The sequence below is a fragment of the Streptomyces sp. 3-6 genome (assembly GCF_056323165.1).
On the sequence record NZ_JBWHZP010000002.1, the window covers coordinates 230,107 to 286,871 of the forward strand.

Genomic DNA, 56,765 nt, shown 5'->3' on the forward strand with positions numbered 1-56,765 from the left:
ACGCTGACCCTCCGGGCGGACGGCACGGCGGTGGCCGACGACCTCGGGGCGGAGGACCGGTGCAGTGGGTCCGGCACGTGGGAGCGCACGGAGCGGGGGTCCGAACCGGAGCTCCTGCTGCTGGGCGACGGCTGCCCGGAGGAGAGCTACGCGTTCAGCGGTACGGCCGAACACCCCAGCCTGTACCACCTGTTCGGCGACGTGGAGGCGCCCGGCCGGTACGTCCTGCGGCGCGACTGACCGGAGCACGGCACGGCGGTGCGGCGGTACGTCAGCCGCGGCCCACCGCCGCCGCCACGGCCGCGATGGCCTCCGGGCCCACCCGGCAGCACCCCCCGATCAGGCGGGCGCCGGACTCCCGCCAGCCGGCGACCCGGCTCGCGGTGAACGTCCGGCGGCCCGTCCAGGCGCGGGCGGCGGCGTCCCAGGTCTCACCGCTGTTGGGGTAGACGACGACGGGCTTGTCCGTGACGCGGGCGGCGAGGGCGACGGCGTGGTCGGCGTCCTCGGGGGTGCAGCAGTTGACGCCGACGGCGATCACCTCGTCGGCGTCCACGGCCAGCGCGAAGGCGTCCTCCAGCGGCTGGCCGGCCCGGGTGCGCCCGCCGGCGGCGGAGTAGGACAGCCAGGCCGGCACACCCAGACCGGACAGCACGGCCAGGAGGGCCGCCGCCTCGTCGACGTCGGGGACGGTCTCCAGCGCGAGGACATCGGGGCGGGCCGCCGCCAGGACCTCCATCCGGGGCCGGTGGAAGCGTTCCAGCTCCGCCACGCTCAGGCCGTAGCGGCCCCGGTACTCGGAGCCGTCGGCGAGCATCGCGCCGTAGGGGCCGACCGAGGCGGCGACGTACAGGGGGCGGGCGGTGACGGCGCGCTGGACGGCGTCGCGGGCCGCCTCCACGCTCACGGCGAGCAGTCCGGCGGCCCGGCGGCGGTCGATGCCCTGCCGGGCGAAACCCTCGAACGTGGCCTGGTAGCTGGCGGTGATCGCCACGTCGGCGCCCGCCCCGAAGTACGCGAGGTGGGCGTCGGCGACGGCCTCGGGGGCGTCGGCCAGCAGCCGGGCCGACCACAGCGCGTCACCCAGGTCGTGCCCGGCCGCCGCGAGCTGGTTGGACAGGCCGCCGTCCAGGACCAGCGTGCCACCCGCGAGGGCGTCGGCCAGGGTCGGTGCGGGCGAGGGCTGCATACGACCGACGGTAGCCGGACCGCCGCGACCCCGGCCACCGGCGACCGGACCGGACGGACGGGCGGGTCGGGTCGGGAGGGCCGTACGGATCGGGCGGACCGGGCGGGCCGAGCGGACCGTACGGATCGGGGGGGGCAGAGCGGGCGGGACGGGTCGCCCGCGCCCGGTATCTCCGACGGGATCGGAAGCCCCGGCCGATCTCCGACGGGACCGGAGATCCGGGTACCCGCGGGGGCGGCCGGGCCCGGGCCCACGGGTTCCGGGCGTCCCCACGGGTACTCGGGGCGTCGGTGGGACGCGGGACCCGAGGGCCGACAGGTGGGGGAACGGCTCCGTGTGGCCCTGGCCCGGACGACGTGATGCGAACGCGAAGCGACACGAGAGGAACCTGCGCGATGTGCCGATGGCTCGCCTATTCGGGGACCCCGATCCTGCTCGACAGCATCCTGTACCGGCCCGCCCACTCGCTGATCGACCAGAGCCTGCACGCCAAGATGGGGGTGGAGACCACCAACGGCGACGGCTTCGGCGTCGGCTGGTACGGGGAGGGCAACGGCACCCCGGCCGTGCTCCGGGAGATCGGTCCGGCCTGGAGCAACCGGAACCTGCGCGAGATCTCCGGCCACGTCCGCTCCCACCTGTTCTTCGCCCACATCCGGGCCTCGACCGGTTCCGCGGTGCAGCAGACCAACTGCCACCCGTTCCGCCACGGCCCCTGGATGTGGATGCACAACGGCGCGATCGAGGGGTTCGACCTGGTCCGGCGTGATTTGCTGATGGCCGTGGACCCCGGCCTCTTCCCGCACATCGAGGGCTCCACGGACTCCGAGACGATGTTCTACCTGGCGCTCACCCTGGGCCTGGAGGAGGACCCGCCGGCCGCCGTCGCCCGGATGGCCGGGCTCGTCGAGCGCACCGGCCGGGCGCACGGCATCGAGGACCCCCTGCAGATGACGGTCGCCGTGACCGACGGCGAGAGCCTGTGGGCGTTCCGCTACTCCAGCCGGCGGCAGTCCCGGTCCCTCTTCTACAGCACCCGCGTGGACACCCTGCGCTCGCTCCACCCGGACCAGGAGTTCCTGCGGGGCGTGGCCGAGGGCACCCGCCTGATCGTCTCCGAGCCCCTGGGCGACATGCCGGGGGCCTGGAACGCCGTCCCGGAGAGCACCTACGGGGTGGTGCGGCCGGGCGGCGACGAGATGCACTCGTTCACGCCCGCGTGACCTCGCCACCACGGTCCACCACCGGGTCCGGTACCTCCGCGTCGCACCCGAGCCGACGGCCCTGCGCCGCGCGCGAGCCCGGCGGCCCTGTGCTGCACCCGAGCCCACGACCATGCGTCGCCCCTCAGCCCACCCCGCCCTCGCCCATGCCCCCGAGCCGGGGCCTCGCACCGCACCCGACCCCCGGATCGAGCCCGACCCCGCCCCCGACCCCGCGCCTCACACCCCCAGCAGCGCGTCCGTGAAGGCGTTGCGGAAGACCCCCGCCCCGTCCAGGTCGGCGGCCAGGGCGCGGAAGTCCGGCAGCCGGGGGTAGCGGTCGGCCAGCTCCGCGCCCGGGACGGTGAACACCTTCCCCCAGTGCGGGCGGGGCGCGAAGGGCGCCAGGGCCTCCTCCACCCGCCGCACCACCGGCAGCACCGCCCCGGCGTCCGCGATCCAGGTGAAGTGGACGGCCACCGCATCCCGGCCGTGGGCGGGGCTGAGCCACTGCTCGTCCGCGGCGACGGTGCGGATCTCGCAGGTCTGCAGGACGGGGGCGACCGTCGCCCGGATCGCGTCGAGCGCGTGCAGCGCGTCGACGGCGTGGCCGCGCGCCATCAGGTACTCCGACTGGAGTTCCTCCCCGCTGCTCGGGGTGAACTCCGCCCGGAAGTGCGGCAGCCGCTCGTGCCACGGGCCGGCCGCACCGAACTGCTCGGTGCAGTTCACGGCGGGCATGCCCGGCACCGGGTGCATCTTCTCCGTCGCGGGATCCGCCCACGGGAACGGCCGCAGCGGCTGGTCGGTGCGGCGCTTGAGCCACACCTGGCGGAAGCCGGGAGCGCGCCAGTCGGTGAACAGGCTCACGCTGTACGCCGACGCCATCACCCGCTCGAACGTCCCCGGGTCGAGCACGTCGAGCGGCAGCTCGGTGAAGACGTGCTGCTCCACCTCGTAGGCCGCCTCCAGGTCCAGGGTGAGGGCGGTGACGACGCCCAGGGCGCCCAGCGAGGTGACCACGGCGCCGAACCGTGCGTCCTGCCGGCCGATCCGCAGCAGGTCACCGGCCGCGGTGACCAGCTCCACCTCCCGCACCGCCGAGGCGAGCGGGCCGTTCGTCACCCCGGAGCCGTGCGTGCCGGTCGCCACCGACCCGGCGACGGAGATGTGCGGCAGCGACGCCATGTTCGCCAGCGCCAGCCCGTGCGCGTGCACCTCGCGGGCCAGCTCGGCGTAGCGCACCCCGCCGCCGACCGCCACCGTGCGCGCCCCGGGGTCGACCTCGATCCGCCGGGGCATGGCGTCCAGGGACAGCAGCACCCCGCCCTCGCCCGGGTCGGCGATCCGGTTGAAGGAGTGCCCGCTGCCCAGCACCCGCACCCGGGAGGCGTCCCGCACCACCGCCCGCAGCTCCTCCGGTCCGCGCGGGCGCCGCAGCTCGGTGCCGGTGTAGGTGATGTTGCCCGCCCAGTTGGTGACGCTCCCGGTCATGCCCTGCCCTCCCTGACGTGGGGGGGGCGGGAAGTCCCCCGCCGGACGGTATCCCGGGGAGTGGGCCGCGCCACGTCGGGGGACCCGGCACCACGGTTCCCCGAGCGGGGGCATACCGTGAGGAGTCGTACGTCGAAGCCGGGAGGAGACACGGGATGGGCAGCCGGACCGCGCTGGTCGAGGATCTGATGGAGCGGTTCCCGCACGTGCCGCGGGAAGCCGTCTTCAAGGAGGACCTGCTGCGGGGCGGTGTGGCCTTCGACCCCTCCGCCCTCAGCGACAACGAGGACGGCGAGGTCAAGCCGAAGTCGTACTTCATCTTCTCCTTCGACCACGGAACCCTGCCGGAACTGGGCGAGGCCGCCCTCCGGCGCCCGCCGGAGGAGATCATCCTCACCGGCGGCCCCTACGACCTGCGCCGCACGGTGGTGTCGGTGCGGGTGAACCCGGCCTCCCCCTACCGGGTGGCCGCCGACGAGCACGGCGTGCTGGGCCTCTACCTCGACGGCAGGCGGATCTCCGACGTCGGGGTGCCGCCCATGCCCGAGTACTACCGGCACACCCTCTCCAACGGGAAGTCGGTCATGGAGGTCGCCCCGACCATCCAGTGGGGCTACCTGATCTACCTGACCGTCTTCCGGGTCTGCCAGTACTTCGGCGCCAAGGAGGAGTGCCAGTACTGCGACATCAACCACAACTGGCGCCAGCACAAGGCCGCCGGCCGGCCCTACACCGGTGTCAAGGACGTCGAGGAGGTCCTGGAGGCGCTGGAGATCATCGACCGGTACGACACGGCGAAGGCGTCCACCGCCTACACCCTCACCGGCGGCGCCATCACCAAGACCGTCGCCGGCCGTGACGAGGCCGACTTCTACGGCCACTACGCCAAGGCCATCGAGGAGCGTTTCCCCGGCCGCTGGATCGGCAAGGTCGTCGCCCAGGCGCTGCCCAAGGACGACGTGCAGCGCTTCAAGGACTACGGCGTGCAGATCTACCACCCCAACTACGAGGTGTGGGACGAGTACCTGTTCAAGATGTACTGCCCGGGCAAGGAGCGCTACGTCGGCCGCGACGAGTGGCACCGGCGCATCCTGGACTCCGCGGACGTCTTCGGGGCGCGCAACGTCATCCCCAACTTTGTGGCGGGCGTGGAGATGTCGCAGCCGTTCGGCTTCACCACCGTCGACGAGGCCATCGCGTCCACCACCGAGGGCCTGCGCTTCTTCATGTCGCACGGCATCACGCCCCGCTTCACCACCTGGTGCCCGGAGCCGACGACCCCGCTCGGCAAGGCCAACCCGCAGGGCGCGCCGCTGGAGTACCACATCCGGCTGTTGGAGGCCTACCGCGCCACCATGGACGACTTCGGCCTCGCCTCGCCCCCCGGCTACGGTCCGCCCGGCCCCGGCCGCGCGGTCTTCTCCGTGAGTTCCTTCATGGACAGCCTGCCCGCACAGGAGCCCGTCGAGGCCTGACAGCCAGGCGCGAGGGCCGACGGGCGACATCCCAGGGCCGACGGACGACATCCCAGGGCCGACGGGCGACATCCCGGCGGCCGACGGACGACACCCCGGGGCCGACGGACGCATTAGGGAAGGCCGGAACCGAGACGTTCCGGCCTTCCTTGCGTATGGTCCCGGCGAGGGGTGCGTTGGCCGGCGGAAGTGAAGACGGCGCTTGTCAGTTCCCGCGCGGACGTGAAAAGGTCGTCGTCTGCCGCGAGGCATCCCTCAACTCGTCCGCCCGTGGGGCGAGTTGACCTCGTTCGTGGATGCAGGAGACCCATGCCCGACGTGCCGAGCCCCCAGGACGTCAGTGAGACGGCCCTGTTCTCCGAGTGCTGGGACGCGGTGCTCTCCTACGCCGACCTGTGCACGGCCGGCACGGACGCGGGCGCGGAACTCGCCCGGGAGGCCTTCGCGGACGGCATACGCGACCTGCGCGCCGCCGAGGCGGCGACCGTCCACGGCGCCGGTCGCCGCGCGACCCGGCTGCCCCGGATCCCGCTACTGCTGACCGCCGTCCGCACCGCCGTGACCCGCTGGGAGGCCGACGGCCGCGGCCACAAGCTCGACCCGGACCTGCGGCTGTGGCTCCACTCCGAACGCGCCGCCCGCTACACCGGCCCCCCGCTGGAACGCCCCGTCGCCCTGCGCGGACTGCGCGACCTCCCGCCGGCCGACGCCGAACTGCTGTGGCTCGCCGAGGTGGAGTCCCTGCCGCTGCCGGTCGTGGCCCGCCGCCTCGGTCTCGACCCGGGCACCGCGCACGACGAACTCGACCAGGTGCGGCGGCAGTTCCGGGACCGGTGCCACCGCAACCACCTCGACTCCCCGATGGACGCCCGGTGCCGCAGTTACGCCCGGCTCCTCGACGCCGTCACCCGCTCGCCCGCCGCCGACACCCCCGACGACCTCTCCCGCCACCTCGCCACCTGCCTGCGGTGCGCCGAGGCGGCCGCCTGCCTGCGGCTGGAAGACGGCGGCCTGCCCGGCGCCCTGGCCGGCGGCGTGCTGGGCTGGGGCGGACCCGCCTACCTGGAACGGCGCCGCCGGGCCGCCGACGCTCGCCTCGGCACCGGGCACACCGGCCCGGCCGCCGCCCCGTCGGGCGACCCCGCCGAGGGCGGTCCGCGCGTCGCCCGCAACAGCCTGCTCGCCGCCGCCGTCCTGGTCTCCCTGCTGGCGCTCGCCGCCTCGCTGATGCCGTTCGGCGGCGGCGACGGCGGCGTGGCCCGCGCCGACGACGCCCGCCGCCCGGGCGCCGGCCCCGGGGTGTCCCTGCCGCCGGAGCCCGGCAGCCCGTCCGGCACCGCGCCGGCCGCCGGCACGGCGCCCGCCGCCTCCGCCCCGGGCCCGTCCGCGGACCGGACCACGGCGCCGGTGCCGGAGCGCGACGACCCCGACCCGGAGCCGCAGGGCACCTCCTCCGGCACCGCGGGCCCGCCGCCGCCCGCCGCGAGCAGCGACGGACCCGCCGCCTGCCGCGTGGCCTACGACCTGGTCAACCAGTGGCCCGACGGCTTCCAGGCCACCCTCACCGTCACCACCCGGCAGGCCCTGGACGCCTGGCGGGTCGCCTTCTCCTTCCGCGACGGTCAGCAGGTCCGCCAGATGTGGGACGCCACCCACGACCAGAAGGGCGCGCGGGTCACGGCCACCGCCGCCTCCTACAACGGGGACGTCCCCGCGAACGGCCGGATCGCCTTCGGCTTCATCGCCTCCTGGGACGGCACCAACACGCCGCCGTACGCCGTCACCCTCAACGGCCGCCCCTGCACGCCCGCCTGACCCGCCCGCGCGTCGGCCGCCGAGGGCACCGGGACGGGAGACGGCGGCCGGAAACGGCGGCGAGAGCGGCGACCGGGCGCGGTGACGGGACGGGGCGGAAAAGGAGTTGACGGTCCGGGAGGGCCGCCGACTACTCTGACCGGCAGATCCACGGTGGCCCCGCGCCGCCGTACCGGAGCGCCGCCCCGCGGCGCGGAACGAGCGAGGAGGTGTCGACCGATGGCTGCGATCGTCACGGACGTCGTCCGCACTCAGCACTCCGTCAAGTCCACCTCCGTGGCCGCCGGCTGACCCACGACCTTCCTTCCGCCCTGCCGGGTGTGCGCGAGCACGCCCGCCGGGCGCCGCCGGGGCCGCTCCTCGTGAAGGGCCATCCCCTTGAGCTCGCTCCCTCTTCCCTCCCGCTCCGCGCTGACTCCCTATGGCTGGGACGACGCCTGGGCCGGGACCTTCGCCCCGCACGCCACCGCGGGGCTGCTGCCCGGACGCGTGGTCCGGGTCGACCGCGGCCAGTGCGACGTGGTCACCGACGACGGCCCCGTGCGCGCCGACACCGCCTTCGTCACGCCCCACGACCCGTTGGAGGTCGTGTGCACGGGTGACTGGGTCGCCGTCGAGCCGGCGGGCAGCCCGCGCTACGTACGGGCCGTGCTGCCGCGCCGTACCGCCTTCGTGCGGTCGACCTCCTCCAAGCGGTCCGAGGGGCAGATCCTCGCCGCCAACGTCGACCACGCCGTGGTCGCCGTCTCGCTCGCGGCCGAGCTCGACCTCGCCCGCGTCGAACGGTTCCTCGCCCTCGCCTGGGAGTCCGGCGCGCGGCCCGTCGTCGTGCTGACCAAGGCCGACCTGGTCCCGGACGCGGTGACCCGCGCGCACCTGGTCCAGGACGTCGAGACCAGCGCGCCCGGCGTGCCGGTGATCACCGTCAGCGCCCACGACGGCGACGGCCTCGACGTCCTCACCGCCGTGGCCGCCGGGGGCACGTCCGTGCTGCTGGGCCAGTCCGGCGCGGGCAAGTCCACCCTCGCCAACGCGCTCCTGGGCGCCGACGTGATGGACGTGCGGACCGTCCGGGACGTCGACGGCAAGGGCCGGCACACCACGACCACCCGCAACCTGCTCGTCCTGCCCGGCGGCGGAGTCCTCATCGACACCCCCGGCCTGCGGGGCGTCGGCCTGTGGGACGCCACCGACGGCGTCGGCCAGGTGTTCTCCGAGATCCGGGAACTCGCCGAGGGGTGCCGGTTCCAGGACTGCTCCCACGAGCGGGAACCCGACTGCGCCGTCCTCGCCGCCATCGAGGACGGCACCCTCCCGCAACGCCGCCTGGACAGCTACCGCAAGCTGCAGCGGGAGAACCGGCGCATGGTCGCCCAGAAGGACGCACGGCTGCGCGCGGAGATCCGCAAGCAGTGGAAGCGCCAGGACGCCCGGGCCCGCGAGGCGATGGAGATCAAGCGGGGCCGCTGGGCGTAGTCCGAGGTCCGGGGAGCCGGTCGTGGACGCCGACGGCGCGCCCGCGACCCGCCCTCCGGGTGCTCCGTGCCGTTCGCACTTACGGACGGCCGGACGGCCGGACGGCCGGTGGGCCGGTGGCCCGGGCGGCGGCCGGGTGGGCGAGCCCGTTCGCCCGCCCGGCGCCGGTGCCGGGCCGTTCGCCCACCGGGGGCAGGGGTGTCCGGGCTGTCCGCCCACCCGGGGCCGGGTGTCCGGCTGCATGTCCGATTTCCGCCGGCCAGGACCGTCGCGCGGGCGCAGACTGGACGGTGTGATGGACGACGACAGCAGGTACCAGGCGGTGTGCGGCCGGGACGGACGGTTCGACGGCGTGTTCTTCTTCGCCGTCCGGACGACCGGGATCTACTGCCGTCCCAGCTGCCCCGCGGTGACGCCCAAACGGGCCAACGTGCGGTTCTACGCCACGGCCGCCGCCGCCCAGGGAGCCGGGTTCCGGGCCTGCCGGCGGTGCCGGCCGGACGCCGTGCCGGGCTCCGCCGAGTGGAACGTCCGGGCCGACGTGGTCGGCCGCGCCATGCGGCTGATCGCCGACGGCGTGGTCGACCGCGAAGGTGTCGCCGGGCTCGCGGCCCGGCTCGGCTACAGCGCCCGCCAGGTGCAGCGCCAGCTCACCGGCGAGGTCGGCGCCGGTCCGGTCGCCCTCGCCCGGGCCCAGCGCGCCCACACCGCCCGGGTCCTGCTGCAGACCACCGACCTGCCGGTGACCTCCGTGGCCTTCGCCTCCGGCTTCGCCAGCGTGCGGCAGTTCAACGACACCGTCCGCGCCGTCTACGCCGCCACCCCCAGCGCCCTGCGGGCCGCGGCCCCCGGCGGCGGCCGGACCCCCCGCCGCGCGGCCACGCCCACCGCGGGCATCCCCCTGCGGCTCGCCCACCGCGGCCCCTACCCCGCCGGGCCCGTCTTCGACCTGCTGGAACGCGAGGCCGTCCCCGGCGTCGAGGAGGTCCAGGGCCCGCCCGGAGCCCGCACCTACCGCCGCACCCTGCGCCTGCCGTACGGCACCGGCATCGCCGCGGTCCGGGAGCGGCCCGGCGCCGCCCCGGGAGGGCGGGGTGCCCGGCCGGGCGGCTGGCTGGACGCCCGCCTCCACCTCACCGACCCCCGGGACCTCACCACCGCCGTGCAGCGGCTGCGGCGCCTGTTCGACCTGGACGCCGACCCCTACGCCGTCGACGCCCGGCTCGGCACCGACCCCCGGCTCGCCCCGCTGATCGCCGCCCGCCCCGGGCTCCGCTCGCCGGGAGCCGCCGACCCGGAGGAGTGCGCGGTGCGCGCCCTGGTGGGGCGCGACCGGGCCGCCCTGCTGGTCCGGCGGTACGGCAAGGCCCTGGACGCGCCCTGCGGCACCCTCACCCACCTGTTCCCCGAGCCCGCCGTGCTCGCCGGGGCCGAACCGGACGGCGCCCTGGGCGCCCTCGCCGGGGCCCTCGCCGACGGCACCCTGCGGCTGGATCCCGGTGCCGACCGGGACGCCGCCGAGACGGCCCTGCGCGCCCTGCCCGGGCTGGACGACCGCACGGTCGCCGTGATCCGCACCCGGGCCCTCGGCGACCCCGACGTGGCACCGCTCGCCGCCGGCGCGCCCGACGGCTGGCGGCCCTGGCGGTCGTACGCCCTGCGCCACCTGGAGGCGGCGGGGGAGACGGCCCTCACCGGGGCGGCGTGACCCGGCCCCGCGCGGCCGGACCTCCACGCGGGGCGCGGGGACGGGGCCGGGCGTCCGGGCGGGGTGTGGCCGGGAGTCCGTGCGGGGACGCGGTCCGGCCCCCTGCGAGGACGCGGGCACGGCCTTCGTGTGAGAGGCCGACGGTTTCTGTGCCTGTGCGCCGCCCCGCCTTGCGTGGGGCGTGCCCGTCATCCGTGCGGTGGTCCCGCCCGTCATCCGTGCGGTGGTCCCGCCGGTCTCCGTGAGGGCGCGCCCGGCCGTCCGTACGGGGGCCGCGCCCGGTCCTCGTGCGGGGCCGTGGTCACGCATCAGCCCCAGAACACCGCGCCGATCCAGGCGGCCGTGATCAGCTGGCAGGTGAACAGTTCCGCGAGCAGGCTGGAGCCGCCCGAGCGCAGGGCCGTGCGCACCGCCGCCACCGCGTCGCCGTGCCGGCCCAGGAGCAGCCGTTCGTAGAGGTAGATGCCGCCGAGGAAGCCCGGGACCGCGCCGAGCACGGGCAGCAGCACGAAGCCGAGGAACGAGCCGGTGCCCGCGTACGCGATCATGCGGGCGTCGGTGCCGTGCGCCCGCAGCCGGCGCGGGGGGAGCGCCCAGCGCACCACCTGGGACAGGAACAGCAGGACGGTCGCGCCCACCAGCACCCACCACGCGACCGGCTGCGGGTCCTTCAGCGCCCACCAGGCGACCCCGGCCCACACGAGCCACGATCCGGGGACCCCGGGCACCAGCACTCCGCACAGGCCGAACAGGATCACCAGTCCGGCCAGCAGGAGGTCCCATGCTCCCATCCGTCCAGGGTGCAGGAGGGCGAGGGACGCCGCAGTCCGGCCGGACCGGCCGGGCGGCCCACCGCACCCTCCCCCTGTCGCACACGTGTCCCGCCCTTCACTCGACCCGGCTCCCGACGGGCACGGCGGGCGGGCATTTTCCGGATGCCCGGTTTCCATCCCGCCCGGGCGGTGGACAATCGGGAGCATGAGCCAGCAGGGGGGAAGGGCCAGCGGTCACGAGGACGACTGGTGGCGGCAGTTGTACGACGACTCCACCGGCGACACCGGGCCCGCGCCCGCCCGCGACTCGCTGGACGACCGCTTCGCCTCGGCGTCCGGCACGGTGCGGGACCGCGGACGGGACGGCGGGCGGGACGGCCCGGCGGCGGGGGACGCACCCCCCGCCGCCGTCCCGCCCCCACGCCCGGAGCCGGACCAGCCCCCCGGCCCGCCGGCCTCGGGCCCGACCACCCCCGGTTCGACGGCCTCCGGCCCCGCGGCCTCCGGCTCAGCGCCGGCCCACGGCTCCCCGCCCGCCGGGGGCGCCGTGCCGCCCCGCGCGCCCTGGGAACCGCCACCAGCGGTCCCGCCCGGCCGGGTCACCGGCCCGCCCCCGCTGGCCGCCGGTCCGCCCTGGACCCCACCCGCCCCGGCCGACGCCTCCCCGCCCGCCCCGCCCCCGGCCTCCTCCGCACCGACACCGCACGCCCCGCCACCCCCGGCCCCGCCCGCCGCGCCGCCCCCGGCACCCGCGAGCGCGCCCGGCGCCGCCCCGCTCCCGGACACCGCGCCCCCGGGCGCCCAGGACCCGCGGGCGTCCGCCCCGGCCGTCACCCCCGCTGCCGCGACCCCCGCCACCCCCGCGCCCTCGCCGGTGCGCGGCTACGTCGGCACCCGGCCGCCCACCTACGACGCCGAGCCCACCGCCCTGCCGCCGGCCGAGCCCGACGCCCTCGACGACCTGGTGCCCGACACCGTGCTGGACGGCGCGCGCTACGGCGCCTGCACCCTGCGGGCCGCCTCGGTGCGCGGCGACTCCGCCCGCTACCGGGGCGAACCCCGCCGGGACGCCCTGCTCACCGCCCGCTTCGGCAGCGGTGAGCAGGCCCTGCTGCTCGTCGCCGTCGCGACCGGCGCGCGGACCGCGCCCCGGGCGCACCGGGCCGCCGACGAGGTCTGCCGGTGGATCGGCCGGGCCGTCGGCCGCAGCCACGCCCGCCTCGTCGACGACATCCGGGCCGCCCGCCGCGGTGACCTCAAGTCCGGCCTGAACCGCCTGACCGACCGCAGCCTGGGCCGGCTCCGGGCCCACGCCGTCGAACAGGGCCTCGCACCGGACGCGTACGCGGCCAGCCTGCGCTGCCTGCTGCTCACCGGAGACCCCGAGTGCCGCACCCGCGTCTTCTTCGGCGTCGGCCCCGGCGGGCTGTTCCGGCTGCGGGACGGGGAATGGCAGGACATCGAACCCCGGGTGAGCGACGTCCGGGGCGAGCCCGTCGTCGGCTTCGGCTCGCCGCCCTCCGAGACCCCCGAGGGCGACCGGCTCACCCTGGACCTCGGCCTCCCGGCGCCCCCGAGCCCGTACGAGCCCGCGCCCACCCTCGTCGACCGCCCGGAGCCGCCCCGCGACCCCTTCCGTTTCCGCACCTCCGTAGCCCGGCCGGGTGACACGCTCCTGATGTGCAGCGCGGGCCTCGCCGATCCGATGCGCGGCGAGGAGGAACTGCGCGCCCACCTCGCGGGCCGGTGGTCACGCCCCGAGCCGCCGGGCCTGGCGGCGTTCCTCGCCGACACCCAGGTGCGGGTCAAGGGGTACGCCGACGACCGTACGGCGGCCGCCGTGTGGGAGGCGTGAGGGTGCCCGCTGTGCCTTGATGGAAACCGGAGGGTCCACCCGGACACGAAGGGGCACACGAGAGCCATGGCCAAACAGAACGTCGCGGAACAGTTCGTCGACATCCTGACCCGCGCGGGAGTCAAGCGCCTCTACGGCGTTGTCGGCGACAGCCTCAACCCCGTCGTGGACGCCGTGCGCCGCAGCCCCGCCATCGACTGGATCCACGTCCGGCACGAGGAGACCGCGGCCTTCGCCGCGGGTGCGGAGGCCCAGGTCTCCGGTCGGCTGGGCGCCTGCGCGGGCTCCTGTGGACCCGGCAACCTCCACCTCATCAACGGCCTGTACGACGCCCACCGGTCCATGGCGCCGGTGCTCGCCCTCGCCTCGCACATCCCGTCGAGCGAGATCGGCCTGAGCTTCTTCCAGGAGACCCACCCGGACCGGCTGTTCAGCGAGTGCAGCCACTACAGCGAGATGATCTCCAGCCCGCAGCAGATGCCCCGGCTGGTGCAGACCGCCATCCAGCACGCCATCGGACGCTCCGGCGTCAGCGTCGTCACCCTGCCGGGCGACATCGCCGACGAGCCCGCCCCCGAGCAGGCCGTCGAGACCGCGCTGGTCACCTCCCGGCCGACGGTCCGGCCCGGCGACGCGGAGATCGACTGCCTGGTCGACCTGATCGACGGCGCCGAGAAGATCACCCTGTTCTGCGGCGCCGGCACCAGGGGCGCGCACGCCGAGGTCATGGAGTTCGCCCAGAAGATCAAGTCGCCGGTCGGGCACGCGCTGCGCGGCAAGGAGTGGATCCAGTACGACAACCCCTTCGACGTGGGCATGAGCGGTCTGCTCGGCTACGGCGCCGCCTACGAGGCCACGCACGAGTGCGACCTGCTGATCCTGCTGGGCACCGACTTCCCGTACAACGCCTTCCTCCCCGACGACGTGCGGATCGTGCAGGTGGACGTGCGGCCCGAGGTGCTCGGCCGGCGCTCCAAGCTGGACCTCGCGGTGTGGGGCGACGTGCGGGAGACGCTGCGCTGCCTGACGCCGCGCGTACGGACCAAGGACAACCGGAAGTTCCTCGACCGGATGCTCAAGAAGCACGCCGACGCGCTCGAGGGCGTGGTGAAGGCGTACACGCGGAAGGTCGACAAGCACGTCCCGATCCACCCCGAGTACGTGGCCTCCGTCCTCGACGAGATCGCCGACGACGACGCCGTGTTCACCGTCGACACCGGCATGTGCAACGTCTGGGCCGCCCGTTACATCTCGCCCAACGCCCGCCGGCGGGTGATCGGTTCGTTCTCCCACGGCTCGATGGCGAACGCCCTGCCGATGGCGATCGGGGCGCAGTTCACCGACCGGGGACGGCAGGTCGTCTCGATGTCGGGCGACGGCGGTTTCAGCATGCTCATGGGCGACTTCCTCACCCTGGTGCAGTACGACCTGCCGGTGAAGGTCGTCCTGTTCAACAACTCCTCCCTGAGCATGGTCGAGTTGGAGATGATGGTCGCCGGACTGCCCTCGCACGGCACCGGCATGACCAACCCCGACTTCGCCGCCGTGGCCCGCGCCTGCGGTGCCCACGGGGTGCGCGTGGAGAAGCCCAAGGACCTCGCCGGGGCGCTCAGGTCGGCGTTCCGCCACAAGGGTCCGGCGCTCGTCGACGTCGTCACCGACCCCAACGCGCTCTCCATCCCGCCGAAGATCAGCAAGGAGATGGTGACCGGGTTCGCCCTGTCCGCCTCCAAGATGGTGCTGGACGGCGGCGTCGGCCGGATGGTGCAGATGGCCCGGTCCAACCTGCGCAACGTCCCCCGCCCCTGACAGAGCGTTCCGCCGGGGCCGGCCGTCACCCGGACCGCGGCACCCAGCGGCGCCCGGAGGTGTCGTACGTGTAGTGCGACAGCCCCTGGACGCCGCTGGTGCGGAACGGCCGGCCGTGGTCGTCCACCCTGACCGTGCCGCTGCGGCCCTGCGAGGACCAGTCCAGCTCCAGGTACCAGCGGCAGTCGCAGCCGCCGGTGCGGGCGGTGACCCGCAGCACCTCCGGGTCCCTCGCGGACACCCGGTAGGGCAGGCGCACCGCCGGGATCGGCGTACCCGCGTCGTTCCCGGCGACCGGGCGGGCCAGCGGGCGGTCCTTGTCCAGGTCGACCGCGAAGTACCGCGGGGTGAGCGCGCCACCGCACCCCTGGTCCACGGCATAGGCGTTGCCCTGCGCGGGGGCGCCGCGTCCGACCACGCGCACCCGCAGCGCGGTCAGGACGACGGCGGTGTCCGAGGTGCCCTGCACGGACAGTTCGACGATCGTCTCGCCCCCGTGCACCGCCCGCTGGGCCCTCGCCCAGGCCCCGGCGTCCTGCGGGGCCGGGGGCGGGGGCACCTGCTCCGGCGGGGCGTCGACGACGTAGGCGTGGCCGCAGCCGTGCGCCCACACCTGGTCGTCGACGGTCCAGGTCAGCGGCGGGCCGTCGGGGGCCGGGGCCCGCGCCGGACCGGTCGCGGCGGGCGAGGAGCCCCGGCGGGTCCCGGGGGAGGAGGACGCGCCGCCGCCTCCCGCACCGTCCGGAGCGGAGGGCGAGGGGGACGCGGACGGGGACGCCGACGGGGCGGCCCGCCGGTGGGGCGCGGTCGGCGCCGCGCTCGCCGTCGGGGTGACGGCGGTGCGCTCCCCGTCGGCGGTGGCCCGTCGCCCGTCCGGCAGCGCGGCCAGCGTCCCCACGACCGTCAGCACCGCGCAGGCCACCGCGCCGGCGACGACCGTCCTGCGGCGGCGCGACCACGGCCGTGACCGGGTGCGGGCGGCGGCGCCGTACGGCAGCGGACCGCTGACCAGCGCCCCCGCCTCGGCCGACGGGACGGGGGAGCCGGTCGGGACCGGGCCGTCCGGGCCGGGCACCGGTCCGGGTCCCGCTCCGGTGCCCGCCGGCCGACGCTCACCCCGGCCGGGCGCCTCCGGAGCGTCGGAAGCGGCGTCCGCGACGGCTTCGGGCACGGCGTCCGATTCGGCGTCCGCGACGGCCTCCGGCATGGCCCCGGGCACGGCGTCCCCGATGGGCTCGGGCACGGCACCGGCACCTGCGACGGCATCAACGCCGGCATCGGCGACGGCGTCGGGCGTCGTGTCGCCGGACGCCCCGTCAGCCGCCGCCGGGGCGGCTTCGGTGCCGCCGGTCGCGCCCGTGTCCCCGGCGGCGTCCACCGGGCCGGCGGACGGAACGGGCTCCCGCGCGGCACCGGGTGTCCCGCCGGCCGCCCCCGCGGGGCCGGTGCCGGCGGCCGGCGTCCGGCCGTCCGCCCGGGGGTGCCGACGCGCCTCCGCGGCCAGCAGCCACCGGCGGTGCAGCTCCAGGCGCTCCTCCCGGGTCGCCCCGCACAGGGCGGCGAACCGTTCCACGGGAGCGAAGTCGACGGGGACCGCCTCGCCGGCGCAGTACCGGTGCAGCGTCGAGGTGTTCATGCCCAGGCGACGGGCGAGCGCGCCGTAACTGCGGTCCGTGCGCTGCTTGAACTCCCGCAGCAGCGCGGCGAACCGCGCGACCTCCTCCTGCTCCGACACCGTCACCCCGCACTCGAATGGCCCGTTCCGGTCCCGGGACGGTGTCCCAGGCACCCCATGTACCTGCACGTCAGGGGGCCTGGGATGGTTCCAGGCCCGCCGATCGGGCAGCGCCGCTTGCGCCGTCCTCCCGCGACCGCCGATGCTCTTGGTGTCGCCGACGGCCCCGGACGGACCTGCCCGGCCGTCACGGTGGCCCGGCGCGCACCGGCCGGGCGCGGGACCGCCCGGCCCGTCGCGCCGCACCGCTCCGCATCCGATCACGTTCCTACGGGGGATTGCCATGCCCATGCGTACCCGAGCCGCCGTGCTCGCCGCTCTCACCGCCGCCGTCGTCGCCGCCGGCACCGCGCTGACCGCGCCCGCCGGCGCCGCGCCGGCCCAGGCGGCGCCGAGGTTCCTGTCGCCCTCGCAGCTGCCGCCGCACCCCTTCTCCGACTGGACCGCGGGGCCCGTCACCGACGGCTTCCCCGTGGAGCTGGCCTACTGCCTGGGTGAGGGCGTCCCGGCCTACGACTACCGGCACCGGGTCTTCCACACCGATCTGGACACGGGCGCCGTGCAGGTCACCGTGGTGACGGGGTCCGCGGCCAAGGGCAGGGCGCTGGCCGCCCTGCTGAACAAGGAGATCCGCACCTGCGCGGCCCGGCTGGAGCAGTCCGACCCGGAGGTGGACGCCGCCTACCGCTCCTACGGCCCGGTGCGGGTCGAGGAGGGCGCCAAGGTGCACGGCCTGCACACGGAGACCTCCTGGGGCGCCACGGACATCCACCTGCTGTCCGTGGGACGGGACGGCCGGACCGTGACGGTCGTGGGCTGGGGTCAGATGGGCGACTTCGGTGACGCCCCGGTGGGCGCGTTCCGGAAGACCACGAAGACGGCCGTGGAGAAGCTCTACTGACCGCGGCGCCGACCACGGGTCCGCCACCGCGCCGACCAGGGGCCGCCATTTCGCGGACCGGGGGTCGTCCTCCCGCCTCGGGGGTCGGGAGGACGACCCCGCGCCCGTGTGCCCGGACTCCGCCCCCGGTACGTGGCCGTCGCACTTCGGCCAACTTCGGCCGATGACCGACGGTGACGGTCCGGCATGACTTCCCGCACCGGTGACGGGGCATGGATTCCCCTGGACCGTTCGAAGAACGTGTTCGGGCAAGGGGGAACCGACATCGGAACGCGGGCGGGGGTCATGACGAGGCAGGTGGGCGGGGTCGCACCCGGTGAGGCCGGGACGTCCTCGGTGAAGACGGCGGAGAAGAGAACCGGTGAGGACACCGCGGTGCCGACGGGCACCCAGCTGCGGCGCAGACTGGGCCGGGCGGACCTGAGGGCGGTGCCCGAGTCCCGCCGGGCCCTGCGCGAGCTGCTGCGGCAGTGGGGCAGGTGCGGCGGATCGGAGACGGCGGAGCTCCTGACCAGCGAACTCGTCACCAACGCGCTGGTGCACACCGACCACGACGCGGTGCTGACGGCCACCGTGGGACCGGACGGACTGCACGTCGAGGTACGGGACTTCACGGCCCGTGAACCCCGGCCGCGTCCCCCGGACCCCGACCGCACGCACGGCCGGGGCCTGGCGCTGGTCGAGGCGCTCGCCGACGCCTGGGGGATCCGGGCGCACGGCGTGGGCAAGGCCGTCTGGTTCGAACTGGGCGCGGACGTGGCCTGATCCGGACCGCCGTGCGGCCCCGGGGCGCCCGGCCGGCCGCACGGGACGGTGGACGGGTCGGTGAACCGGCGGGGCGGCGCGGCACACGGAACGACGGCGGACCCGACGGACCCGGCTGACCTGACGGCAGTGGGACGGGGTGCGGCCGACTCGGGCCGCCGCACCCCGTCCCACTGCCGTCGCCCCCGTCGTCTTCCCGTCCCTCCGCACGGCCCCGACGGACCGTCAGCCGAACTGCTGCTCCAGGTCCTTGAGCTTGCGCTCCAGGGAGTCCAGGCGCGGCAGCGCCTGCGTGTCGTCCTCCGCGGTGAGGTCGACGGGCTGGGCGTCACCGGCGCCGCGGACCGGCTGCAGGGAGGGACGCGCGCGCACGGGCAGGGCCTCCGGCGCCGGTATGGCAGGCTCCGCGGGCACCCGCTCCAGGTCCGTGGCCCGCTCGACCGTCGGCGTGTCCAGCTCCCGTCCGCCGCCCCGGCCCACGAACCCGCGGTGACCCCGGCTGATCGCCTTGAGCCGGGCCCGCTCCACGCGTTCCTGCTCGCGGCGGCGCCGCCGGGTCTCCTCCTTCTGCCGCTGGTCCTCGCGGACCTCCTCGACCGCCTCGTCGAGGCTGCGCACGCCCTCCAGCAGCATCAGCGACCAGGCGCGGTAGGTCTCCCGCGGCGCCCGCAGCCAGCGCACGATGCGGATCTGCGGCAACGGCCGCGGCACCAGGCCCTGTTCCCGCAGGGCGGCCCGGCGGGTCTGCTTCAGCGCGCGGTCGAACAGCACCGCCGCCGACAGGGACATCCCCGCGAAGAAGTGCGGGGCCCCCGCGTGGCCGACGCCCCGGGGGGCGTGCACCCAGTTGAACCAGGCCGCCGCGAAGGCGAACGTCCACACGAGTATGCGCGAGCCGAGCGCCGCGTCACCGTGGCTGGCCTCGCGCACGGCGAGCACGGAGCAGAACATCGCCGCGCCGTCCAGGCCGAAGGGAACGAGGTACTGCCAGCCGCCGGACAGGCCGAGGTTCTGCTCGCCGAAGCCGACCAGGCCGTGGAAGGACAGCGCCGCCGCCACCGCCGCGCAGCAGAACAGCAGGACATAGGAGACGGTGCCGTAGACGGCCTCCTTGCGCCTGCGGCGCTCCTCGCTGCGCTCCCAGGAGTCGTCCGCACTCGTGTCCTTGACCGAGGAGCGCTTGCCGCGCGCGAGCACCGCCACCGCCGCCAGCATGCCCAGGAGCAGCACGGCGCCCGGAAGCAGCCAGTTCAGCGATATGTCGGTCAGTCTCATCTAGGGGTCCCTTGCATTGGGATAGGGCGTAACGCCCGCCATAGTGGCCCAATCCCGTCGGCCCTCAGGGGTTTTCGCGGCAAGAGGCCGCCAATGAAGTGCGAGGGGATGCCCAGGGCGGCGTTCTGCTCGAACTGCCGCGTGAGGGGCGGGAGTTGAGTTCGAATAACACTACCCGTAAGGGTGGTTCCACGGACTGTTCCCGCGCCGGGTGAGGGAAGTGTGCATGAACCGTGACCTTCGGGTGCCCGGGGCCGCCGGTGGCCGTACGGGGAGGGAGGGGCGGGGAGCCTTTCCTCGGACGGGCGGGGCGGCCTGGGGGAGCGACTCTCACGGGGGCCGGGAAGCCCACCGTACGGGCCTCGGGCGTTTCCCCGTACGGGCAGACTGCGGGGCGCCCCGTACGGGGTAGGGGGCTTTCGTGTGGCGCGGCCCGGGCCGTGCGTGGCGCGGCACGGACCTCGGGCGCGCGGGATCGGTGTGGGGGCGCGGGTGTGCCGGGTCAGGTGGCTCCGGGTCCGGGGGTGCCGGCTCCCGGGCGACGGGCCGGAGGGCCCTCCAGGGCCGGGGGCGAGGGACCTGAGGGCTCCGCGATCCGGGGGCGGCGGTCCGCCCGGTCCGCCGGTGTGACGTGCGGAGCCGTCCTGTGAGGTGAGGGCGGCAGGCCGTCCGGCCCGTCAGCCCGCCTGGGCGCCCTGGGGGGTGGCGTGCACGGCGCGGCCGGCCGGCCGGGCGGTGGTGCAGGTGCGGGGGCAGGTGGCGCAGATGTCCTCGGGGCGCAGCGTGTAGAACATGCAGCAGCTCACCCGGTCCCGGGTGGGGGCGGGGGCCGGCTCCCCGGCGGGCCCGGCCGGGCGGCGGAAGGCCGCCGCGCCGACGTACGGGGTGGTCGATCCGGGCAGCAGCAGCTCCAGCTCGCGCACCGCCCGGGTGTCCTCGCCGAGCAGCTGGCCCAGGTACCACAGGCTCTCGACGATCTCGTCGGTCGCCATGCCCCACAGGGCCCGCCCGCGACGCCGCATGCGCGGGCCGAAGGAGGCCAGCAGCGGCTCCAGGTGCTCGGCGACGGCCGCGCGCACCTCGGCGCGCAGGGCCTCCTCGTCCGGGACGACGCGGGCGCCGGGCAGCGCCGCCGCCGGGTCGTCCGGGAGGCAGGCGAAGGTGTCCGGACGCACGGCCATGCGGCCCACGGCGAGGCCCGGGGCGGTGCGGTCGAACGATACGTGCGTCACGGGATAACGCGGCACCCTGCGGTGCAGGAACCACGGCACGGTGATCAGCAGGCAGGCGGGCCAGGCGTAGCGGTGCAGGGCGAAGCTGGCGATGACGTCGGGCCGGGCCCGCTGCCCGTAGTCCCGCTGCACCTGGGTGTCGTCCAGGGCGAGGAAGGCGTCCAGTTCCGGCCCGCCCGCGGCCAGCTCGGCGGCGCGCACCCAGCCGCCGTCCCGGGGCACGTCCTCGTCGGCTCCGAGTACCGTGACCGCCATCGCCGGGAAGACCTCGGCCAGGCGGTCGTACGCGTCGGTGACGGCCGTACCGGGCACAGGCATGGGACCACCCATTCACGTCGTCGACCGGCCCCGTGGAGGCCGCTTTGAAAGGTAAGGCTCACCTTACCGAAGATCGCGGATATGTGAACCGGGGCCCCGTGCCCGTATCGTGCTTGACGGCCGGGTGACAACCCGCCGTCATGGCCGCAAGTACCGAAACGTCCGGAGGGGAACCCGTGAAGCACGGTGGGCAGGGCTCCGTCAGGACGGGGCAGTCCGGGACGGGGAAGGCCGAGGGGGCCGCCGGCGCGGCGGACGCCCGCCGGAGCGCGGCGACCGGGCGGGCCGGGGGCACCTGGCAGGACCCGGCCGTTCCCGCCGCTCACCGCGTGCCCGCCCAGCCCGGGGCCGGTGACGCCGGCCGCGAGCGGGTCCGCCGGGAGCGCGCCGACGCCGGCCCGGCGGACCTGGTGTGGGGCGCCTCGGCCTCCGGCCCGGACGAGGAGCGGCCCGGCGCCGGACCGGGAGGTGCGGGTGGCGGTGCGGCGCGCGGGGAACACGTGCACAGCGGCGGCGCGGCGCGCGGTGAGCACACGCACAGCGAACCGCCGCTGCCCCGGCCGCGGGTGTCGGTCCAGCGCTCCTCCGTACGCGGCCAGGTCCTCGCCGCCCTGCGCACCGCTCTCGTGGCGGGCGAACTGCGGCCCGGCGAGGTGCACTCCGCGCCGGTGCTGGCGCAGCGGTTCGGGGTCTCCGCCACGCCCGTCCGCGAGGCCATGCAGCAACTCGCGCTGGAGGGCGCGGTCGAGGTGGTGCCGAACCGGGGTTTCCGCGTGGTCGAACGGAGCACCCGCGAACTGGCCGAACTGGCGGAGGTGCGCGCGCTCGTCGAGGTGCCGGTGATGCTGCGGCTGGCCCGCACCGTGCCGGCCTCCCGCTGGGCGGAGCTGCGTCCGCTCGCCGAGGCCACGGTCCGTGCCGCCGTCTCCGGCTGCCGTGCCACCTACGCCGAGTCCGACCGGGCCTTCCACCGTGCGGTGCTGGCCCTCGCCGGGAACGAGCAACTGGTCCGCATCGCGGAGGACCTGCACCGCCGTGCCCAGTGGCCCCTGGTGGGCGGCGGTCCGGACGCGCGCCACCGGGGCGAACTGGTGGCCGACGCCCACGAACACACCGTGCTGCTGGACGCGTTGATCGCCGGCGACCTGGACGTCGTCCGGGACCTGGTGCGGGAGCACTTCACCGGTTCGGCTTCCGCCTGAACGGGCCGGGAGGCCCCCGCGGCTGCGCGTCTCCGCCACCCGATGCCCGGGAGGCGTGGCGACCGTCCTTCCCTGCCGGGCGTGTCCTCCCTGGGGTGTGCTGGCCGGGCTGTGCTTGCCTCGCCGAGCTGTGCCGCCCTTGCCGGTGCTCTTGCCTTCGGCGGGGGCCGCCGTCCGCCGTGCCGTGGGCGTCGCTAAGCGGTCGCCGCCGCGCCCGTGGCCGGGGGTGCCAACTGGCGGGCCAGCCACGTCGGGACGCCCCCCAGGAGCCGGAACAGCCGGCGGGCCTCCTCGCGCAGCCGGGACGCCTCCGCCTCGGTCTCCGTGTCGGCGAGCGAGACCAGCGCCGGAGCCGTGCCGATCAGATAGCCCAGCTCCTCGCGGATCCGCAGGGACTCGGCGAAGCCCTGCCGTGCTTCGACCAACTCCCCTTCGCGCAGGGCGAGTCCGGCCAGATGGCGCCACGTCCCGGACAGCAGCAGCGCGTCGGCGTGGGCGGTGGCGCCCGCGTGGGCCCTGCGGTACGCGGCTCGGGCCGCCTGCGGGGACCGGGTGAGGTTCTCCGCGACCAGCCCGCGGCGGAAGTCCAGCAGGGGCCGTCCGGGGGCGTCGGGGGCGATCAGGGCCGCCGCCCGGCCGAGGGCGGCGCGTGCCTCGTCGGCCCGGTCGCGCACGCCGAACAGGGTGGCGGCGTAGGCCAAGTACCCGCGTTCACAAGCGGCGGCGCCCCGCTCGTCGTCGCCGGTGGCGAGGGCCTCGGCGGTGCGCAGCGCGTCCTCGGCCTCCTCCCAGCCCGTCTCGGTGTACAGGCACCGCTCCACCAGCAGGGAGGCCCGTTGCAGGGCGGCCGCCGGCTCCGCCGTCGGGAGCAGGGCTGCCGCGTCGGCCCAGCAGGCACGTGAGCGCAGCCGCCATACCGCGGTCTGGAGGGGATCGTCACCAGAGGTCGTTCCGTTACCAGACATGGCGGTATGCGCCACGTTGCCCTCCCCGAGCACGCCATCGAGCTGTTGAGTGGTGGCCGCATCTCAGCACGAACAACAGGGCCGGGCCAAGAGGGTGGGTGAAGTTTTTCACAAAGTCGTGGACCGGGAGGCCCGAACCCGCGAACGCGCCCCGGCGCGCGGGTCCCGCCCAGGGCGCCCCCGGCGTCCCCCGCGCCCCACAGGGCGCCCCGCACCACCCGGGAGTCCGCTCCCGGCACGGTCCCGCTCTGCGCACGGTCCGCTCCACGCACGCTCCGGCTCCCTGCGCGCGCCCGCCGCGCGAACCATCCGCCCCACACCAGCAAGCGCCCCACACCCACAAGCGCCCGCGCGCGCTAGCGCCCCGCGCACCCATCCGGCGCGCGCCCGCCCGCGAGGTCGCGCACGCGCCCGCCCCGCGCACGCGCACGCACCCCGCGCGCTCGCGGAACCGCGCGCGCCCGCGCCCGCCCGCGCGGCAAAGCAGACCGCGCCCGCCCCTGAGGTGGGGTCAGCTCATGCGCAGGGCCAGGAAGAAGTCCAGCTTGTCCTCCAGCCGGGACAGGTCCCGGCCCGTCAGCTGCTCGATGCGGCCGACGCGGTAGCGCAGGGTGTTGACGTGCAGGTGGAGGCGTCCCGCGCAGCGGGTCCAGGAGCCGTCGCAGTCCAGGAACGCCTCCAGCGTCGGGATGAGTTCGGCGCGGTGCCGGCGGTCGTAGTCCCGCAGCGGGTCCAGGAGCCGGGCGGTGAAGGCGCGGCGCACGTCGTCGGGGACGAAGGGGAGCAGCAGGACGTGCGAGGCGAGTTCCTGGTGGCCGGCGGCGCAGACCCGGCCGGGGCGGGCCGCCGCCACCCGGCGGGCGTGCCGGGCCTCCTCCAGCGCGCCGCGCAGTCCCTCCGCCGAGTGCACGGCGGCGGACACGCCCAGGGTGAGGCGGCCGTCCCCGTCGAGTCCGGCCGCCAGCGGGTCGCGCACCGCGGCCAGCAGCGTGTCGGCCTGGATGCCCGCCCGGGTCTCGTCGTGCTCGCCCGTGGCGAGGGTCGGCAGCGGGACGAGGGCGATCGCCTCGTCCCCGGTGTGGGCCACCGCGATCCGGTCGGAGTGTTCCGGACCGGTCTCGGCGGGGTCGACGAGGATCTCCTCCAGCAGCGCCTGCGCCTGCGCGCCGCCGTCCGGGCCGTCGGGTCCCTCGCCGTCCCAGTCGACCCGGGCGACCACGACCTGCCAGTGCGGCGCCGCGCCGAGCCCGGGCAGCAGCACCGGGGCCGCCACCCGCAGCCGGGCGGCGATCTCGGCCGGGGCCGCGCCGTTCTGCACCAGCTCCAGCACCTCCTGCGCCAGGCGGCGGCGGACGGTGCGTGCCGCGTCCCGGCGGTCGCGTTCCACCGCGATCAGCTGGGTGACCCCGTACAGCAGGTCCAGGCGTTCCTCGGCCCACTCCCCGGCGTCCGCCTCCACGGCGAGCACCCAGTCCGCCAGTGACCCCTCCGGCGGCGCGGCCCCCTCCGGGGCGTCGCCGGGCCGGGCGGAGCGTCCGGTGCTGCGGACCGGGAACAGGCTGTACGTGGTGGAGCCCAGCGTCACCCGGTGGGGGCCGCGCCGGCTGCCGCGGGCGGTCGCCAGGTGCTCCGCCGCCAGCCGGGCGCAGACCTCGGCGGGCAGCCGGGTGCCGCCCGCCGGGCCCGGGGCGGGGTCCGCCTCCTTCGGCGCGGCGATCAGCCGGCCCGCGGGGGAGAGCACCCACGCCCGCAGGTCCAGGTCGGTGCCGAGCAGGTCCAGGACCACGTCCGGGCCGCCGCCCGCCGGGCCCGAGGTCATCATCCGCCGGTGCCGGTCCACGACCGCCGCGAGGTCCCCGGCGCGTTCGCCGGACACCTGCCGGACCACGTGCTCGGTGACGGTCGCGAAGGCCACCGACTCGTCCACCGCGAACAGCGGCAGCCGGTGCCGGGCGCACGCCACCACCAGGTCGTCGGGGACGTCGCCCAGCTCCGCCGTGCCGGCCGCCAGCGCGGCCACGCCGGCCTGCGCCAGGACGCGGACGAAGGGTTCGGAGTCGGCCGCGTCCCGGCGCCAGGCGAGGCCGGTGAGCACCAGTTCCCCGCCCGAGAGGTAGCGGCTCGGGTCGCGCAGGTCGGTCGTCATGACCCCGCGCACGCTGCGGTCCAGTTCCTCCTCGCCGCCGAGCAGCTTCAGGCCCAGCGCGTCGGTGTCCAGCAGTGCGCGCAGCCGCATTCTCGTCGCCGCCGTTTCTTTCGCTCGTTGTCGGTGACGGACCATGGAGGAACAGTGCGGTGTTCGGCCGGCCGGTGGCTGATCAGCGCGGTGGGCCGCTCCTGGACCGCCTCCTCCGGTATCGGAGGAGGTGAGGGGGCCACGAGCCCCCTGCGTTCATACGAATCTACAAGATGACCTCGCTGGCCAGCCAACTCCTTCATGCAATCCGTGACTGACCCGTGCGGAGCAGCGGGCGGTGTACTGAGCCCACTCCGCGTGAACTGCACAGAGTACGAGCCCGGTCCGCCGCACCCGGATGGCTCGATCTGTACGACCCACCAGACGAAGAAGAAGAGAGCCGGTCATGGACTTCCTTCGCCCCGCCAGCTGGGAGGAGGCGCTCGCCGCCAAGGCCGAGCACCCCGCCGCTGTGCCGATCGCGGGCGGCACCGACGTGATGGTCGAGATCAACTTCGACCACCGCCGGCCCCAGCACCTGATGGACCTCACCCGCATCGGCGAGCTCTCCGAGTGGGAGACCGGCGAGGACGGCGTGCGGCTCGGCGCCTCCGTCCCCTACACGAAGATCATGGAGCACCTGCGCGCCGAGCTGCCGGGCCTCGCCCTCGCCTCGCACACGGTCGCCTCCCCGCAGATCCGCAACCGCGGCGGCGTCGGCGGCAACCTCGGCACCGCCTCCCCGGCCGGCGACGCCCACCCGGCGCTGCTCGCCGCGGGTGCCGAGGTCGAGGTCGCGTCGGTGCGCGGCTCCCGCCGCATCCCCATCGACGCCTTCTACACCGGCGTGAAGCGCAACGCGCTGGCGCCCGACGAGCTGATCCGCGCCGTCCACATCAAGAAGGCCGACGGCCCCCAGCAGTTCTCCAAGGTCGGCACCCGCAACGCGATGGTGATCGCGGTGTGCGCCTTCGGCATCGCGCTCCACCCGAGCACCCGCACGGTCCGCACCGGGATCGGCTCGGCCGCCCCGACGCCCGTCCGGGCGAAGGCGGCCGAGGAGTTCCTCGTCGCGGCGCTCGACGAGGGCGGCTTCTGGGACAACGGCAAGATCATCACACCGTCCGTCGCCAAGCGGTTCGCCGACCTGTGCGCCGCCGCCTGCAACCCGATCGACGACGTGCGCGGCACCGCGAGCTACCGCCGCCACGCGGTCGGCGTGATGGCCCGCCGCACCCTGACCTGGACCTGGGAGTCGTACCGCGGCGCCCGCCACCTCACCGAGGGAGCCGCCTGATGCGTGTCACCTTCACCGTCAACGGACGCCGCCAGGAGGCCGACGACGTCTGGGAGGGCGAGTCCCTGCTGTACGTGCTGCGCGAGCGGCTCGGTCTGCCCGGCTCCAAGAACGCCTGCGAGCAGGGCGAGTGCGGATCGTGCACCGTGCGCCTGGACGGCGTCCCGGTCTGCTCCTGCCTGGTCGCCGCCGGCCAGGCCGAGGGCCGCGAGGTCGTCACCGTGGAGGGCCTGGCGGACTACGCGAAGCAGCGCTCCTGCGCCACCGGCGCCTGCGGCACCGACACCGCGGCCGACGCCGGGAGCGGCACCGTCACCCGTTCCGGGGCGAACGCCGGCACCGACTCGCAGACCGGCGAGGGCACCGAACTCTCCCCCGTCCAGCAGGCGTTCATCGACGCGGGCGCCGTCCAGTGCGGCTTCTGCACCCCGGGCCTGCTGGTCGCCGCCGACGAGATGCTGGAACGCAACCCGGCCCCGACCGACGCGGACATCCGCGAGGCCCTGTCCGGCAACCTGTGCCGCTGCACCGGCTACGAGAAGATCATGGACGCGGTCCGCCTGGCCGCCGCCCGCCAGTCCGAGGGGGTCTGACCATGCCGACCAACGGTGTTCCCACCCAGCTCACCCAGGGCACCGGCGCCCGCGGCGGCATCGGCGAGTCCACGCTCCGCCCGGACGGCACCCTCAAGGTCACCGGGGAGTTCGCGTACTCCTCCGACATGTGGCACGAGGACATGCTCTGGGGGCAGATCCTGCGCTCCACCGTCGCGCACGCCGAGATCGTGTCCATCGACACCGCCGAGGCCCTGGCGCTCCCCGGCGTGTACGCCGTGCTCACCCACGACGACCTGCCGACCGAGGTGAAGAACTACGGCCTGGAGATCCAGGACACCCCGGTCCTCGCCCACGGCAAGGTCCGCCACCACGGCGAACCGGTCGCGATCGTCGCCGCCGACCACCCGGAGACCGCGCGCCGCGCCGCCGCCAAGATCAAGGTCGAGTACCGGGAGCTGCCCGTCGTCACCGACGAGGCGTCCGCGCTCGCCCCCGACGCGGTCCTGATCCACGAGAACCGCGACGACCACCACGCCGGCCACGTCCCGCACCCCAACGTCGTGCACCGCCAGCCCATCGTGCGCGGCGACGTCGCCGCCGCCCGGGATCGGGCCGACGTGATCGTCGAGGGCGAGTACACCTTCGGCATGCAGGACCAGGCCTTCCTCGGCCCCGAGTCCGGCCTCGCCGTCCCCGAGGAGGACGGCGGCGTCCACCTCTACGTCGCCACCCAGTGGCTCCACTCCGACCTGCGCCAGATCGCCCCGGTGCTCGGTCTGCCCGAGGACAAGGTGCGGATGACGCTGGCCGGCGTCGGCGGCGCGTTCGGCGGGCGCGAGGACCTGTCGATGCAGATCCACGCCTGCCTGCTCGCGCTGCGCACCGGCAAGCCTGTCAAGATCGTCTACAACCGCTTCGAGTCCTTCTTCGGCCACGTCCACCGCCACCCCGCCAAGCTGTACTACGAGCACGGCGCCACCGCGGACGGCCGGCTCACCCACGTCAAGTGCCGCATCGTCCTGGACGGCGGCGCGTACGCCTCCGCCTCCCCGGCGGTGGTCGGCAACGCCTCCTCGCTCGGCGTCGGCCCGTACGTCGTGGACGACGTCGACATCGAGGCGATCGCCCTCTACACCAACAACCCGCCGTGCGGCGCGATGCGCGGCTTCGGCGCGGTCCAGGCGTGCTTCGCCTACGAGGCGCAGATGGACAAGCTGGCGGCGAGGCTGGGCATGGACCCGGTGGAGCTGCGGCAGCTCAACGCCATGGAACAGGGCACCCTGCTGCCCACCGGACAGGTCGTCGACTCGCCCGCCCCGGTGGCCGAGCTGCTGCGCCGCGTCAAGGCGATGCCGATGCCGCCGGAGCGCCAGTGGGAGTCCAGCGAGGGCGCCGACGTCCGCCAGCTGCCGGGCGGCCTGTCCAACACCACGCACGGCGAGGGCGTGGTGCGCGGCGTCGGCTACGCCGTCGGCATCAAGAACGTCGGCTTCTCCGAGGGCTTCGACGACTACTCCACCGCCCGGGTCCGCATGGAGGTGGTCGGCGGCGAGCCGGTCGCCACCGTGCACACCGCGATGGCCGAGGTCGGCCAGGGCGGTGTCACCGTCCACGCGCAGATCGCCCGCACCGAACTCGGCGTCGGCCAGGTGACCATCCAGCCCGCCGACACCCAGGTGGGCTCGGCCGGTTCCACGTCCGCCTCCCGGCAGACCTACGTCACCGGCGGCGCCGTGAAGAACGCCTGCGAGCTGGTCCGCGAGAAGGTGCTGGACCTCGGCCGGCGCCGCTTCGGCTCCCACCACCCGGCGTGGGCGACCGCCGAACTCCTGCTGGAGGGCGGCAAGGTCGTCACCGACGGCGGCGAGGTCCTCGCCGACCTGGTGGACGTCCTCGGCGACGACGCGGTGGAGGTCGAGGAGGAGTGGCGGCACCGGCCGACCGAACCCTTCGACCTGCGCACCGGGCAGGGCAACGGCCACGTCCAGTACTCCTTCGCCGCGCACCGGGCCGTCGTCGAGGTCGACACCGACCTCGGCCTGGTCAAGGTCATCGAACTGGCCTGCGCCCAGGACGTCGGCAAGGCGCTCAACCCGCTGTCGGTGCTCGGCCAGATCCAGGGCGGCACCACCCAGGGCCTGGGCGTCGCCGTCATGGAGGAGATCGTCGTCGACCCGAAGACCGCGAAGGTCCGCAACCCCTCCTTCACGGACTACCTCATCCCCACCATCCTCGACACGCCGACCATCCCCGTCGACGTGCTCGAACTCGCCGACGACCACGCGCCGTACGGGCTGCGCGGCATCGGCGAGGCCCCGACCCTGTCGTCCACCCCGGCGGTCCTCGCGGCCGTCCGGAACGCGACGGGCCGGCAGCTCGACCGCACACCGGTCCGCCCCGAACACCTGACGGGAACCGGGTAGCGGATCCCCGAGGGATCCGCGTGCCCGCCGCACCCCGCGGCACCCGGCGCCGGGCAGGGAGCAGCACTCCACGGTCCTCCCGGCGCCGCCCACCGATGTTCGTCTCGGGCCGTCCCCCGGGTCGTGCACATCCCAAATCCCGTGATCCCGCTCCAGGGCACGGGTGCCCCTGTGAACCTTGGGAGATGGCACCATGACCCAGTCAGTGCAGCCCAGGACCGCCGCCGACGACGCGGGCGCGGGAACCCGCGTCCCGGCCGGACGGTCCTGGCTCGACCGTTACTTCCACATATCGCACCGAGGGTCGACGGTCGCCCGTGAAGTGCGCGGCGGCATCACCACCTTCATGGCGATGGCCTACATCCTGCTGCTCAACCCGCTGATCCTGTCCGGTGAGGACGCGGCCGGCGACACCCTCGGCCGCACCGCCCTGATCACCGCGACCGCGTTCGCCGCCGCCGTCACCACCCTGCTGATGGGCTTCTTCGGCAAGGTGCCGCTCGCCCTCGCCGCCGGCCTGTCCGTCTCCGGCGTCCTCGCCTCCCAGGTCGTGCCCGTCATGACGTGGCCGCAGGCGATGGGCATGTGCGTCATGTACGGCGTGGTCATCATGCTGCTGGTCGTCACCGGCCTGCGGGAGATGGTCATGAACGCCATCCCGCTCGCCCTCAAACACGCGATCACCATGGGCATCGGCCTGTTCATCGCCCTGATCGGCTTCTACAAGGCCGGCTTCGTGCACCAGGGCGAGGCCACCCCGGTCACGCTCGGCCCGGCCGGCGAGCTGTCCGGCTGGCCGGTGCTGCTGTTCGCCGTGACGCTGCTGGCCATCTTCATGCTCCAGGCGCGCGGCGTGCCGGGCGCGATCCTCATCGGCATCATCGGCGGCACCGTGCTGGCCGTCGCCCTCAACGCCTTCGGCGTCATCGACCCCAGGCAGTGGGCGGCCGGCGCACCCGAACTGAACGGCAGCGCCCTGTCGATGCCCGACTTCGGGCTGTTCGGGGCCGTCGAGTTCGGCGGCTGGAGCGAGGTCGGCGCGATGACCGTCGGCATGATCGTCTTCACCCTGGTGCTGGCGGGCTTCTTCGACGCCATGGCCACCATCATCGGCGTCGGCACCGAGGCGAAGCTGGCCGACGACAAGGGCCGGATGCCCGGCCTGTCCAAGGCGCTGTTCATCGACGGCGCCGGCGGTGCCATCGGCGGCGTCTCGGGTGCGTCCGGGCAGACGGTGTTCGTGGAGTCGGCGACCGGGGTCGGCGAGGGCGCGCGCACCGGGCTGTCGTCCGTCGTCACCGGCCTGTTCTTCGCGGCCTGCCTGTTCTTCACCCCACTGACGGCCATCGTGCCGGGGGAGGTGGCCGCCGCCGCCCTGGTGGTGATCGGCGCCATGATGATGATGAACGCCCGCCACGTCGACTGGGCCGACCGCGCCACCGCCATCCCGGTGTTCCTGACCGTGGTCGTCATGCCGTTCACGTACTCCATCACCGCGGGTGTCGCCGCCGGAGTCATCTCCTACGTCGCCATCCGGACCGGCCAGGGCAGGGCCCGGGAGATCGGTGCCTTCATGTGGGGCCTGGCGCTGATCTTCCTCGTCTACTTCGCCCTCGCCCCCATCGAGAGCTGGCTGGGCGTGCACTGACCCCGCCCGGGAACCCGCACCACGCCGAGGAGAGAGCACGATGCTGGACATCGCCGAGGAACTGCACCGGTGGGCCGCCGAGGGCCGCGACTTCGCCGTCGCCACGGTCGTGGCGGTCGGCGGCAGCGCGCCCCGGCAGCCCGGCGCCGCGCTCGCGGTCGACGCCGACGGCACCGCGGTCGGCTCGGTCTCCGGCGGCTGCGTGGAGGGGGCCGTGTACGAGCTGTGCGCGCAGGCGCTCCGGGACGGCGAGCCCGTCCTGGAGCGCTTCGGCTACAGCGACGACGACGCCTTCGCGGTCGGCCTGACCTGCGGCGGCGTCATCGACATCCTGGTCACCCCGGTCCGGGCGGGCGATCCCGTCCGCCCGGTCCTGACCGCCGCGCTCGACACCGCCGCCCGGGGCGGGGCGGCGGCCCTCGCCCGGGTGGTGAGCGGCCCGGCGGACCTGCGGGGCCGCGCGCTGGTGGTCCGGCCCGACGGGACGACGCAGGGCGGCTTCGGCGGTCACCCGGAGCTGGACCGCACGGTCGCCGCGGAGGCCGCCGCCCTGCTGGACGCGGGCCGCACCGGCACGGTCGAGATCGGCGCCGAGGGCTCCCGCTGCGGGGCCCCGCTGACCCTGCTGGTGGAGTCATCGGTCCCGCCGCCCCGCATGATCGTCTTCGGGGCGATCGACTTCGCCGCCGCGCTGGTCCGGGTGGGCAAGTTCCTCGGCCACCACGTCACGGTGTGCGACGCCCGCCCGGTGTTCGCCACCCGGGCGCGCTTCCCCGAGGCCGACGAGGTCGTCGTGGAGTGGCCGCACCGGTACCTGGAGCGGACGGAGGTCGACGGCCGCACCGTCCTGTGCGTCCTGACCCACGACGCGAAGTTCGACGTGCCGCTGCTGCGGCTGGCGCTGCGGCTGCCGGTGGCCTACGTCGGCGCGATGGGCTCCCGCCGCACCCACCTGGACCGCGCCGCCCGCCTGCGCGAGGTCGGCGTGAGCGAGCTGGAGCTGGCCCGGCTGCGGTCGCCCATCGGGCTCGACCTGGGCGCGCGCACCCCGGAGGAGACGGCGCTGTCCATCGCGGCGGAGATCGTCGCCGACCGGCGCGGCGGCAGCGGCACCCCCCTCACCGGCGCGCACACCCCGATCCACCACGACGGCGGCTCGGGCCCGGGGTCGGCGGGGCGGATCGGGCGGGTGGCGTGAGGGTGCGGCGGGGCGGATCGGGTCGGTGGCGTGACGGTGCGGCGGCTCGGCCGGGAGCCGCTCGGCGGACGCGGAGAACGCCCCGCCGCGCGGCCCCGTGACACGCGGGCCCGTGCCCTCCCATCGCCTCAGGCGCCCTCAGTGCTCCGCAGGACCCGGGGCGGCCAGGTAGGCCGTTTCACGCCTGCCGCAGCAGCCGGTTGACCGCCCGGCCGAAGACCAGGCGCCCGGTGCGGGCCACCACGCCGTCGAGCGCGGCCGGGACCAGGGCGACCCGCAGGTCCTCGCGCCATTCCACCCGGGCGCGCCCGCCCGGGCCCGGCCGCACCTCGATCTCCGCCCAGCCGGTGACGACCCGGCCCCGTTTCTCCAGGCGGCACCGGCCCGGCGTGCCGTCCCCGGGCGGCTGCCACACCGTGACCTTCATCGGGTCGTCGAAGGCCAGGGGGCCGATCCCGGAGCGGGCCACGACGACCGTGCCCTCGCCGGTCGGCGGGGGAGTGGTCACCGTGACCCGGGTGAACGGGACGGAGTCGCCGTGCCGGTGCCAGGCCGTGAGCCGGCGCCAGGCCTCGTCGGGGGAGAGCGGCGGCGTGCGCCGGACAAGGAAGAGGGCCACCGGACGATCCTAGGAAACCCCGCCCGCCGGCCGGCGGCCCCGCGGGCGTGTCACCCGGTCGGCTCAGCGTCCGCCCCCGCTCTCGTCACCGGTACACCTTCCCCGGTTCCGCCCGGCCCGGGGCCAGCAGCTGGGGGACGGTCACGAACACGTAGCCCCGCTCCTTCAGCACGCGGATGATGCCGGGGACGGCGGGCACCGTGCCGTCGTAGAGGTCGTGCAGCAGGACGATGCCGTCGCGGGAGACCTGGGACAGCACGCGGCGGGTGATGACGTCGGAGTCCGTGGTCGCGTAGTCCTTCGCGGTGACGCTCCAGAGGATCTCGGCGAGTCCCAGTTCCCGGCATAGGGCGTGCACCCTCGCGTCGGTGCGGCCCTGCGGCGGACGCATGAGGGTGGGGCGGCGGCCGGTGAGCTCCTCGATCGCGTCGTCGGTGCGCGTCAGCTCCTGGCGTATCTCCGCCGGCTCCAGGTCCGTGAGGTTGCGGTGCGTCCAGGTGTGGTTGGCGAGCTCGTGCCCCTCGTCGGCCATGCGCCGGACGAGCTCGGGGTAGCGGTCGATGTGCCGCCGGCCCATCAGGAAGAAGGTGGCCGGGACCTGTTCCTCGGCGAGGATGTCCAGCAGCCGTGCGGAGTGCTCGCTGGGGCCGGCGTCGAAGGTGAGCGCGACGCACCTGGCCTGGCGGCAGTCGACGGTGCCGAACCGCGCCCGGACGTCGGTGGCCCGCGCGCTGCTCGGGGTCGTGGTGTCCGTGCGTCCGCAGCCGCCCAGGGTCAGGAGCAGGGCCGCCGCGACCCCCAGCGAGGCGGCCCGGAACGCGGTCGTGGATCTCGTCGTCTTCTTGGTCGGAGAAGGCATGCCCGGACTATACGCAGCGTGTATACGCGCAGTGCATAGTCGCTCCGACGTGCTCTCCGTCGGACGCCCGGCGGCCTGTGAGAGTGATCACGCGGCGCGGTCGCGGCACCGAGGATGCCCCCGGCCCGTCCTCTCCAGTAGGCCGAACCGGTGCATATCCGCCTAAGTTGTCTCCAAGTGTTTGAGACAACCGCAAAACGGCACTCGCGTTCCCCAGGAGCCCCACCGGCCGCCAGGACGGAGCACAGCACCATGCGCATCCTTGGTATCAACGCCCTGTTCCACGACCCCGCCGCCGCCCTCGTCGTCGACGGACAGGCCGTGGCGGCCGCCGAGGAGGAGCGTTTCAGCCGCCGCAAGCACGGCAAGCGCCCGGTTCCCTTCTCCGCCTGGGAGCTGCCCGAGCAGGCCGCCCGCTGGTGCCTCGAACACCACGGGCTCACCCCCGCCGACCTGGACGCCGTCACCTACTCCTTCGACCCGGCCCTCGCCCGGCCCGCCGCCGACCTGGGCCTGGACGACCCCTTCGACCACCTCCGCCTCGACTACGCGCGCCGCGCCCCCGAGTTCCTCGCCGAGGCCCTGCCCGGCCTGGACCCGGCCCGGGTGGTCTTCGTGCCCCACCACGTCGCCCACGCCGCCTCCGCCGGACCGGCCTCCCCCCACCCGGACAGCGCCGTCCTCGTCCTCGACGGCCGCGGCGAGGCCGCCTCCCACCTGGCCGGCCGCTACCGCGACGGCAAGCTGGACACCCTCGCCACCCAGGCCCTGCCCCACTCCCTCGGCCTGGTCTACGAGGAACTCACCGAACACCTCGGCTTCCTGCGCAGCAGCGACGAGTACAAGGTGATGGCCCTCGCCTCCTACGGGACCCCGCGCCACCTGGCCCGGCTGCGCGAACACGTCCACGCCACCGGCGACGGCGGCTTCCGCGCCCACGGCGTCGACTGGGCCGCGCTCACCCCGCGCCGCGCCCCGCACGAGCCCTGGAACCAGGACCACGCCGACCTGGCCGCCAGTGCCCAGGCCGTCCTGGAGGAGGTCCTGCTGGACCTCGCGCACTGGCTGCACCGCGAGGCCGGCGGCGACGCCCTCACCCTGGCCGGCGGCGTCGCCCTGAACTGCGTCGCCAACGCGCGCCTCGCCGCCCGCGGCCCCTACCGCCACGTGTGGGTGCAGCCCGCCGCCGGTGACGCCGGCACCGCCCTGGGCGGCGCCCTGCACGTCTCCGCCCAGGAGGGCGTCACCACCCTGCCGATGCCCGGCGCCGACCTCGGCCGCGGCTGGAGCGACGAGGAACTGCGCGACTGGCTCGACCGGGCCGCCGTCCCCTACGAGCGGCCCGACGACATCGCCGAGGCGGTCGCCGAGGAACTCGCCCGGGACGGCGTCGTCGCCTGGTTCCAGGGCCGCAGCGAGTACGGTCCGCGTGCCCTCGGGCACCGCTCCCTGCTCGCCCACCCCGGCCGCGCCGAGAACCTCGAACGGCTCAACCAGGTCAAGGGCCGCGAGGAGTTCCGGCCGGTCGCCCCCATGGTGCTCGCCGACCGCGCCGCCGACCTGTTCTCCGGCGGCCCGCTGCCCAGCCCGTACATGCTCTTCGTGCACGACGTGGCGGCTGAGTGGCGCGAGCGCGTCCCCGCCGTCGTGCACGTCGACGGCACCGCCCGCATCCAGACCGTCGACGAGCGGCAGGAACCGCTGGTCGCGCGGATGCTGCACGGCTTCGAACGCCGCACCGGGCTCCCCGTCGTCGTCAACACCAGCCTCAACACCGCCGGCCGGCCCATGGTCGACGACCCGCGCGACGCCCTGGAGTGCTTCGGCTCCGCCCCCGTCGACCTGCTCGCCATCGGCCCCTACGCGGTGCGCCGGGGGAGGGCCTACGCATGACCGCCTACGCCGTCGTGATCCCCACCCTGGTGCGGGACACGCTCGCCGACTGCCTCGCCGCGCTGGCCGCCGCCACCGGGCCGCGCCCCGACGAGATCGTCCTCGTCGACGACCGGCCCGACCCCGACCCGGCCGCGCTCGACCACCCGCTGGGCGTCCTCGGCGACCTGCGGGACCGCACCACCGTCCTCACCGGCGGCGGACGCGGACCGGCCGCCGCCCGCAACACCGGGATGCGCGCCGTCTCCGCGCCCTGGGTGGCCTTCCTCGACGACGACGTCCAGGTCGGCCCGAACTGGTGCGCACAGCTCACCGAGGACCTCGCCGACGCGCCCCCCGACGTCGCCGGCGTGCAGGGCGTCATCACCGTGCCGCTGCCCGGCGAACGCCGCCCCACCGACTGGGAACGCGGCACCGCCGGACTGGCCCGCGCCCGCTGGATCACCGCCGACATGGCCTACCGCACCGAGGCGCTGAAGCAGGTCGGCGGCTTCGACGAACGCTTCCCGCGGGCCTTCCGCGAGGACGCCGACCTCGCCCTGCGGATCCTCGACCGGGGCCTGCGCATCCGGCGCGGCAGCCGCACCACCCGGCACCCCGTGCGCCCCGCCTCCCGCTGGGCCTCCCTCCGGCAGCAGCGCGGCAACGCCGACGACGCGCTCATGCGGCGCCTGCACGGCCCCGACTGGTGGGACAAGGCCGCCGCCCCCCGCGGCCGGATCCGCCGCCACGCCGCGATCACCGCCGCCGGGGCCGCCGCCTGCGCCCTGGCCGCCACCGGGCACCGGCGGGCGGCCGCCGCCTGCGCCCTCGGCTGGGCGGCCGGCACCGCCGAGTTCGCCCGCGCCCGCATCCTCCCCGGGCCGCGCACCCGCGACGAGGTGACCACCATGCTCGTCACCAGCGCGCTCATCCCGCCCGCCGCCACCTGGCACCGCCTCGCCGGCGCCTGGCGCCACCGCCGCGCCCCCGCCTGGCAGGAGGTGGCCCGGTGAGCCCGGTCCGCGCCGTCCTGTTCGACCGCGACGGCACCCTCGTCCACGACGTCCCCTACAACGGGGACCCCGCGCGCGTGCGCCCCGTCGAGGGCGCCCGGGAGGCGGTCGCCGCGCTGCGCGCACGGGGCGTGCGCACCGGCGTCGTCACCAACCAGTCCGGCATCGCCCGGGGCCTGCTCACCGTCGCCGACGCCCGCGCCGTCAACCGCCGCGTCGACGACCTCCTCGGCCCGTTCGACGTGTGGGCGCTGTGCCCGCACGGCCCCGACGACGGCTGCGCCTGCCGCAAACCCCGCCCCGGCATGATCCTGTGGGCCGCCGGACGGCTGGGCGCCGACCCCGCCCACTGCGTCGTCATCGGCGACATCGGCGCCGACGTCGAGGCCGCCCACCGGGCGGGCGCCCGCGCCGTCCTCGTCCCCACCCCCGCGACCCGCCCGGCGGAGACGGCCGCCGCGCCCCACGTCGCCCCGGACCTGACGACGGCCGTCCGCGCGGTGCTGGACGGCCTGCCGGAGCCGGGCCGGACCGCCACCCCGGCCGCCGGGTCCCCGGCGCTCGGGAGGCACCCGTGAAGGCCCTCGTCACCCGGCTCGACAGCTTCGGCGACGTCCTGCTCGCCGGGCCCGCCGTGCGCGCCGTCGCCGCCCGCGCCGACCACGTCACCCTGCTGTGCGGACCGCTCGGCGAGCCCGCCGCCCGGCTGCTGCCCGGCGTCGACGACATCCTCGTCTGGGACGCGCCCTGGGCCGGGTTCCGCCCGCCGCCCGTCCGCCGCGACGCCATCGACGCCCTGGTCGGCCGGATCGCCGCCACCGGCGCCGACACCGCGCTCGTCCTCACCTCCTTCCACCAGTCCCCGCTGCCCACCGCCCTGCTGCTGCGCCTGGCGGGCCTGCGGCACATCGCCGCCGACAGCGAGGACTACCCCGGCTCCCTCCTCGACGTGCGCCACCACCGCGCCCCGCACGCCCACGAGGCCGAGGCCGCGCTGGACCTCGCCGACGCCGCCGGGTTCCCGTGCCCCGACGACGGCCGCCTGCGCGTCCTCCCGCCGCCCGCCACCGAGCACCTGACCGGCCCCGCCGGCTACGTCGTCGTCCACCCCGGCGCCAGCGTCCCCGCCCGCGCCTGGAGCCCCGGCCGGTGCGCCGAGGCGGTCGCCGAACTCGCCGACGCCGGGTACCGGGTGGTGGTGACCGGCGGCCCCGGCGAGCGGGAGCTGACCGCCCGCGTCGCCGGCGACCACGCCCTCGACCTCGGCGGCCGCACCGACGCCGCCGCACTCGCCGGGGTGCTCGCCCGGGCCGCCTGCGCGGTCACCGGCAACACCGGCCCCGCCCACCTCGCCGCCGCCGTCGGCACCCCCGTGGTGTCCCTGTTCGCGCCGGTCGTCCCGGCCGAACGCTGGCGGCCGTACGGCGTGCCCTGCGTGCTGCTCGGCGACCAGAACGCGCCGTGCGCCGGCACCCGGGCCCGCACCTGTCCCGTACCCGGTCACCCGTGTCTGGACGGCGTGACCGCGCTCGACGTCGTAGCCGCCGTCGGCAAGCTGGTGGAGGTGGCATGAGGATCCTGCTCTGGCACGTGCACGGGTCGTGGACCACGGCCTTCGTGCAGGGCCCGCACACCTACGTCGTCCCCGTCACCCCGGACCGCGGACCCGACGGACTCGGCCGCGCCCGCACCTTCGACTGGCCCGACTCCGTCGTCGAGGTCCCGCCGGAACGGCTGCGGGACGAGCACATCGACGTCGTCGTGCTCCAGCGCCCCCACGAACTCGCCCTGGTGGACGCCTGGCTGGGCCGCCGCCCGCCGCTCGTCTGGCTGGAGCACAACGCCCCGCACGGCGACGTGCCCGACACCCGCCACCCGGCCGCCGACGTGCCCGGCGTCACCCTCGTCCACGTCACCCACTTCAACCGCCTGATGTGGGACGCCGGTCCCACCCCCACCACCGTCGTCGAGCACGGCATCGTCGACCCCGGCCCGCGGTGGACCGGCGAGCTGCCCCGGGCCGCCGTCGTCGTCAACGAGCCGGTCCGGCGCGGCCGGACCACCGGCACCGACCTGCTGCCCGCCTTCGCCGACGCCGCCCCCCTGGACGTGTTCGGCATGGGCACCGAGGGCGTCGCCGCGCACGTCGGCCTGCCCCCCGACCGGTGCCGCTCCCACGAACTCGCCCAGCGCGACCTGCACGCGGAGCTGGCCCGCCGCCGCGTCTACGTCCACCCCGTCCGCTGGACCTCCCTCGGCCTGTCCCTGCTGGAGGCGATGCACCTCGCCATGCCGGTGGTCGCCCTCGCCACCACCGAGGTCACCGAGGCGGTCCCGCCCGGCGCCGGGGTGGTCTCCAACCGGATCGACGTCCTGACCGACGCCGTCCGCGACTTCCTCGCCGACCCGCTGTACGCGCGCGGCGTCGGCGAGGCGGCCCGAGCGGCGGCCCTCGCCCGCTACGGGCTCCCCCGCTTCCTGGACGACTGGGAGCGGCTGCTGAAGGAGGTGACCCGATGAGGATCGCCATGGTGTCCGAACACGCCGGCCCGCTGGCCGCGCTCGGCGGTGTCGACGCCGGCGGCCAGAACGTGTACGTGGCGCGGCTCAGCGAGGAACTGGCCCGCCGCGGCCACCACGTCACGGTCTACACCCGCCGCGACACGGTGACCCTGCCCGACCGGGTGCCGCTGCCCGGCGGGGCCGTCGTCGAGCACGTGCCCGCGGGCCCGCCGGAGGCCGTCCCCAAGGACGAACTCCTGCCGCACATGGCCGCGTTCGGCGCCCACCTGACACGGGCCTGGGGCCGCGACCGGCCCGACGTGGTGCACGCCCACTTCTGGATGTCCGGCATGGCCTCCCAGGTCGCCGCCCGCCCGCACGGCATCCCGGTGGTGCAGACGTTCCACGCCCTGGGCACCGTCAAGCGGCGCCACCAGGGGTGGCGGGACACCAGCCCGCCCGCCCGCATCGGCATCGAACGGCAGCTCGCCGGCACCTGCGAACGCATCCTCGCCACCTGCTCCGACGAGGTCGCGGAACTCGCGGCCATGGGGGTGGCCGCCCGGCGCGTCGCGGTGGTGCCGTGCGGCGTCGACGCCGACCACTTCCGCCCCGGCGTCACCGGCCCCGGCGTCCCGCGGCGGCGGGCCCGCCACCGGCTGCTGACCTGCGGCCGGCTGGTCCGCCGCAAGGGCTACGACCTCGCCGTGCGCGCCCTGGCACGCATCCCGGACGCCGAACTCGTCCTCGCGGGCGGCCCCGCCGCCGGGCGGCTCGACCGCGACCCGGAGGCCCGCCGGCTGTGGCACCTGGCCCACCGCGTCGGCGTCGCCGACCGGGTCCGGATGCTCGGCGCCGTCGACCCCGCCGCCATGCCCGCCCTGATCGGCAGCGCCGACCTGGTGCTGTGCACCCCCGCCTACGAACCGTTCGGCATCGTCCCCCTGGAGGCGATGGCGTGCGGCGTCCCGGTCGTCGCCACCGACGTCGGCGGCCACCGCGACAGCGTCGCCGACGGCACCACCGGCCGGCTCGTCACCCCCGGCGACCCGGAGGCGGTCGCCACCGCCGTGCGCGACCTCCTCGCCGACGACGACACCCGCCGCGCGTACGGGGCCGCCGGCCGCGCCCGCGTCCTCGACCGCTACACCTGGCAGCGGGTCGCCGACGGCGTCGAGAACGTCCACCGCCAGGTCCTTGCCGCACACGCGATCCCGAAGGAGGTGGCCTGATGACCGTGCACCCTCCCGTCACCGGGCACTGCGACGAACTGGCCGAGGCACTGGCCGCGTTCCGGGCGCACGCGCCCGTCGTCGCGCGGTGGGGCGAACGCCTCGCCGAGGTCCTCACCGCCGGCGGCCGGCTGCTGGCCGCGGGCAACGGCGGCAGCGCGGCCCAGGCCCAGCACCTGACCGCCGAACTCGTCGGCCGCTACCGCGACGACCGGCCCGCGTTCTCCGCCATCGCCCTGCACGCCGACACCTCCAGCACCACCGCCATCGCCAACGACTACGGCGTCGACGCGGTGTTCGCCCGCCAGGTCCGCGCGCACGGCCGGCCCGGCGACGTGCTGATGCTGCTGTCCACCAGCGGCGCCAGCGCCAACCTGCTGTCCGCCGCCGACGCCGCCCGGGCGGCCGGACTGCGCGTGTGGGCCCTCACCGGGCCCGCCCCCAACCCGCTCATGGCGTGCAGCGACGAGTCGCTGTGCGTCGAGGCGCCCCGGGCCGCCACCGTCCAGGAACTCCACCTGGTGGCCGTGCACATGATGTGCGGGGCCTTCGACGCGGCGCTGGAGAGCGGGAGGTGGCGGGAGGGCACCGAGGGACGGAGGGTGTCATGAGCGGCACCGGCGTCAAGGCGCCGCTGCTCGTCGTCGGCGACGCCCTGCTCGACCGCGACCTCACCGGCAGCTCCGAACGGCTCGCCCCCGACGCCCCCGTCCCCGTCGTCGACGACTGCGCCGAGACCACCCGGCCCGGCGGCGCCGCCCTCACCGCCTACCTCGCCGCCCGCGACGGCCGCGAGGTCACCCTGGTCACCGCGCTGGGAGGCGACCCGGCCAGCCGCGAACTGAAACGACTCCTGCGGCCCTGGGTCGAGGTGATCCCGCTGCCGCTGACCGGGGCCCTGCCGGAGAAGACCCGCATCCTCGCCGGGGACCGGCCCGTGGCCCGCCTGGACCGCGGGGACGGCCGCGCCCGCGCCGCCACCGACGAGGCCCGCGAGGCCGTCCTCGGCGCGTCCGCCGTCCTCGTCTCCGACTACGGCCGCGGCACCGCCGACACCCTCCGCGACGTCCTGACCGCCCGCCCGCCCCTGGTCTGGGACCCGCACCCGCGCGGCGGGCCGCCGGTGCCCGGCACCCGGCTGGTCACGCCCGCCGAGAAGGAGGCGCAGGCCCACGCCCCCGACGCGGCGCCGGCCCGGCGGGACCTGTACGCGGTCGCCCACGGGGCCGCCACCCTCGTCCGGCGGTGGAAGGCCGCCGCCGTCGCCGTCACCCTCGGCGCCCGCGGCGCGCTGCTCTCCTACGGCGACCACCCCCTGCTGGTGCCCGCCGCCGCGGCGCACCGCGGCGACCCCTGCGGCGCCGGCGACCGCTTCGCCGCCACCGCCGCCGGCCTCCTCGCCGACGGCGCCCTGGTCGGCGAGGCGGTGGAACGCGCCGTCGCCGACGCGACCGCCTTCGTCGGCGCGGGCGGCGCGGGCGCCGTGCCCCGCGCCGACGCCACCCGCGGCCACCGGCCGGACGGCGACGACCCGTTCGCGCTCGCCGCCGGCGTCCGCGCCGCCCACGGCACCGTCGTCGCCGCCGGCGGCTGCTTCGACCTGCTGCACGCCGGCCACGTCGGCCTCCTTCAGGCCGCCCGGGACCTCGGCGACTGCCTGGTGGTGTGCGTCAACTCCGACGCCTCCGTACGGCGCCGCAAGGGCCCCGGCCGCCCGGTCAACCCCATCGACGACCGGGTCCGGGTGCTGCGCGCCCTGGCCTGCGTCGACGCGGTCGCCGTGTTCGACGAGGACACCCCCGAGCGCCTGCTCACGGACCTGCGCCCCGACGTCTGGGTCAAGGGCGGCGACTACGCCGCCGCCGACCTGCCCGAGGCGGCCCTCCTCGACGCCTGGGGCGGCCAGGCGGTCCTGCTGCCCTACCTCGCGGGCCGTTCCTCCACCGGCATGCTGGAACGCGCCACGGAGCGCCGGCCGTGACCCCCCGGCCCGCGCCCGGCCGCCCGCACGCCGTCCCGCCGGGCGCTCCGGCGGCCCGGGCGGCCGGCGGCGCACCCGACGCCACCCCGCCGCACCGGGGGACGGGGGACACCGGGCGCGACGCGGCGCGCCCCCGCCCCGGGGCCGCCGGCCCCGCACCGGGGACCCGGGACGGCGGTGCGGCAGCCGCCGGGGGAACGCGGCCCCGGCTGCTGGTCCTGCGGGCGCTCGGCCTCGGCGACCTGCTCGCCGGCGTCCCCGCCCTGCGGGCCCTGCGCCGCGCCTTCCCCGGCCACGAACTGGTCCTCGCCGCCCCGTCCGCCCTCGCCCCCGTCGCCGGGGCCGCCGGCGCCGTGGACCGGCTGCTGCCCGCCTCCGCGCCCGGCCGGGCCGTGCCCGCCGCACTCGACTGGACCGGCGCGCCCCCCGACCTCGCCGTCGACCTGCACGGCAACGGGCCGCCCAGCCACCTCCTGCTGGCCCGCCTGCGCCCTGGGCGGCTGCTGGCCTTCGCGCACCCCGGCACCCCGGAGATCGAGGGCCCGCCCTGGTACGCCGAGGAACACGAACGGGACCGCTGGTGCCGCCTGCTGCGCTGGTACGGCATCGACGCCGACCCCGCCGACCTGCTGCTGCCCCGCCCGGCCGCCCCGTCCCCCGCCCCCGGCGCGGTGGTCCTGCACCCCGGCGCGGGCGCCCCCGCCCGCTGCTGGCCCGTCGAGCGGTACGCGGCCGTCGCCGACGCCCTGCGGACGCGCGGCCTGCGCGTCGTGGTCACCGGAGGCGCCGACGAGGGCGACCTGGTGGCCCGCCTCGCCAAGCAGGCCGGACTGCCCGACACCGACGTCCTCGCCGGCGGCGTCCCCTTCGACCGGCTGTCCGCCCTGGTCGCGGACGCCCGCGCGGTGGTCAGCGGCGACACCGGCATCGCCCACCTCGCCGTCGCCCACGCCACCCCCACCGTCACCCTCTTCGGGCCGGTCCCGCCCAGCCGCTGGGGCCCGCCGCCGCACCCGCGCCACCTCGCCCTGTGGTACGGCCCCGAGGGCGACCCGCACGCCCGGCGGACCGACCCCGCCCTGCTGCGCATCACCCCCGCCGACGTCCTCGACGCCCTGGACCGGCTGCCCGGACCCCGACCCCGGCCCCACGGAGAGGAGCCCGCACCGTGACCGCCCCGTCCCCGCCCCGCCGGATCGGCGTCGTCATCGCCACCCGCGACCGCGCCGAGCGGCTCGCCGTCACCCTGCGCCACCTCCTCGCCCTGCCCGAGCGGCCCGAGATCCTGGTCGCCGACAACGCCTCCACCGACCACACCCGCGCCCTGCTCGCCCGCGACTTCCCCCAGGTCCGCGTGCTGGCCCTGCCGGTCAACCGCGGCGCCCTGGCCCGCAACCACGGCGCCCGCGCCCTCGACACGCCCTACGTGGCGTTCAGCGACGACGACTCCTGGTGGGCGCCCGGCTCCCTCGCCCGCGCGGCGGGCCTGTTCGACGCCCACCCCCGCCTCGGCCTGATCGCCGCCCGCACCCTCGTCGGCCCGGACGCGGAGCCGGACCCGCTCAACGACGTCCTCGCCCGCTCGCCGCTGGGCGCCGCGACCGACCTGCCCGGCACCCAGGTCCTGGGCTTCCTCGCCTGCGGCGCCGTGGTCCGCCGCAGCGCCTACCTCGACGCGGGCGGCTTCCACCGGCTGCTGTTCTTCGGCGGCGAGGAGACCCTGCTCGCCTACGACCTGGCCGCCCGCGGTTGGGGCGTCACCCACTGCGCCGACGTGGTCGCCCACCACCATCCGGACCCGGGCCCCCGGGACGGCCGCCCGGCCGTCCAGCGCCGCAACGAACTCCTCACCGCCTGGCTGCGCCGCCCCGTCCCGTACGCGCTGGCCCGCACCGGAGCCCTCGCGGCCGACGCCCGCAGCGACGGCCACGCCCGCCGCGCCCTGCGCGAGACCCTCGGCCGCCTGCCCGCCGCGCTGCGCGCCCGCCGCCCGCTGCCCCCGCACGTCGAACGCGCGGCCCGCCTGCTGGACGGGGCGCCCGCATGACCGGCCCCGGCACGACCGGCCCCGGCGGGACCGGCCCCGGGACGACCACCGTGGAAGGGGCGTACCCGGCATGACCGACCCCAGGACGACCGTCGTCGTCATCACCCACAACCGGCGCCGCGAACTCCTGCGCACCCTCGGCCACCTCGCGGCGCTGCCCGAACGGCCCCGGGTGATCGTCACCGACAACGCCTCCACCGACGGCACCGCCGAGGCCGTCGCCCTGCGCCACCCGGAGGTGCGGCTGCTGCGCCCGGGCCGCAACCTCGGCGCCGTGGGCCGCAACCTCGCCGTCCGTGAGGTGCGCACCCCCTACGTCGCCTTCTGCGACGACGACTCCTGGTGGGCGCCCGGCTCCCTGGCCGGCGCCGCCGACCTCCTCGACCGGCACCCCGGCCTCGCGTCGGTCACCGCCCGGATCGTCGTCGAACCCGACGGCACCGAGGACCCCATCGTCCGCGAACTGCGCGACTCACCGGTCCCCGGACCGCCCTGGCTGCCCGGCCCCGCCCTCGGCTCCTTCCTGGCCGCGGCCACCGTGCTGCGCGCCGACGCCTTCCGCGCCGCCGGCGGCTTCCACCCCCGGCTGTGGCTCGGCGGCGAGGAGGAACTGCTGGCCGCCGACCTCGCGGCCGCCGGCTGGTGGCTCACCTACGCCGACCACCTGACGATCCATCACCAGGCGTCGGCCGCCCGCGACTCCACGCTGCGCCGCCGCCACGGCATCCGCAACACCCTGTGGTTCACCTGGCTGCGCCGCCCGCCCCGGGCGGCCCTGCGCCGCACGGTGGACCTGGCCCGCACGGTCCCGCGCGACACCACCTCGCTGCGCGCCTTCGCGGAGGCGACGGCCGCCCTGCCCTGGGTGCTCCGCGAGCGCCGCGTCCTGCCGCACGAGGTGGAGTCCCGGCTGCGCCTGCTGGAGCCCTCCCAGCGCGGTTCCACGGCCCGGCGGTACACGGGCTGACCGGCCCGCACCGCCGGGGGCACCACCCGGGCCGGCGCACGCGTGCGCCGGAACCCCCTTCAGCCGCCGGACCAGCGGCACAGCAGCCGGAACACCGCGAACAGGGTCGGCGGCCACACCAGGGCGAACGCCCAGATCACGCCCGGCTCCGAGGTGACCATCCCGGTCACCGACAGCGCGACGGACAGGGCGCACAGCAGGGCCACGGTGAGGGTGTGCGGGCGGTAGGAACCGACCCGCCTCAGCAGGCCCGGCACGTCGGGCCACCGGCTCCACCGCAGGGTGCGCAGCCGCCGCGCGAGGCGGCGGTCGCGGCACAGGGCCCGTTCGATCTCGTCGAGCAGCCGCTGCTCGTGGTCGGGGAGTCGACCGAGGGACACAGCACCTCCCGGGACGGAACGGCGGGAACGTCCGGTCCGGGTGCCCGCCCGGCCCGGGCCCAACCGGCGCGGAAGGCTCCCCGCCCGCCGGGTCCGGCGCACCCCCGCGGGTGCCTCCCGGTCACCCGCTCAGCGGGGGCCCCGGGGGGAGTCGCTCGGCCCCCGCAACACGCGCCTCAGCCCCGGTGGCCGCACGGCCCCCCGGCCCTCACCGGCCCGCCGCCCTACCGCACCGTGCTCGTGGTCAGTGCCTCGATCAGGTGGTCCGCGCTGTCCGGGGCGGTGTCCTCACGGAAGGCGTCACGGGCCTGGCGGGCGGCCACCCGGCCCGAGGTCAGGCACCAGTACCACCAGCGGTCCAGTCCGCGCTCGTCCAGCCGCTCGGCCGGCAGCAGCGCGGGCCAGCCGACGGCGCGGGCCTGGGCGGTGACCTTGGCGCCGCCCGCCACCGGGTCCACGGCGAGCACGGGCGTTCCCACCCGCAGGCCGAGCACCAGCCCGTGCAGCCGGTCGGTCACCACCAGGTCGAGCCGGGCCAGGACGGACTGCGTCTGGGCCGGGGTGGCGTTCAGATGCCAGTCGGACGTGTCGAGCCGGGTGTCCAGTTCCAGCCGGGCGCAGTCCTTGCCGGCCAGCCAGCGGGTCACCGTCTCGGCGACCTGCCCGTGCCGGCGCTGCCGCCCGTACTCGTGCTGCCCGTGGGTGAGGATCACCCCGACGACGGGCCGGGCGGGCTGGACCGGGGCGTGCGCCGCGAGGTCCTCCACCGGCGCGGTGTCCGGGGCGTCCCGGGCCAGGACCCGGTGGAACCCGGACACGGCCGGGCTGCCGGGGTCGATCACGCTGGTTCCTACGGCGATCCGCACGCAGTCGGCGAACCGCCGGTGCAGTTCCTCGACCTGCGGCCCGTGCAGCGGGCCGCACACGAAGACCAGGTGCGAGTAGTCGCCCGGCCGCACGTCGTCGAAGTGCCGGGCGTCCGGCCGGAAGCCGGGACTCCACACCACGTCGTAAGCGATCTCCGCGCCGCGCAGCACCTCTTCGACCCGGTGCAGGGCCAGCACGTCCCCGGCGGTGGCCTCCCCGTCGCGGAAGCTGAACCACCCGGTCAGCAGGACCCTCTGCGGGCGCACATCGTCCTGTGTGAACATCGCACCCCGAGTGCCCCGCCCGAGATGAACCAATCGTCCGCCTTGCGTGGTCGTCCGCTCGGCACGCCGCGGTCGTCCCCTCCGCACGCATGGAGAGGGGGCGTTGCGGGCTGCTCGTGGAAGCCCGCAACGCCCCCTGGTCTGTCGGCCCGGCGGTGCGCCGGGCGCCGGAGCGGCTAGGAGTTGATCTGCGCGGTGACCATGGAGGAGAACGTGGTCAGCCGGGCGTAGACGCCGGGTGAGCCGGCCGCGGCGCAGCCGTCGCCCCAGGAGGTGATGCCGGCCAACCGCCCGCCGATCAGCAGGGGGCCGCCGCTGTCGCCCTGGCAGGTGTCCACGCCGCCGGAGGGGTAGCCGGCACACACCATGTCGCTCGCCACGTAGCGCGAGCCGTAGGAGGTCCGGCAGTTGCTGTCGGACACGGTGGGCACGGTGGCCGTCCGCAGCTGGTTGGAGGAGGTGCCGCCGGAGCGGGTGGTGCCCCAGCCGAGGACGCGGGCGGTCGTTCCGGCCGCGTACACCAAGGTGTCGGTGGGGGAGACGTACGGGGCCGTGGCGTACGGCATCGGCGTGGACAGCGTCAGGACGGCCACGTCGTCGCCCCGGGTGACGCTGCGGTAGTCCGGGTGGATCCAGATCCGGCTGACCCGCGCGACGGTGCCGTCGGTTCCGTTCAGGTAGGTGCGTCCGCCGACCACGCGCACGCTGCGGGTGGTCTCGCCGGTCATGCAGTGCGCGGCCGTGACGACCTTCGTCGGGGCGACCAGCGTGCCGCCGCAGAACTGGTCCTGCGAGGCGTCGGTGATCTGCATCATGAACGGGTGGGCGGACGTGGTGGTCGTCGTACCGCCGACGACGGGCTGGGGCGCGGCGCTCGCGGCCGGGGCGGTGAACAGGGCGGTCGCGGCGGCGGCAGCGGTGGCCGCGAGGACGGCGGCGGCCTTCGTGGCACGGGTGAACCCGGACATGGTTCTCCTCGGTGGTTGCCGGTGGGGGGTCGCGCGGGGTGGGGGGTGGTGCACGAGGTCCGGTGTCCCGGCCCCCGTGTGCCCGGCGAGCGGCACGGATTCACGCTACGAGCCCCGGCACACGCCCCCAATGAGGGAACGCCCTACGGGAGTTGGGGCAGGGAAAACCCTCGGTGGTCCGCCTCCGCACCGAGGGTGCGGGCGGCCCGGGCTCCTGCCCGGTCGGCGGTGAGGGCGCCCCCGCGGCCCGCCCGCGTGGCCCGTCCGTGCGCATCGGCAGCCGCAGCCGCGGGTGACGGGCGGCGGGGAAGCTCAACACCCGTGCTTCCAGGGGCTCCTGACGCCCCGTCGACCGCCTCACCGCTCCGGTGTCCGGCCCACCCCTCCCGCGTGCGCCGCCGCTACTGCGTACGGCGCCCCGCCGCCAGGCGGACGATGTCGACGCGGGAGCGGATGCCGAGCTTGCGGTAGACGCGGGTGAGGGTCGCCTCGACGGTCTTGACGCTGATGAACAGCCGGCCCGCGATCTCCCGGTTGGTGGCCCCCTCCATCACCAGCGAGGCCACCTGCCGTTCCATCGACGCCAGGCCGTCCAGCGCGTCCGGGGCCGCCGGGGGGACGGTCTCCGGCCGCACCGGACCGGCCGCCACCGCCGCGTCCACCTGGCGCAGCCACGGCACGGCGCGGCAGCGCCGGAACAGCCGGGCCGCCTCCTCGTAGGCCACCGCGCCGGGACGGCGGGCGCGCAGCTGGGCCAGCACGAACGCCGAGCGGGCCTCCTCCAGCCCGTAGCCCAGCTTGCCGAGGCGGTCCTGAGCGGAGCTCAACAGCGCCTCGGCGGACTGGTGTTCACCCCGCGCCGCGCGCACCAGCGCCTCCGCGCGGTCCAGCACCGCCAGGACGCCCGGACGGTCCAGGCGCAGCGCGTGCGCCCGGGTGCGGTTGATGAGGTCCTGCGCCTCGGCGGGCTCACCCACCCGCACCAGTGCCTCGGCCAGGTCGCCGTGCCAGCGTCCGCGCGCCGGGTCGGTGATGCCCATGCCCCGCTCCAGCTCCCGCACCCGGCGCAGCGAGCGCACCGTGCCCGCCGCGTCCCCGGCGACCAACTGGGCGTAGCCCAGGGCGGCCAGGGCCCGCGAGAGGTACATCTGGTCGCCGTCCACCTCGGCGTGGTCCGCGGCCTCCCGGGCCAGCGCCAGCGCCCGGTCCACGTCGCCGCCGGACGCCTCCGCGAGGGAGGCGAGCATCGCCGACGCCCCCTCGCCGATGCCGGAGTCCCTGGCCAGCCGCAGGCTCTCGCGGGCCAGGTCCAGGGCCCGGCCGCAGTGCCCGGTGCGCAGTTCGGTGTCGGCGAGGAAGCGCAGGAAGTGCACCTCGCTCTCGACCATGCCGCGCCGCCGCGCCTCGCGCAGCAGCCCGGTGATGGTGGTGCGGGCCTGCGGCAGTTGGTCGCTCATCAGCAGCCAGCGGAAGCGGGCCATGCCCGCCCCGTTGTGGTGGCAGGCCACGTACGGGTCCTGCGGTTCGCGCAGCGCCCGCTTCACGGTGGCGGCGGCGTTCGGGTGCCCCATCAGCGTCTCGGTGGAGGACTGGAAGGCGAGCGCCATCAGTTCGGTGCGCCGGTCCTCGCCCCGGGCGGCGAGATCCGCCGCGTGCGCGGCCTCCTGGCGGGCCTTGTCGAAGTCGCCGTGCACCACCAGCTCCCGCCACGCCAGCTGGTAGTGGACCAGGGCCAGCAGCCGCGGGTCGTCGCCGGCGTCGGCCAGGACCTGCGGGAAGACCGCGTCGACCTCGCCGAGGGCCTGCCCGGCCGCCTCGATGACGACCATCCAGGCCCGCACCCGCTCGGCCGGCACGGTGGCCCGGGTCAGGACCTCCCGGGCGATGTCCCGGGCGAGGTCCGCCTCCCCGGCGATGATCGCGTCCTCGGCGGCCTGCAGCCGCCGCTCGTCCGGGCCCGGCGTGCTGTCGCCCGGGGTGTGCCGGGCGGCCAGCAGGCCGAGCGAGGCGGCGACGGAGGGCGCGCCCCGGTCCCGGGCCAGCGCGGCGGCCCCGGCGAGCCGGGCGGCCACGTCCGGGTCGGTGCCGGTGGTGGCCAGCGCCAGGTGCCGGGCGCGTTCGATGGGGTCGGAGGCGGCCGTGGACAGCGCGGTGTGCACGGCCCGCCGCTCGTGCGCCGGGGCCTCCGCGTACAGCGCCGCCGAGATCAGCGGGTGCGCGAAGCGCAGCGCCGGGTCCTCCGGGTCCGTGGTCACCAGCCCGAGCGCGGCGGCCTGTGCGGTCTCCGCCTCGGCCTGCTCCCGCCCGGCCGCGTGCAGCAATGCCAGCGTGGGGCGCGCCCCGGCGCTGGCCACCAGCAGGGTGCGGCGGGCCTCGTCGGACAGCATGCCCAGGCGGCTGAGGACCAGGGCCCGCAGCGAGGTCGGCACGGGCAGCGGCTCGCCCGGCCGGGGCCGGGTGGGGCTCTCGGCGAGGGCGCGGCCCAGTTCCAGCGCGAACAGCGGGTTGCCGGCGCTGGTGCGGTGGATGTCGCGGACGGTGGAGCGGGACAGCCCGGTGTAGCCGCGGTGGTCCAGCAGCGCGGACACCTGGGCGCGGGAGAACGGTCCGAGCCGGACAGCGTGCGTGTCGGGCGGGCAGGCCCGCAGGTGCCGGTCGTACTCCTGGCCCTCGGTGCGCACCGCGCACAGCATCTGCACCGGGGTGTCGCCGAGCCGCCGGGCGGCGAAGCCGAGGAGTTCCGCACTGGCCGAATCCAGCCACTGCAGGTCGTCGGCGACGACGAGGACCGGGCCCTCGGCGGCCAGCGCCCGCAGCGTCGAGAGCACCGCGAGCCGCAGCGCCAGCCCGTCCCGCTGGAGGCTGGACTCGCCGCGGCCGGTGAGCGCCGACTCCAGCGCGGTGCGCTGTGCGGCGGGCAGCCCGGCGGAGACGCGGTCCAGGACCAGACCGAACAGGTCCGCGAGCGCCAGGAACGGCAGATGGGATTCGGACTCGGTGGCCGAACACCGCAACACCGTGCGCGCCCCGCCCGCGTTTTCCGCCGCAAGTGCCCGCAGCACGGTCGACTTTCCTATTCCGGCGGGCCCGTGGAGCAGCACACTCCCGCCGTCGGCCAGCTGCCCGCGGGCGTCCGCGTACAGCTCGTCCCGGCCGATGACCAGGTCGGGGCGGCACCTGGCAGGCTCCTTATGGTCCCCTCGCACGGTCACCGCTCCCCTCCGAGTGTCGTGTCCTGGCCAATATTAGGCAATCGACTCTTTCATTTCGGACGGACGGCGTGGTGAGGGAAATAACAGTGCAGCGACATCCGTGAAAATCCAATGCCGGAGCACACGGAAATAACACCCTGGCGGGAAATCACCGCAAATCTACGGTAATCACCCCGCCTCGCGGGCCGGGACCGCCGTCGTCCCGCCCGGCAGCGCCCCCGGCCCGCCCGCCGGCCGGCCGCCCGGTGGTCCCCCGCGGCCGGGCCGGCCCACGGCGGATCTCGGCCACGCCCGCCGCCCGTACCGGGTCCGTCGTCACGTGATCGCCCCTTCACCGCGGTGTCCGAGCGCACCGCCCCCCGTTCGGGGGTAGTGGGACCCGCACCACGGATTACACGATGGACCACAGCCGCCCGGCAAGGTCCGGCACCGGGGGGCACACGAGCCGCAGGGCTCCCGACACCGATCCGGGGCCCGCACGGGCGCCCGGACGGAGAAGAGGAACCGGAGCAACGATGACGACGGCGACCGAAGAGTTCCGCAGGGCCCGCGACTTCCTGCTGGCACACCGCGAGGACTACGCCACCGCCCACGCGGGCTTCACCTGGCCGAGGCCCGAACGGTTCAACTGGGCACTCGACTGGTTCGACGTGATCGCGGACGGCAACGACCGCACCGCTCTCCACCTGGCCGAGGAGGACGGCACCACCACCCGGCTGTCCTTCGCCGACCTCGCCCGCCGCTCCGACCAGGCCGCCAACTGGCTGCGCCAGCAGGGTGTGCAGGCCCAGGACCGGGTGCTGGTCGTGCTCGGCAACCAGGCCGAACTGTGGGAGACCGCCCTCGCCGCGATGAAACTGCGCGCCGTGGTCATCCCCGCCACCCCGCTGCTCGGCGCCGCCGACCTGCGCGACCGCGTCGACCGGGGCCGCGTCCGGCACGTGATCGCCCGCGCCGCCGACACCCACAAGTTCGACGAGGTGCCCGGCGACTACACCCGCGTCGCGGTGGGCGAGGGCGCCGGCACCGCCTGGCTGCCCTACGAGGACGCCTACGGCGCGGCCGGGCACTTCGCCCCCGACGGGCCGACCCTCGCCGACGACCCGCTGATGCTGTACTTCACCTCCGGCACCACCGCCCGCCCCAAACTCGTCGAGCACACCCACACCTCGTACCCGATCGGCCACCTGGCCACGATGTACTGGATCGGCCTGCGCCCCGGCGACGTGCACCTGAACATCTCCTCGCCCGGCTGGGCCAAGCACGCCTGGTCCAACCTTTTCGCCCCCTGGAACGCCGAGGCGACCGTCTTCCTGTACAACTACACCCGCTTCGACGCGGGCCGGCTGATGGCCGAGATGGACCGCGCCGGGGTCACCACCTTCTGCGCCCCGCCGACCGTGTGGCGCATGCTGATCCAGGCCGACCTGACCCAGCTGCGCACCCCGCCGCGCGAGGTCGTCGCCGCCGGCGAACCGCTCAACCCCGAGGTCATCGAGCGGGTCCGCCGACTGTGGGGGGTGAGCATCCGGGACGGCTTCGGGCAGACCGAGACCGCCGTGCAGGTCTCCAACAGCCCCGGACAGCCGCTGAAGGCCGGCTCCATGGGCCGCCCCAGCCCCGGTTACCGCATCGAGCTGCTCGACCCGGTCTCCGGTGCGCCCGGGGCCGCCGAGGGCGAGATCGCCGTGGACCTCTCCGACCGCCCGGCCGGCCTGATGACCGGCTACCACGGCGACCCCGGCCGCACCGCCGAGGCCATGGCGGGCGGCTACTACCGCACCGGCGACATCGGCTCCCGCGACGCCGACGGCTACCTCACCTACGTGGGCCGCGCCGACGACGTGTTCAAGGCGTCCGACTACAAGATCTCCCCGTTCGAGCTGGAGAGCGCCCTGCTGGAGCACGAGGCGGTGGCCGAGGCAGCCGTGGTGCCGGCCCCGGACGCGCTGCGGCTCGCCGTGCCCAAGGCGTACGTCGTGCTCGCGGAGGGCTGGGAGCCGGGGCCGGACACCGCGAAGGTCCTCTTCGAGCACTCCCGCCGGACCCTCGCCCCCTACCAGCGGATCCGCCGCCTGGAGTTCGGCGACCTGCCCAAGACCGTCTCCGGCAAGATCCGCCGCATCGCCCTGCGCGAGGCCACGGCCGCCGGTTCCGCCGACGAGTACCGCGAGGAGGACTTCCGCTGACGGCCCGGCCCCCGGGGGAGCCGCCCGCCGCCCCGCCGTGCGCCCACGCCACCGCCCCGCCGCCCGGCGGCGCTCTCGGGGCCGACCCGGGCCGCCGCCGCCCTCAGGACCCGGGCGGCGGCGCCACCTCGCGCCGCATGCACACCCGCGGCCACCGGGCGAGCCCGACCTCCGCCTCCTCGGCGACGACACGGCGCAGCCCGTCCGGCAGTTCGTCCGGCTCCAGGACGCGGAAGCCGAGCCGGGCGTAGTAGGGGGCGTTCCACGGGACCTCGGCGAACGTGGTCAGGGTCAGCGCCGTCAGGCCCTCGGCGCGCGCCCGGCCGGCCGCGTGGTCGATCAGGGCGCGGCCCACCCCGCGGCGGGCGGCGCGGGGGTGCACCGAGACCTGCTCGATGTGCAGCGCGCCGTCGACCGGTTCGGCCAGCAGGTAGCCGGCCGGCCGGTCCGGGCCGTCCTCCGCGACCCAGCACCGGCCTGCCCTGCGGTAGCGCTCCAGCATGCCGAGGGAGGGCGGTTCGTCGTCGGCGATCTCCGGCAGGCCGGCGTCGCGGAAGGGGGCGCCGGCGGCCCGCTCGATGTCCTGGAGCGCGGGCAGGTCGCCGGGGACGGCGGGACGGATGCGCATCCGTCGAGTATCGGCCGCCCGGGCCCCCGCGTCGCCGGGATTTCAGGCCCGGGTGGCGTCCAGGTCGTCGGCCGGGGTGTTCGCCGGTCTCGGCACGCCGTCGCGGTCGATCAGGAACAGGGGGACACCGAGGGTGTCGCCGCGGGCCCGGGCGCCGTCGGTGTGGCCCGCCCCGGAGAAGTCCACGCCCAGGGCGGACTCGGCCATCGCCGTCAGCCACAGGCACTCCACGTCGCGTTCGGTCGCGGGCAGGGGCGCCGGATGGACCCGGGCGACGACCCCGAGGCCGGTCAGCCACAGCCCGGACGGCGGGCGGCGGCCCACGCGGCGGACGTCCCGGTGGCCGAGGCGGCGCAGGTACCGCTCGGCTGCCGCGACCGCGTCCCGCACCCGCCCGTCGGGCTCCGCGTCCGTGGCGTCCTCCGCCACCGGTATCCGCAGGGACGTCCCGCAGGGGCAGCCGAGCGTGGGGCGCGGCCACTCGCCGGACAGGCCGCAGGCGGGGCACCGCACGGTGACCCACTCCTCCTGCCAGGCCCGGTGCACCACCGGCACGGCCGGCCGCGCGCGGTCCAGCGGCGGCACCACCGGGGCGCCGCAGGCGCACGGGTACGACGGTGCCGTGTAGCGGTGCGCCCGGCGGCACACCGGACAGCGCACTCTCAGTTGCTCGGACATGGGATCCCCGTTCCCGGACCACCCCCCGGGTCCGGCACTCCATCGCCCATCGTCCTCCTCCGGGCCGCCGGCTGTCCGGTGCTTTCCGGTACTCACCGCTTCGCGCCGCCTTCTTGACGGGATTCGCGCGCCCGCCCTACATTCATTCCAGATAGCAGAAGAAGATTTCCGCATTACGGAAAGCGGAAGTCGAGCAGGTTCCCACCGGAGGAGCTCACCGCGGGGCGCGACGGGAGTGCGAATCCGACGGCCGAAGCAGGAGTACTCCATGGCTCGCATGACCGCTGCCCGCGCGGCAGTTGAGATCCTCAAGCGCGAGGGCGTCACCGACGCGTTCGGTGTCCCCGGCGCGGCGATCAACCCCTTCTACGCGGCGCTCAAGGCGTCCGGCGGCATCACCCACACCCTCGCCCGCCACGTGGAGGGCGCCTCGCACATGGCCGAGGGCTACACCCGCACCAGCCCGGGCAACATCGGCGTCTGCATCGGCACCTCCGGCCCGGCCGGCACCGACATGATCACCGGCCTGTACTCGGCGACCGGTGACTCCGTGCCGATCCTGTGCATCACCGGCCAGGCACCGACGGCCGTCATCCACAAGGAGGACTTCCAGGCCGTCGACATCGCCTCGATCGCCGCGCCGGTCACCAAGATGGCGATGACCGTGCTGGAGGAGGCCCAGGTCCCCGGCGCCTTCCAGAAGGCGTTCCACCTGATGCGCTCCGGCCGTCCCGGCCCGGTGCTCATCGACCTGCCGATCGACGTCCAGCAGACGGAGATCGAGTTCGACCCCGACACCTACGAGCCGCTGCCGGTCCACCGGCCCGCCGCCTCCCGCGCCCAGATCGAGAAGGCGTTCGCCCTGCTGAACGCCGCCGAGCGCCCGCTGATCGTCGCGGGCGGCGGCGTCATCAACGCGGACGCCGCCGACCTCCTCGTCCAGTTCGCCGAACTGACCGGCGTCCCGGTCGTGCCCACCCTGATGGGCTGGGGCGCCATCCCCGACGACCACGAGCTCAACGCCGGCATGGTCGGACTGCAGACCTCGCACCGCTACGGCAACGCGACCTTCCTGGAGTCCGACTTCGTCCTCGGCATCGGCAACCGCTGGGCCAACCGCCACACCGGCCGGATCGACGTCTACACCGCCGGGCGCACCTTCGTCCACGTCGACATCGAGCCCACCCAGATCGGCCGCATCTTCGCCCCGGACTACGGCATCGCCTCCGACGCCCGCGCGGCGCTGGAGCTGTTCGTCGAGACCGCCAAGGAACTGCGCGCCGCGGGCCGCCTGCCCGACCGCACCGCGTGGGCGGCGGGTGCGCAGCACCGGCGGGCCACCCTCCAGCGCCGGACGCACTTCGACGACGTCCCGATCAAGCCGCAGCGGGTCTACGAGGAGATGAACCGCGCCTTCGGGCCCGAGACCCGCTACGTCTCCACCATCGGCCTCTCCCAGATCGCGGGCGCCCAGCTGCTGCACGTGCAGCGCCCCCGGCACTGGATCAACTGCGGCCAGGCCGGCCCCCTCGGCTGGACGGTGCCCGCCGCGTTGGGCGTCGCCAAGGCCGACCCGGACGCGCCGGTGGTCGCCCTGTCCGGCGACTACGACTTCCAGTTCATGATCGAGGAGCTGGCGGTCGGCGCGCAGCACCGGATCCCGTACATCCACGTCCTGGTCAACAACGCCTACCTGGGCCTGATCCGCCAGGCGCAGCGGGCCTTCGACATCGACTTCCAGGTCAACCTGGAGTTCGAGAACATCAACAGCCCCGAACTGGGCGTCTACGGCGTCGACCACGTCAAGGTCGCGGAGGGCCTGGGCTGCAAGGCGATCCGGGTGACGGACCCGAACGAACTCGGTGCCGCCTTCGAGCAGGCGAAGAAGCTCGCGGCGGAACACCGCGTCCCGGTGATCGTGGAGGCGATCCTGGAACGCGTCACGAACATCGCCATGTCGACGACCAACGACATCG

45 protein-coding genes (2 of these 45 only partly in view) are annotated in these 56,765 nt (G+C 75.8%); 29 read left to right on the forward strand and 16 right to left on the reverse strand.

Features of this window, described 5'->3' with window-relative positions:
- On the forward strand, positions 1-240 hold the 3' end of the coding sequence (locus AC02VZ_RS05205; RefSeq protein WP_476474636.1) for a hypothetical protein. Its footprint begins 690 nt before the window's first position; the window shows 240 of its 930 coding nt (coding positions 691-930); the start codon falls outside the window, past its left edge; the stop codon is at positions 238-240.
- Between the two features lie 31 nt (positions 241-271).
- On the opposite strand, the gene mmuM is transcribed toward AC02VZ_RS05205, so the two are convergent.
- Positions 272-1,189 (reverse strand): homocysteine S-methyltransferase, encoded by a 918-nt coding sequence (gene mmuM / locus AC02VZ_RS05210; RefSeq protein ID WP_476474637.1) that lies wholly within the window; start codon positions 1,187-1,189, stop codon positions 272-274.
- A 395-nt stretch (positions 1,190-1,584) separates the two neighbouring features.
- Here mmuM and AC02VZ_RS05215 point away from each other — a divergent pair, with 395 nt between their 5' ends.
- Entirely contained in the window at positions 1,585-2,412 is an 828-nt protein-coding gene (locus tag AC02VZ_RS05215; protein ID WP_476474638.1) for a class II glutamine amidotransferase, read from the forward strand.
- 219 nt (positions 2,413-2,631) lie between these two features.
- Here AC02VZ_RS05215 and AC02VZ_RS05220 read toward each other — a convergent pair whose 3' ends face one another.
- Positions 2,632-3,885, reverse strand: a complete 1,254-nt coding sequence (locus AC02VZ_RS05220) for an FAD-binding protein (protein ID WP_432057917.1) — start codon at positions 3,883-3,885, stop codon at positions 2,632-2,634.
- Between the two features lie 155 nt (positions 3,886-4,040).
- Between AC02VZ_RS05220 and AC02VZ_RS05225 the strand changes: the two genes are divergently transcribed.
- The 4 genes from AC02VZ_RS05225 to AC02VZ_RS05240 all read left to right on the forward strand — a co-directional run bounded on the left by AC02VZ_RS05225 (position 4,041) and on the right by AC02VZ_RS05240 (position 10,359).
- Positions 4,041-5,360 carry a radical SAM protein gene (locus AC02VZ_RS05225; RefSeq protein WP_432057918.1) on the forward strand — a complete coding sequence of 440 codons (1,320 nt, stop codon included), beginning with the start codon at positions 4,041-4,043 and terminating at the stop codon, positions 5,358-5,360.
- 309 nt (positions 5,361-5,669) lie between these two features.
- Complete coding sequence (locus tag AC02VZ_RS05230; RefSeq protein ID WP_476474639.1) at positions 5,670-7,175, forward strand: cellulose binding domain-containing protein; 1,506 nt, start codon at positions 5,670-5,672, stop codon at positions 7,173-7,175.
- Positions 7,176-7,553: 378 nt separating this feature from the next.
- Positions 7,554-8,651 carry a ribosome small subunit-dependent GTPase A gene (rsgA, locus tag AC02VZ_RS05235; RefSeq protein ID WP_476474640.1) on the forward strand — a complete coding sequence of 366 codons (1,098 nt, stop codon included), beginning with the start codon at positions 7,554-7,556 and terminating at the stop codon, positions 8,649-8,651.
- 295 nt (positions 8,652-8,946) lie between these two features.
- Positions 8,947-10,359, forward strand: a complete 1,413-nt coding sequence (locus tag AC02VZ_RS05240; protein WP_476474744.1) for a DNA-3-methyladenine glycosylase 2 family protein — start codon at positions 8,947-8,949, stop codon at positions 10,357-10,359.
- A gap of 308 nt (positions 10,360-10,667) precedes the next feature.
- On the opposite strand, the gene AC02VZ_RS05245 is transcribed toward AC02VZ_RS05240, so the two are convergent.
- Positions 10,668-11,150: a DUF456 domain-containing protein gene (locus AC02VZ_RS05245; RefSeq protein ID WP_432057922.1), complete on the reverse strand. Its 483-nt coding sequence runs from the start codon at positions 11,148-11,150 to the stop codon at positions 10,668-10,670.
- Between the two features lie 187 nt (positions 11,151-11,337).
- On the opposite strand from AC02VZ_RS05245, the gene AC02VZ_RS05250 reads away from it, so the two are divergent.
- Both AC02VZ_RS05250 and AC02VZ_RS05255 read left to right on the forward strand, forming a co-directional pair.
- Positions 11,338-12,987, forward strand: coding sequence for a protein phosphatase 2C domain-containing protein (locus AC02VZ_RS05250; RefSeq protein WP_476474641.1), 1,650 nt, complete (start codon positions 11,338-11,340; stop codon positions 12,985-12,987).
- A 66-nt stretch (positions 12,988-13,053) separates the two neighbouring features.
- Positions 13,054-14,796, forward strand: coding sequence for a pyruvate dehydrogenase (locus AC02VZ_RS05255; protein ID WP_476474642.1), 1,743 nt, complete (start codon positions 13,054-13,056; stop codon positions 14,794-14,796).
- Between the two features lie 25 nt (positions 14,797-14,821).
- On the opposite strand, the gene AC02VZ_RS05260 is transcribed toward AC02VZ_RS05255, so the two are convergent.
- The gene (locus tag AC02VZ_RS05260) at positions 14,822-16,531 is read right to left on the reverse strand and encodes a helix-turn-helix domain-containing protein (protein WP_476474643.1); all 1,710 of its coding nucleotides are present in this window, start codon (positions 16,529-16,531) and stop codon (positions 14,822-14,824) included.
- A 283-nt stretch (positions 16,532-16,814) separates the two neighbouring features.
- On the opposite strand from AC02VZ_RS05260, the gene AC02VZ_RS05265 reads away from it, so the two are divergent.
- Positions 16,815-17,432 carry a hypothetical protein gene (locus tag AC02VZ_RS05265; RefSeq protein WP_432057926.1) on the forward strand — a complete coding sequence of 206 codons (618 nt, stop codon included), beginning with the start codon at positions 16,815-16,817 and terminating at the stop codon, positions 17,430-17,432.
- A gap of 285 nt (positions 17,433-17,717) precedes the next feature.
- Positions 17,718-18,197, forward strand: a complete 480-nt coding sequence (locus AC02VZ_RS05270; RefSeq protein WP_432057927.1) for an ATP-binding protein — start codon at positions 17,718-17,720, stop codon at positions 18,195-18,197.
- Positions 18,198-18,422: 225 nt separating this feature from the next.
- On the opposite strand, the gene AC02VZ_RS05275 is transcribed toward AC02VZ_RS05270, so the two are convergent.
- Both AC02VZ_RS05275 and AC02VZ_RS05280 read right to left on the reverse strand, forming a co-directional pair.
- Entirely contained in the window at positions 18,423-19,472 is a 1,050-nt protein-coding gene (locus AC02VZ_RS05275) for a DUF2637 domain-containing protein (protein WP_432054978.1), read from the reverse strand.
- A 677-nt stretch (positions 19,473-20,149) separates the two neighbouring features.
- The gene (locus AC02VZ_RS05280; RefSeq protein WP_476474644.1) at positions 20,150-21,022 is read right to left on the reverse strand and encodes a (2Fe-2S)-binding protein; all 873 of its coding nucleotides are present in this window, start codon (positions 21,020-21,022) and stop codon (positions 20,150-20,152) included.
- A gap of 176 nt (positions 21,023-21,198) precedes the next feature.
- On the opposite strand from AC02VZ_RS05280, the gene AC02VZ_RS05285 reads away from it, so the two are divergent.
- The gene (locus AC02VZ_RS05285; RefSeq protein ID WP_476474645.1) at positions 21,199-22,224 is read left to right on the forward strand and encodes a GntR family transcriptional regulator; all 1,026 of its coding nucleotides are present in this window, start codon (positions 21,199-21,201) and stop codon (positions 22,222-22,224) included.
- 194 nt (positions 22,225-22,418) lie between these two features.
- On the opposite strand, the gene AC02VZ_RS05290 is transcribed toward AC02VZ_RS05285, so the two are convergent.
- Positions 22,419-23,189, reverse strand: a complete 771-nt coding sequence (locus AC02VZ_RS05290) for a hypothetical protein (protein WP_476474646.1) — start codon at positions 23,187-23,189, stop codon at positions 22,419-22,421.
- A gap of 511 nt (positions 23,190-23,700) precedes the next feature.
- Complete coding sequence (locus AC02VZ_RS05295) at positions 23,701-25,425, reverse strand: PucR family transcriptional regulator (RefSeq protein ID WP_476474647.1); 1,725 nt, start codon at positions 25,423-25,425, stop codon at positions 23,701-23,703.
- 346 nt (positions 25,426-25,771) lie between these two features.
- Between AC02VZ_RS05295 and AC02VZ_RS05300 the strand changes: the two genes are divergently transcribed.
- The 5 genes from AC02VZ_RS05300 to AC02VZ_RS05320 all read left to right on the forward strand — a co-directional run bounded on the left by AC02VZ_RS05300 (position 25,772) and on the right by AC02VZ_RS05320 (position 32,488).
- Positions 25,772-26,662, forward strand: a complete 891-nt coding sequence (locus AC02VZ_RS05300) for an FAD binding domain-containing protein (protein ID WP_476474648.1) — start codon at positions 25,772-25,774, stop codon at positions 26,660-26,662.
- Complete coding sequence (locus AC02VZ_RS05305; protein ID WP_476474649.1) at positions 26,662-27,255, forward strand: (2Fe-2S)-binding protein; 594 nt, start codon at positions 26,662-26,664, stop codon at positions 27,253-27,255. Before AC02VZ_RS05300 ends, AC02VZ_RS05305 begins: the two co-directional genes overlap by 1 nt.
- A 2-nt stretch (positions 27,256-27,257) precedes the next feature.
- On the forward strand, positions 27,258-29,642 hold the full coding sequence (gene pucD, locus AC02VZ_RS05310; protein ID WP_476474650.1) for a xanthine dehydrogenase subunit D: 2,385 nt from the start codon (positions 27,258-27,260) through the stop codon (positions 29,640-29,642).
- Positions 29,643-29,835: 193 nt separating this feature from the next.
- Positions 29,836-31,290 (forward strand): NCS2 family permease, encoded by a 1,455-nt coding sequence (locus AC02VZ_RS05315; RefSeq protein ID WP_476474651.1) that lies wholly within the window; start codon positions 29,836-29,838, stop codon positions 31,288-31,290.
- Positions 31,291-31,330: 40 nt separating this feature from the next.
- Complete coding sequence (locus AC02VZ_RS05320) at positions 31,331-32,488, forward strand: XdhC family protein (protein WP_476474652.1); 1,158 nt, start codon at positions 31,331-31,333, stop codon at positions 32,486-32,488.
- 178 nt (positions 32,489-32,666) lie between these two features.
- On the opposite strand, the gene AC02VZ_RS05325 is transcribed toward AC02VZ_RS05320, so the two are convergent.
- Both AC02VZ_RS05325 and AC02VZ_RS05330 read right to left on the reverse strand, forming a co-directional pair.
- Positions 32,667-33,107, reverse strand: coding sequence for an SRPBCC family protein (locus AC02VZ_RS05325; protein WP_476474653.1), 441 nt, complete (start codon positions 33,105-33,107; stop codon positions 32,667-32,669).
- Between the two features lie 85 nt (positions 33,108-33,192).
- Positions 33,193-33,966: a polysaccharide deacetylase family protein gene (locus AC02VZ_RS05330; protein WP_432054967.1), complete on the reverse strand. Its 774-nt coding sequence runs from the start codon at positions 33,964-33,966 to the stop codon at positions 33,193-33,195.
- 252 nt (positions 33,967-34,218) lie between these two features.
- On the opposite strand from AC02VZ_RS05330, the gene AC02VZ_RS05335 reads away from it, so the two are divergent.
- The 11 genes from AC02VZ_RS05335 to AC02VZ_RS05385 all read left to right on the forward strand — a co-directional run bounded on the left by AC02VZ_RS05335 (position 34,219) and on the right by AC02VZ_RS05385 (position 45,583).
- Entirely contained in the window at positions 34,219-35,859 is a 1,641-nt protein-coding gene (locus AC02VZ_RS05335) for a carbamoyltransferase family protein (protein WP_476474654.1), read from the forward strand.
- Positions 35,856-36,854 (forward strand): glycosyltransferase family 2 protein, encoded by a 999-nt coding sequence (locus tag AC02VZ_RS05340; RefSeq protein ID WP_476474655.1) that lies wholly within the window; start codon positions 35,856-35,858, stop codon positions 36,852-36,854. The genes AC02VZ_RS05335 and AC02VZ_RS05340 overlap by 4 nt, the downstream gene beginning before the upstream one ends.
- Positions 36,851-37,432, forward strand: a complete 582-nt coding sequence (locus AC02VZ_RS05345; RefSeq protein WP_476474656.1) for a D-glycero-alpha-D-manno-heptose-1,7-bisphosphate 7-phosphatase — start codon at positions 36,851-36,853, stop codon at positions 37,430-37,432. The genes AC02VZ_RS05340 and AC02VZ_RS05345 overlap by 4 nt, the downstream gene beginning before the upstream one ends.
- Entirely contained in the window at positions 37,429-38,427 is a 999-nt protein-coding gene (locus tag AC02VZ_RS05350) for a glycosyltransferase family 9 protein (RefSeq protein ID WP_476474657.1), read from the forward strand. The genes AC02VZ_RS05345 and AC02VZ_RS05350 overlap by 4 nt, the downstream gene beginning before the upstream one ends.
- Positions 38,424-39,374, forward strand: coding sequence for a glycosyltransferase (locus tag AC02VZ_RS05355; RefSeq protein WP_476474658.1), 951 nt, complete (start codon positions 38,424-38,426; stop codon positions 39,372-39,374). Before AC02VZ_RS05350 ends, AC02VZ_RS05355 begins: the two co-directional genes overlap by 4 nt.
- Positions 39,371-40,588, forward strand: a complete 1,218-nt coding sequence (locus tag AC02VZ_RS05360; RefSeq protein WP_476474659.1) for a glycosyltransferase — start codon at positions 39,371-39,373, stop codon at positions 40,586-40,588. Before AC02VZ_RS05355 ends, AC02VZ_RS05360 begins: the two co-directional genes overlap by 4 nt.
- Complete coding sequence (locus AC02VZ_RS05365) at positions 40,588-41,199, forward strand: D-sedoheptulose-7-phosphate isomerase (RefSeq protein ID WP_432054960.1); 612 nt, start codon at positions 40,588-40,590, stop codon at positions 41,197-41,199. Before AC02VZ_RS05360 ends, AC02VZ_RS05365 begins: the two co-directional genes overlap by 1 nt.
- Positions 41,196-42,569, forward strand: coding sequence for a D-glycero-beta-D-manno-heptose 1-phosphate adenylyltransferase (gene rfaE2, locus AC02VZ_RS05370; RefSeq protein WP_432054959.1), 1,374 nt, complete (start codon positions 41,196-41,198; stop codon positions 42,567-42,569). The genes AC02VZ_RS05365 and rfaE2 overlap by 4 nt, the downstream gene beginning before the upstream one ends.
- Before the next feature lie 209 nt (positions 42,570-42,778).
- Positions 42,779-43,741, forward strand: a complete 963-nt coding sequence (locus tag AC02VZ_RS05375; protein WP_476474745.1) for a glycosyltransferase family 9 protein — start codon at positions 42,779-42,781, stop codon at positions 43,739-43,741.
- On the forward strand, positions 43,738-44,616 hold the full coding sequence (locus AC02VZ_RS05380; RefSeq protein WP_432054958.1) for a glycosyltransferase family 2 protein: 879 nt from the start codon (positions 43,738-43,740) through the stop codon (positions 44,614-44,616). The genes AC02VZ_RS05375 and AC02VZ_RS05380 overlap by 4 nt, the downstream gene beginning before the upstream one ends.
- A 70-nt stretch (positions 44,617-44,686) precedes the next feature.
- Complete coding sequence (locus AC02VZ_RS05385; RefSeq protein ID WP_476474660.1) at positions 44,687-45,583, forward strand: glycosyltransferase family 2 protein; 897 nt, start codon at positions 44,687-44,689, stop codon at positions 45,581-45,583.
- A gap of 59 nt (positions 45,584-45,642) precedes the next feature.
- Here AC02VZ_RS05385 and AC02VZ_RS05390 read toward each other — a convergent pair whose 3' ends face one another.
- The 4 genes from AC02VZ_RS05390 to AC02VZ_RS05405 form a co-directional block, all read right to left on the reverse strand.
- On the reverse strand, positions 45,643-45,963 hold the full coding sequence (locus AC02VZ_RS05390; RefSeq protein ID WP_432054956.1) for a DUF3040 domain-containing protein: 321 nt from the start codon (positions 45,961-45,963) through the stop codon (positions 45,643-45,645).
- A gap of 224 nt (positions 45,964-46,187) precedes the next feature.
- On the reverse strand, positions 46,188-47,114 hold the full coding sequence (locus tag AC02VZ_RS05395) for a polysaccharide pyruvyl transferase family protein (RefSeq protein ID WP_432054955.1): 927 nt from the start codon (positions 47,112-47,114) through the stop codon (positions 46,188-46,190).
- 176 nt (positions 47,115-47,290) lie between these two features.
- Entirely contained in the window at positions 47,291-48,082 is a 792-nt protein-coding gene (locus AC02VZ_RS05400) for a S1 family peptidase (protein WP_476474661.1), read from the reverse strand.
- A gap of 401 nt (positions 48,083-48,483) precedes the next feature.
- Positions 48,484-51,294, reverse strand: a complete 2,811-nt coding sequence (locus AC02VZ_RS05405; protein ID WP_476474662.1) for an AAA family ATPase — start codon at positions 51,292-51,294, stop codon at positions 48,484-48,486.
- Between the two features lie 515 nt (positions 51,295-51,809).
- Here AC02VZ_RS05405 and AC02VZ_RS05410 point away from each other — a divergent pair.
- Positions 51,810-53,483, forward strand: a complete 1,674-nt coding sequence (locus tag AC02VZ_RS05410; RefSeq protein ID WP_476474663.1) for an AMP-binding protein — start codon at positions 51,810-51,812, stop codon at positions 53,481-53,483.
- A 103-nt stretch (positions 53,484-53,586) separates the two neighbouring features.
- Here the strand turns inward: AC02VZ_RS05410 and AC02VZ_RS05415 are convergent, their stop codons facing one another.
- Both AC02VZ_RS05415 and AC02VZ_RS05420 read right to left on the reverse strand, forming a co-directional pair.
- On the reverse strand, positions 53,587-54,111 hold the full coding sequence (locus AC02VZ_RS05415; protein ID WP_432054951.1) for a GNAT family N-acetyltransferase: 525 nt from the start codon (positions 54,109-54,111) through the stop codon (positions 53,587-53,589).
- 42 nt (positions 54,112-54,153) lie between these two features.
- Positions 54,154-54,789 carry a hypothetical protein gene (locus tag AC02VZ_RS05420; RefSeq protein WP_432054950.1) on the reverse strand — a complete coding sequence of 212 codons (636 nt, stop codon included), beginning with the start codon at positions 54,787-54,789 and terminating at the stop codon, positions 54,154-54,156.
- Between the two features lie 268 nt (positions 54,790-55,057).
- On the opposite strand from AC02VZ_RS05420, the gene gcl reads away from it, so the two are divergent.
- Positions 55,058-56,765, forward strand: the 5' portion of a protein-coding gene (gene gcl, locus AC02VZ_RS05425) for a glyoxylate carboligase (RefSeq protein ID WP_476474664.1). It continues 77 nt past the right edge of the window; the window shows 1,708 of its 1,785 coding nt (coding positions 1-1,708); it begins with the start codon at positions 55,058-55,060; its stop codon lies off the right edge, out of view.

What these genes read in the sequence shown, in the direction of transcription:
- AC02VZ_RS05355 (WP_476474658.1), top strand. Translation starts at nt 38,424, where the DNA reads ATGAGGATCCTGCTCTGGCACGTGCACGGGTCGTGGACCACGGCCTTC.
- AC02VZ_RS05265 (WP_432057926.1), top strand. Translation starts at nt 16,815, where the DNA reads ATGCCCATGCGTACCCGAGCCGCCGTGCTCGCCGCTCTCACCGCCGCC.
- AC02VZ_RS05320 (WP_476474652.1), top strand. Translation starts at nt 31,331, where the DNA reads ATGCTGGACATCGCCGAGGAACTGCACCGGTGGGCCGCCGAGGGCCGC.
- AC02VZ_RS05295 (WP_476474647.1), bottom strand. Translation starts at nt 25,425, where the DNA reads ATGCGGCTGCGCGCACTGCTGGACACCGACGCGCTGGGCCTGAAGCTG.
- AC02VZ_RS05270 (WP_432057927.1), top strand. Translation starts at nt 17,718, where the DNA reads ATGACGAGGCAGGTGGGCGGGGTCGCACCCGGTGAGGCCGGGACGTCC.
- AC02VZ_RS05365 (WP_432054960.1), top strand. Translation starts at nt 40,588, where the DNA reads ATGACCGTGCACCCTCCCGTCACCGGGCACTGCGACGAACTGGCCGAG.
- AC02VZ_RS05250 (WP_476474641.1), top strand. Translation starts at nt 11,338, where the DNA reads ATGAGCCAGCAGGGGGGAAGGGCCAGCGGTCACGAGGACGACTGGTGG.
- AC02VZ_RS05215 (WP_476474638.1), top strand. Translation starts at nt 1,585, where the DNA reads ATGTGCCGATGGCTCGCCTATTCGGGGACCCCGATCCTGCTCGACAGC.
- AC02VZ_RS05305 (WP_476474649.1), top strand. Translation starts at nt 26,662, where the DNA reads ATGCGTGTCACCTTCACCGTCAACGGACGCCGCCAGGAGGCCGACGAC.
- pucD (WP_476474650.1), top strand. Translation starts at nt 27,258, where the DNA reads ATGCCGACCAACGGTGTTCCCACCCAGCTCACCCAGGGCACCGGCGCC.
- AC02VZ_RS05255 (WP_476474642.1), top strand. Translation starts at nt 13,054, where the DNA reads ATGGCCAAACAGAACGTCGCGGAACAGTTCGTCGACATCCTGACCCGC.
- rfaE2 (WP_432054959.1), top strand. Translation starts at nt 41,196, where the DNA reads ATGAGCGGCACCGGCGTCAAGGCGCCGCTGCTCGTCGTCGGCGACGCC.
- AC02VZ_RS05220 (WP_432057917.1), bottom strand. Translation starts at nt 3,885, where the DNA reads ATGACCGGGAGCGTCACCAACTGGGCGGGCAACATCACCTACACCGGC.
- AC02VZ_RS05315 (WP_476474651.1), top strand. Translation starts at nt 29,836, where the DNA reads ATGACCCAGTCAGTGCAGCCCAGGACCGCCGCCGACGACGCGGGCGCG.
- mmuM (WP_476474637.1), bottom strand. Translation starts at nt 1,189, where the DNA reads ATGCAGCCCTCGCCCGCACCGACCCTGGCCGACGCCCTCGCGGGTGGC.
- AC02VZ_RS05275 (WP_432054978.1), bottom strand. Translation starts at nt 19,472, where the DNA reads ATGAGACTGACCGACATATCGCTGAACTGGCTGCTTCCGGGCGCCGTG.
- AC02VZ_RS05410 (WP_476474663.1), top strand. Translation starts at nt 51,810, where the DNA reads ATGACGACGGCGACCGAAGAGTTCCGCAGGGCCCGCGACTTCCTGCTG.
- AC02VZ_RS05415 (WP_432054951.1), bottom strand. Translation starts at nt 54,111, where the DNA reads ATGCGCATCCGTCCCGCCGTCCCCGGCGACCTGCCCGCGCTCCAGGAC.
- AC02VZ_RS05420 (WP_432054950.1), bottom strand. Translation starts at nt 54,789, where the DNA reads ATGTCCGAGCAACTGAGAGTGCGCTGTCCGGTGTGCCGCCGGGCGCAC.
- AC02VZ_RS05240 (WP_476474744.1), top strand. Translation starts at nt 8,947, where the DNA reads ATGGACGACGACAGCAGGTACCAGGCGGTGTGCGGCCGGGACGGACGG.
- AC02VZ_RS05225 (WP_432057918.1), top strand. Translation starts at nt 4,041, where the DNA reads ATGGGCAGCCGGACCGCGCTGGTCGAGGATCTGATGGAGCGGTTCCCG.
- AC02VZ_RS05385 (WP_476474660.1), top strand. Translation starts at nt 44,687, where the DNA reads ATGACCGACCCCAGGACGACCGTCGTCGTCATCACCCACAACCGGCGC.
- AC02VZ_RS05360 (WP_476474659.1), top strand. Translation starts at nt 39,371, where the DNA reads ATGAGGATCGCCATGGTGTCCGAACACGCCGGCCCGCTGGCCGCGCTC.
- AC02VZ_RS05280 (WP_476474644.1), bottom strand. Translation starts at nt 21,022, where the DNA reads ATGCCTGTGCCCGGTACGGCCGTCACCGACGCGTACGACCGCCTGGCC.
- AC02VZ_RS05335 (WP_476474654.1), top strand. Translation starts at nt 34,219, where the DNA reads ATGCGCATCCTTGGTATCAACGCCCTGTTCCACGACCCCGCCGCCGCC.
- AC02VZ_RS05290 (WP_476474646.1), bottom strand. Translation starts at nt 23,189, where the DNA reads ATGTCTGGTAACGGAACGACCTCTGGTGACGATCCCCTCCAGACCGCG.
- AC02VZ_RS05395 (WP_432054955.1), bottom strand. Translation starts at nt 47,114, where the DNA reads ATGTTCACACAGGACGATGTGCGCCCGCAGAGGGTCCTGCTGACCGGG.
- AC02VZ_RS05400 (WP_476474661.1), bottom strand. Translation starts at nt 48,082, where the DNA reads ATGTCCGGGTTCACCCGTGCCACGAAGGCCGCCGCCGTCCTCGCGGCC.
- AC02VZ_RS05300 (WP_476474648.1), top strand. Translation starts at nt 25,772, where the DNA reads ATGGACTTCCTTCGCCCCGCCAGCTGGGAGGAGGCGCTCGCCGCCAAG.
- AC02VZ_RS05230 (WP_476474639.1), top strand. Translation starts at nt 5,670, where the DNA reads ATGCCCGACGTGCCGAGCCCCCAGGACGTCAGTGAGACGGCCCTGTTC.
- AC02VZ_RS05340 (WP_476474655.1), top strand. Translation starts at nt 35,856, where the DNA reads ATGACCGCCTACGCCGTCGTGATCCCCACCCTGGTGCGGGACACGCTC.
- AC02VZ_RS05245 (WP_432057922.1), bottom strand. Translation starts at nt 11,150, where the DNA reads ATGGGAGCATGGGACCTCCTGCTGGCCGGACTGGTGATCCTGTTCGGC.
- AC02VZ_RS05330 (WP_432054967.1), bottom strand. Translation starts at nt 33,966, where the DNA reads ATGCCTTCTCCGACCAAGAAGACGACGAGATCCACGACCGCGTTCCGG.